Below are 57,671 nucleotides of genomic sequence, written 5' to 3' on the forward strand. Positions count from 1 at the left end.
TCGCCCAGTACCTCGCGCTGCCACAGCGCGTAGTCCGCGTACTGGACCGGGAGCGGCGCCCACTGCGGCGCGCCGCCCTCGGCGCGCGCGAGGTACGCGGCGGCCAGGTCCCGGACCAGGGGCCGCATCGAGGAGGCGTCGCCGGCGATGTGGTGCAGCACCAGCACGAGGACGTGGTCCTCCGGTCCCAGCTCCAACAGCTGGGCGCGCAGCGGCAGATCGGTGTCCAGAACGAAGTCGGTGCGCTGCGCGGCGGCCACGGCCGCCTCGACGGCGGACTCCTCGACCTGGACGACGTGCAGATAGGGGCGCGCCTCGGCCGGGTCGAGCACGACCTGCGCGGGCGTACCGTCGGACGTCGCCGGGAAGACGGTGCGCAGGGACTCGTGGCGGGTCACCACGTCGGCGAGCGCGTTCTCCAGCGCGACGGCGTCCAGCGGGCCGCGGAGCCGGGTGACCATCGGGATGTTGTACGTGCCGGCCGTCGCACCGAGCCGGCTCAGCGCCCAGAGGCGGCGCTGCGCGTAGGAGAGCGGGATCTCGGCCGGCCGCTGCCACGGGACGAGCGCGGGCCTGGTCTCCCCTCCTCGCTCCAGGTACGGGGCGAGGGCGGCGACGGTCGGGGTCTCGAACAGTGCGCGGACGGGGAGTTCGACGCCGAGGACGGTGCGTACCCGGGACACGAGCCGGGTCGCGAGCAGGGAGTGCCCGCCGAGGTCGAAGAAACTGTCGTCGACCCCGACCCGGGCCAGGCCCAGGATCTCCGCGAACAGACCGCAGAGGATGTCCTCCTGGGCCGTGCGCGTCTCACGGCGGACGACGCCGGAGGCGGTGGGCGCTGGCAGGGCCTTGCGATCCGTCTTGCCGTTCGGCGTCAACGGCACCGCGTCGAGGATCACGACCGCCGACGGGACCATGTACTCCGGCAGCAGCCCGCCGACCGCACGGCGAACCGCCTCTGTTTCCAGGGCCGTTCCCTCGGCGGGGACGACGTAGCCGACGAGCCGGCGGTCGTTCGGGGAGTCCTCACGGACCATGGCGACGGCACGGGCCACGCCCTCCACCTTCGACAGCGCGGACTCGACCTCGCCGAGCTCGATGCGGTAGCCCCGCACCTTCACCTGATCGTCGACACGACCGACGAACTCCAGAACACCCGCGTCCGTCCACCGGACCAGGTCACCCGTCCGATACATCCGCGCACCAGGCGCACCGAACGGATCCGTGACGAACCGCTCCGAGGTCAGACCCGGACGCCCGAGATAGCCACGGGCCACACCATCACCGCCGATGTACAACTCACCCGACACACCCGGCGGAACCAGACGCAGACGACCGTCGAGAACATAGACCTGCGTGTTGGCGATCGGCGCGCCGATCGGCGTACCACCGTCACCCGACAACAGGGCACTGGTCGACCAGATCGTCGTCTCCGTCGGCCCGTACATGTTCCACACCGACGCACCCGCCCCCGCCAACACACCCGCAAGACCGGCATCCACCGCCTCGCCGCCGACCAGGATCCTCAGACCCCGCGCAGCCTCGGGGTCCGTCTCCGTCAGCGCACGCCACAGACTCGGCGTCGCCTGCACCACCGACACCGCCTCGGACCGCACCAGAGCGCCCAACCGCGCCGGGTCACGCACCACATCACGATCCGCGATCACCACAACGGCACCGGAGACCAGCGGCAGGAAGACCTCAAGCAGCGAAATGTCGAAGCCGAACGTCGTCACCGCCAGCCACTTCTCCCCCGCCGAAAGCCCCACCTGCGAGCCCATCGACCACAAGAAGTTCCGCAGCGCACCATGCGGCACGACCACACCCTTCGGCCGACCCGTCGACCCCGACGTGTACAGCACATAGGCCGCGTCCTGAACCGACACCTCGTCCTGAGCGGCGAGTTCCGCCGCCGGAGCCACGTCGTCCAGCAGAACGACGGGCGTGCTCACACCGTCGGGCAGACCGGTCACCGCATCCGCGGTGGAGAGCACGGCCACCGGGCGGGCGTCGGAGAGGATGTAGGCGATGCGGTCGGCCGGGAAGTCCAGATCCACCGGCAGGAACGCCCCACCCGCAAGACCCACACCCAGCATCGCCACCACCGCATCCACCGAACGCGGCACCGCCAACGCCACCACCGCACCACGACCCACACCCACACGCGTCAGCTCATTCGCCACACCCACCGCACGCGACCACAACTCCCCATACGACAACCGCACCTCACCACACACCACCGCCGGCGCCTCCGGCGCCCGCGCCGCACACTCCGCGAACCACACCGGCACCACACCCACCGGCACCACAACACCCGTCGCATTCCACCCGCTCACCAACCGCTCACGCTCGGCGGTGTCGAGGATGTCGATGTCGCCGATCGAGCGGTCGGGGTCGGCGACGACGGCGCGCAGCAGGCGCTCAAGTCGGCCGACGACGGTGTCGACGGTGTCGCGGTCGAAGAGGTCGGCGGAGTAGTCGGCGACGCCTTCGAGGCCATTCGGGACGCCGTTCGCGGTGTGCCGTTCACCGAGGCCGAGGGAGAGGTCGAACCGTGCCCAGGCGGACGCGCCGGCCTCGGCGGAGACGGTCAGGCCGGGCAGTTCGAGCGCGGCGTCGCGGGAGTTCTGCACGGTCAGCGTCACCTGGAAGAGCGGGTGACGGGTCAGCGAGCGCTGCGGGTTGAGCGCCTCGACGATCCGCTCGAACGGCAGGTCCTGGTTGGCGTACGCGGCGAGGTCGGTGTCCCGGACGCGGGCGAGCAGTTCGCGGAAGGACGGGGCGCCGGAGGTGTCCGTGCGCAGGACCAGGGTGTTCAGGAAGAAGCCGACGAGGTCGTCGAGGGTGTCGTCGGTGCGGCCGGCGATCGGGGCGCCGATCGGGATGTCGTCGCCCGCGCCGAGCCGGCTGAGGACGGACGCGAGTCCGGCCTGGAGGACCATGAAGAGGCTGGTGCCCGTGGAGCCGGCGAGGGCCAGCAGCCGGCGGTGGAGCTGGGCGTCGAAGGCGAAGCGGAGCTTCGCTCCGCGCTGGGCGCCGGTCAGCGGCCTGGGCCGGTCGGTGGGCAGGGCGAGTTCCTCCGGCAGGCCGGCGAGGACGTCGGTCCAGTGGGCGAGCTGGCGGGTGATCTCGCTGTCCGGGTCGGCCTCGTCACCGAGGAGGTCTCGCTGCCACAGCGTGTAGTCGGCGTACTGGACGGGGAGCGGCGTCCACTGCGGGGCATCGCCCTGGAGCCGGGCCGCGTAGGCCGTGGAGAGGTCCGTGGCGAGCGGGGCGAGGGACCAGGCGTCGCCGGCGATGTGGTGCAGGACGAGGACGAGGAGGTGCTCGTCCGGGCCGGTGGCGAGCAGGGTGGCCCGCAGCGGGACCTCCCGGGTCAGGTCGAAGCCGCGGCCGAGGAGTTCGGCGATCCGGTTCTGCGGGTCGGCGGTATCGGCGGGGCTCTCCTCGGAGGCGTCCAGGACGGTGAGGCCGACGGGCTGCGCCTCGCCGTGGAGGACGGCCTGACGGGGTTCGCCGTCGGTGGCGGGGAAAACCGTCCGCAGGCTCTCGTGGCGCTGTGCCACGTCGGCGAGGGCCGCGTCGAGGGCCCTCCGGTCGAGGTCTCCGGACAGGCGCAGGACCATGGGGATGTTGTAGAGCGGGCTCGTCGGGTCCATCTGATTGATGAACCACAGGCGGCGCTGGGCGAACGACAGCGGGACCGCGTCGGGCCGCTCGGCCGGGGCGGGGGCCGGGCGGGCCGAGCCGGCGCCGTCGAGGCGCTCGGCGAGACCGGCGACGGTCGGGGCCTCGAAGAGGGCCCGGATGCCGAGCTGGACTCCCAGGACCGAGCGGATGCGGCTGAGCAGCCGGGTCGCGAGCAACGAGTGGCCGCCGAGCGCGAAGAAACCGTCGTGGATGCCGACCCGGCCGACGCCGAGAACCTCGGCGAACAGGCCGCACAGGATCGCTTCCTGCGGGGTGCGCGGTTCCCGGCCCCGTACCGCCGCGGTCTGCTGCGGCGCGGGCAGGGCCGTGCGGTCGGTCTTGCCGTTCGGGGTCAGCGGCACCGCGTCGAGGGTGACGACCGCCGAGGGGACCATGTACTCGGGCAGCACGGCGGCGACATGACGGCGGACCGCCTCGGCGTCCGGGGCCGCGCCCTCGACGGGGACGAGGTAACCGACCAGACGACGGTTGCCGGGGGTGTCCTCGCGCACGGCGGCGACGGCGCGGGCGACGCCGGGGACCGCGGAGAGCGCGGACTCGACCTCGCCGAGCTCGATGCGGTGGCCGCGGACCTTCACCTGGTCGTCGGCGCGGCCGACGAACTCCAGGGCGCCGTCGGGGCGGTGGCGGACCACGTCGCCGGTACGGTACATCCGCGTGCCGGCGGGGCCGAACGGGTCGGCGACGAAGCGCTCGGCGGTGAGCGCGGTGCGGTTCAGATAGCCGCGAGCCACGCCGTCGCCGGCGAGGTACAGCTCGCCGGGGACGCCGGCCGGGACCGGGTTGAGCCGCCGGTCGAGCACGTACGCCTGGGTGTTGCGCAACGGACGGCCGATCGGGACGGCTCCGTCCGGCAGTTCCTCGCCGGGGGCGACGCGGAGCTGGACGGCGCTGACGGTGGTCTCGGTGGGGCCGTAGACGTTGAAGACCGCGCCGTCCTGGTGCCGACGGCGCCAGGGGGCGACGGCGGCCGAGGTGAGGGCCTCGCCGGCGACGAGGAGTTCGGCCTCGGCGTCGGCCGGCTCGACGGAGTCGGTGAGCGGGCCGAGGTGGCTGGGCGTCACCTTCAGCAGGCTGAAGTCCTGCTCGACGGCTCCTTCGAGGAAGTCGGTGAGCCGGATGTGCCCGCCGACGGTGAGCGGGACGTGCAGCGAGGTCACCGTGGTGTCGAAGGAGACCGAGGAGTGCAGCAGCACCGCTCCCGCGACGCCCCGGTAGTCGGCGGCGGCGCCCGCGACGTAGTCGGCGAGGCCCTCGTGACGGACGACGACGCCCTTCGGGGTGCCGGTGGAGCCGGAGGTGTAGATGACGTACGCGGCGTGGTCGGCCAGCAGCGGTCCTGTGCGGTCCGCGTCGGCGGGGTCGTCCGCGCGCTGCCCGGCGAGTTCGGCGACGGTCGCCTGGGCGTCGAGGGCCAGGAGGGGCTTGGAGACGGCCTTGGGCAGGTGCGGCACGACGTCCTGGGCGGTGACGACCAGGGCGGGCGCGGCGTCAGCCAGCATGTAGGCGATGCGGTCGGCGGGGTACTCGGTGTCGACCGGCAGGTAGGCCGCGCCGGACTTCAGCACGGCGAGCACGGCGACGATCATCTCCGGCGACCGCGGCACCGCGATCGCCACGATCGACTCCGGACCCGCGCCCCGCCCGATCAGCAGATGCGCAAGCCGGTTCGCGCGCTCGTTCAGCTCCACGTACGTCAGGGTCACGTCGCCGCCGGTCACGGCCGGTGCGTCCGGGGTGCGGGCGGCCTGGGCCTCGATCATCTGCGGCACGAGCAGGTCCGGCAGGGGGCGGGCGGTGTCGTTCCAGCCGTAGAGCAGCAGCTCGCGCTCGGCGGAGCTCAGGATGTCGAGGTCCTCGATCCGCCGGTCGGCGTCCGCGGCCACGGCCTTCAGGACGGTGACGAACCGGTCCGCCATCGCCTCGACCGTCGCGCGGTCGAACAGGTCCGTGGCGAACTCGGCGAGGGCGTCGAGGCCGTCGGGCGCGCCGTCGGCGGTGAGGCGCTCGTTGAGGCCGAAGGACAGGTCGAAGCGGGCCACGCCGCCGCTGCCCGGCTCGGCTCCGACGGTCAGACCCGGCAGCTCCAGGGTGGGGTGCGCGGTGTTCTGCAGGGCCAGCACGATCTGGAACAGGGGGTGGCGGCCGAGGGAGCGGGGCGGGTTCAGGGCCTCGACGAGGCGCTCGAACGGCACGTCCTGGTGGGCGTACGCGGCGAGGTCGGTCTCCCGGACCCGGGCCAGCAGGTCACGGAAGGACGGGTTCCCCGAGGTGTCCGTGCGCAGCACGAGCTCGTTGATGAAGAAGCCGACCAGCTCCTCCGCCGCGTCGTCGGTGCGGCCCGCGATGGGGGTGCCGATCGGGATGTCCGTACCCGCGCCGAGGCGGGTCAGCAGGCTCGCCAGCGCCGCCTGGAGGACCATGAACAGACTGGTGCCGGACTCCCGGGCGAGGCTCAGGAGCTGCCGGTGCAGCGCGGCGTCCAGGGCGAAGCGGATCCGCTCGCCCCGGTGCGAGGAGGCGTCGGGGCGCGGGCGGTCGGTGGGCAGGGTCAGCTCGTCGGGCAGGCCGGCCAGGGTCTGCGTCCAGTGGGCGAGCTGGCGGGCGATCTCGCTGTCCGGGTCGGCCTCGTCGCCCAGTACCTCGCGCTGCCAGAGCGCGTAGTCCGCGTACTGGACGGGCAGCGGGGACCACTGCGGCGCGGCGCCCTCGCACCGGGCGGTGTAGGCATCGCCCAGGTCGCGGGCGAGCGGCCGCATGGACCAGGCGTCGCCGGCGATGTGGTGCAGCACCAGCACGAGGACGTGCTCGTCCGGACCGACGGTGAGCAGCGTGGCCCGCAGCGGGGTGTGCTCGGCCAGGTCGAAACCGTGCCGGACGGTCGCGGCGACCTGCGCGGCGACCTCGTCCTCCGTGACGTCGGCGGTCCGCAGGATCCGGCCGGTCACGGTCTCGGCGTCGAGCACGACCTGCGTGGGCGTGCCGTCGGGTGCGGGGAAGACCGTCCGCAGGGACTCGTGGCGGGTCACCACGTCGGCGAGCGCGGCCTCCAGCGCGACGGCGTCCAGCGGGCCGTGCAGGCGCAGGCCGAGGGAGATGTTGTAGAGCGGGCTTTCGGTGTCGAGCTGGTTGATGAACCACAGCCGCCGCTGCGCGTACGAGAGCGGGATCTCGGCCGGCCGCCGCTGCGGGACGAGCGCGGTACGGGCGGCCGCCGCGCCGCCGCCGTCGAGGTGACGGGCGAGGGCGGCGACGGTCGGGGTCTCGAACAGTGCGCGGACGGGGAGTTCGGCCCCGAGGACGGTGCGGATCCGGGAGACGAGCCGGGTCGCGAGCAGGGAGTGCCCGCCCAGGTCGAAGAAACTGTCGTCGATCCCGACCCGGGACACGCCCAGGATCTCGGCGAACAGGCCGCAGAGGATGTCCTCCTGGGCCGTGCGCGCCTCACGGCGGACGACGCCGGAGGCGGTGGGCGCGGGCAGGGCCTTGCGGTCCGTCTTGCCGTTCGGCGTCAGCGGCACGGACTCCAGGACGACCACGCCGGAGGGGACCATGTACTCGGGGAGGAGCGCGGCGGTCAGACGACGGACCGACTCCGGGTCGAGGGAGACTCCCTCGGCGGGGACGACGTAGCCGATGAGCCGGCGGTCGTTCGGGGAGTCCTCACGGACCATGGCGACGGCACGGGCCACGCCCTCCACCTTCGACAGCGCGGACTCGACCTCGCCGAGCTCGATGCGGTAGCCCCGCACCTTCACCTGATCGTCGACACGGCCGACGAACTCCAGAACACCCGCGTCCGTCCACCGCACCAGGTCACCCGTCCGGTACATCCGCGCACCCGGCTCACCGAACGGATCCGTGACGAACCGCTCCGAGGTCAGACCCGGACGCCCGAGATAACCACGGGCCACACCCTCGCCGGCGATGTACAACTCACCCGACACACCCGGCGGAACCAGACGCAGACGACCGTCGAGAACATAGACCTGCGTATTGGCGATCGGCCCACCGATCGGCGTACCACCGTCACCCGTCAGCAGGGCACTGGTCGACCAGATCGTCGTCTCCGTCGGCCCGTACATGTTCCACACCGACGCACCCGCCCCGGCCAACACACCCGCGAGACCGGCATCCACCGCCTCACCGCCGACCAGGATCCTCAGACCCCGCGCAGCCTCCGGGTCCGTCTCCGTCAGCGCACGCCACAGACTCGGCGTCGCCTGCATCACCTCAATACCCTCGGACCGCACCAGAGCGCCCAACCGCACCGGATCACGCACCACATCACGGTCCGCGATCACCACGACCGCGCCGGAGACCAGCGGCAGGAAGACCTCAAGCAGCGAAATGTCGAAGCCGAACGTCGTCACCGCCAGCCACTTCTCCCCCGCCGACAGCCCCACCTGCGAACCCATCGACCACAAGAAGTTCCGCAGCGCCCCATGCGGAACGACCACACCCTTCGGACGCCCCGTCGACCCCGACGTGTACAACACATACGCCGCGTCCTGAACCGACACCTCGTCCTGAGCGGCGAGTTCCGCCGCCGGAGCCACGTCGTCCAGCAGCACGACGGGCGTGCTCACGCCGTCGGGCAGACCGGTCACCGCATCCGCGGTGGAGAGCACGGCCACCGGGCGGGCGTCGGAGAGGATGTAGGCGATGCGGTCGGCCGGGAAGTCCAGATCCACCGGCAGAAACGCCCCACCCGCGAGACCCACCCCCAGCATCGCCACCACCGCATCCACCGAACGCGGCACCGCCAACGCCACCACCGCACCACGACCCACACCCGCAGCGGTCAGCTCATTGGCCACACCCACCGCACGCGACCACAACTCCCCGTACGACAGACGCACCTCACCACACACCACCGCCGGCGCCTCCGGCGCCCGCGCCGCACACTCCGCGAACCACACCGGCACCACACCCACCGGCACCACAGCACCCGTCGCATTCCACCCGCTCACCAACCGATCACGCTCGGCGGCTTCCAGCACGTCTACCGCGCCCACGGGCCGGTCCGCGTCCATGACCGCGGCACGCAGCACACGCTCCAGTCGTCGCAGGATCCGTTCGGCCGCCGCACGGTCGAAGAGGTCGGGCCGGTAGTCGACGCGCACCTGCACGCCGGCGGCCGTCCGGGAGACGACGAGGGTCAGCGGGTAGTGGGTGGCGTCGCGGCCCTTCGCGCCGACGAGGCGCAGCCCGGACTCCAGCCGGGCGCCCTCGGCGGCGGGGTCCACGGGGTAGTTCTCCACGAGGACGGTGGTGTCGAAGAGTTCGCCGATGCCGGCCAGTGCCTGGATCTCGGCGAGGCCGAGGTGCTGGTGCGGGCCGAGGTCGGCCTGCTCGTTCTGCACGCGGGCGAGGGCCTTGGACCACGGTTCGTCGTGGTCGAGGGCGACGCGGACCGGGACGGTGTTGATGAAGAGGCCGACCATGGACTCGACGCCGGGCACCTCGGCCGGGCGGCCCGCCACAGTGGTGCCGAACACGATGTCGTCGCGGCCGGTGAGGCGGCCCAGGACGACGGCCCAGGCGAGCTGGACGACGGTGTTGAGGGTGACCGCGCCGGAGGCGGCGAGGTCCGCGATGCCGTCGCCGAGGTCGGCGGAGAGCAGGGTCTCGACGCGCTCCGGCATGCGGGCCTCGCGGCCGACGGCGGCCGGGGCGAGGCGGGTGGCCTCCTCGACGCCGGCGAGGGTGCGCCGCCAGACCTGCTCGGTCTCCGTGCGGTCCTGGGCGGCCAGCCACTGGAGGTAATTCTTGTACGGGGTGACCGGCGGCAGGGCCTGCTCGCCCTGCTCGTACACGGTGAAGAGTTCGCGCAGCACGACCGGCATCGACCAGCCGTCGAGCAGGATGTGGTGGTTGGTGACAACCAGCCGGTGCAGCGCGTCCTCGCGGCGGATCAGGAGGCAGCGGACCAGCGGCGGCGCGGCCAGGTCGAAGCGCTCGGCGCGGTCCTCGTCGGCGAGCCGGGCGAGTTCGGCCTCCTGCTCCTCCGCGGGCAGGTGGGTGAGGTCGGCCTCGCGCCAGGGCAGTTCGACCTCGCGGAGGATGAACTGCACCGGCTTTCCGGAGCGTACGGAGCGGAATCCGGCCCGCAGGTTGGCGTGGCGCCGCAGCAGGGCGGCCATCGCGTCCTTGAGCCGGGCCGCGTCGAGCGGTCCCTCCAGGTCGACGGCGAGCTGGACGGCGTAGACGTCGGGGCCCTCGCCGTCGTCGAGCAGGGAGTGGAACAGGAGGCCTTCCTGCAGGGGGGACAGGGGCAGGACGCCCTCGAGTCCGGACGGCTTGCGGGCCGGTCGGCTGGTGTGCGTCACGTCAGTTCCTCCAGGTCGGCCAGGTCGGCCTCGAGCTCGTCGATCTCGTCCTGGTCCAGGTCTGCCAGGGAGAGGTCGGATGTCGTCAGACTGCGGGGGGCGCCGCCGGCGGGGGCGGCGTGTGCGGTGCTGTACCGCGTGAGGGCGTCGAGGGCTTCGAACCAGAGGCCGGTGAGGGCGTCGACGTCGGCCTCGTCGAAGAGGCCGCCGGGCCAGGTCCAGGTCACGGTCAGCTCGGGTCCGGAGGGCCGGTCGTGGGTGACCGCGTTGACCTCCAGGCTGTGGGCGAACGGCAGGTCCGGGTCGGTCGGGGCGATGCGTACGTCCTCGGGCGCGGCGCCCCAGTCGGCGGGGCCGGCGGAGTGGTCGGTGCGGACGCGGCCCAGGTAGTTGAAGCCGATCTGCGGTGTGGCGCCGCCCGCGAGGAGGTCCGCGGTGCGCGGGTTGAGGTGGCGGAGCAGGCCGTATCCGGCACCCTTGGCGGGGATCGCGCGGATCTGGCCGCTCACCCGGCGCAGGGCCTCGCCGGCGGCCGGGGCTCCGCCGCGGACCTCGTGCCACTTGACGCCGGGGTCGAGGCGCAGCGGGTACATGGCCGTGAACCAGCCGACGGTGCGGGAGAGTTCGGCGCCGTCGTCGTCGGTGCGGCCGTGGCCCTCCACGTCGAGGAGCACGGGCCCGGCGCCCGGCGCGCCGCGCCTGCGACCTCGTCGCCATTCGGCGAGGGCGAGGGCGAGGGCGGTGAGCAGGATCTCGTCGGGGCCGGCGCCGGTCGCCGCGGGTACCGCGGTGAGCAGGGGCTCGGTGCGGTCGGCGGGGAGGGTGCGGGCGCGGCGCCGGGTGGTGGCGTGGGTGTCGGCGGAGGGTTCGAGGGGGCGGTCGGAGAGGAGCGGGTCGGCTTCCGCGGTCATCCTTTCCCACAACGGGAGTTCAGCCTCGACGTCGCCGCTGAGGGCACGGTCGGCGAGGCGGCGGGCCCAGGTGCGGAAGGAGGTGCGGGCGGGTGCGATCCCGGTCTCGCGACCTGCTTCGGTGTCGGTCCAGCAGGTCATGAGCTCGGGGACGAGGATGCGCCAGGAGACGCCGTCGACGACGAGGTGGTGGGCGAGGAGCAGGAGTCGTCCGGCGCGGTCGGGTCCGGCGTCGAACCAGACGGCGCGGAGCATGTCGCCCCGGTCGGGGTCGAGGGACCGGCGGGCGGTCTCTGCGTGGTCGGTGAGGAGCGGGGCGAGGGCGTCGTCGGGGACGGCGGTGATCTCGACCCGGGTGACGCGGTCGGCGGCGTCGGTCTTGCCGGCGGGCGGAACGTCCAGGGTCCAGGGGCCGTCCCCGGTCCGGTCGAGGCGGGCGCGGAGCAGGTCGTGTCCGTCGAGGACGGCTTGGACGGCGGCGACCAGGGCCGGTTCGCCGAGGCCCGCGGGGGTGCGGAGCAGGACGGACTGGTTGAAGCCCGCGACGGGGCCGCCGAGGCCGCGCAGCCATTCCATGATGGGGGTGGCGGGCACGGTCCCGGTGCCGTCGTCGGGGGCGCTCGCGGCGTCGGCGCCCGGAGCGGTGGCGGCGAGGGCGAGGGCCTCGACGGTCTGGTGCTGGAAGATGTCGCGCGGGGTGAGGACGAGTCCGGCCTCACGGGCCCGGCTGACGAGCTGGATGGAGACGATGCTGTCGCCGCCCATGGCGAAGAAGTTGTCGTCGACGGCGACCTCGGCGACGCCGAGCAGGTCGGCGAAGAGCGTGCACAGCAGTTGCTCGCGCTCGTTGCGCGGGGCGCGGCCGCCGCCGCCCTCGTACCGGGGTGCGGGCAGGGCCCTGCGGTCCAGCTTTCCGGTGCGGGTCAGGGGCAGTTCGGCGAGTTCGACGAACGCGGCGGGCGTCATGTAGTCGGGCAGCAGGGCCGCGACGTGGGCACGCAGCGCGTCGGCGTCGAGCGGCCGGCCGGCGGTCGGGACGGCGTAGGCGACCAGACGCTTGTCGCCGGGCCGGTCCTCACGGACCACGACGACGGTCTGGGCGACGGCCGGGTGGGCGGCGACGGCGGCCTCGACCTCTCCGAGCTCGATGCGGAAGCCGCGGACCTTGACCTGGGCGTCGGCGCGGCCGGCGAACTCCAGGGCGCCGTCGGCCCGCCAGCGGACCCGGTCGCCGGTGCGGTACATGCGCGATCCGGGCGGGCCGTACGGGTCGGCTACGAAGCGTTCGGCGGTGAGGCCGGGGCGGCCGGTGTAGCCGCGGGCCAGGCCCTCGCCTGCGACGTACAGTTCGCCGGTGACGCCGTCGGGGACGGGCCGCAGGGCCGTGTCGAGGACGTAGACCCGGGTGTTGTCGAGCGGGCGGCCGATGGGGAAGGCGTTGCGGGCGACGTCCTCGTCGGTGAGGGCGTGGTGGACGACGCACAGGGTGGTCTCGGTGGGGCCGTAGCTGTTGGTGAGGCGGGCTCCGGCGGTCTGCTCCAGAACCTTGCGGACGGCGGTCGCCGAGGCGGTGTCGCCGCCGACGTAGATGTCGCGCAGGTCGCGGAAGGCATCGGCGTGGTTCTCGGCGAGGAGCCGGAACACGCCCTCGCTGAACAGGCCGACGGTGACGCGGTGCCGGGTCATGGTGGCGGCCAGGGAGGCGATGTCGGTGGCGTCGCCGTCAGAGGCGACGATCAGGGCGCCGCTGAGGAGGGGGCCCCACAGTTCGTACGTGGAGGCGTCGAAGGACGGCGGGGAGTGCATGAGCACCCGGTCGCCGGCGCCGTGGCCCCAGTAGCGGTCGCGGACGAGCCCGGCGACGTTGCGGTGGGTGACGGCGACACCCTTCGGCTCACCGGTGGAGCCGGAGGTGTACATGACGTACGCGAGCCGGTCCGGGTGGATCGCAGGCAGTTCGGAGTCGGGCGCCCCGGCCGGCGGGAGCCCGTCGTCGAGAAGCAGGACGGGCGCGGAGCCGTCCGGGACGCGGGCGACGGTGGCCGTCTCGGCGAGGACGAGGACGGTCGCGGTGCCGTCGAGGATCCGGCGGGTGCGGACCTCGGGGCTGCGCACGTCGAGCGGTACGTACACGCCGCCGGCCTTGGCGACGGCGAGGGTCGCCACGACGTGGGCGGCCCGGTCGGCGAGGAGCAGCGCGATCCGGTCCTCGGGGCGGACGCCCCGGCCGAGCAGGGCGCGGGCGAGCCGGTCGGAGCGCGCGTCGAGTTCGGAGTAGGTGAGGGAGAGGTCGCCGCGGACGAGGGCGGTCGCCTCGGGGGTGCGGGCGACCTGGCGGCGGAACAGCTCGGGCAGCGACGCCTCGGGGCGCGGGTGGCCGGTGGCGTTGCGGACGACGAGGAGGTCGTGGAGTTCCGCGTCGTCGAGGACCGCGAGGCCGCTGACCGGCAGCTCTGGGGCGTGCGCGGCGGCGGTGAGGAGCCGCTGGAGCCGGGTGGCGACCGTTTCCGCGGTGGAGCGGTCGAACAGGTCGAGGGCGTACTCGATCCGGCCGAGGACGCCGTCGGCGGCGCCGTCGGCGGTGTGCCGCTCCCAGAGGCTGACGGACAGGTCGAACTTGGCGACCGGGGCGTCGGCGCCCTCGACCTCGATCCGCAGTCCGGGCAGGTCGATCTCGGGCCGGTCGGTGTTGTGCAGGATCAGCATGATCTGGAAGAGCGGGTGGCGGGCCAGGGACCGTACCGGGTTCAGCTCCTCCACCAGCCGCTCGAACGGCAGGTCCTGGTGGGTGTACGCGGCGAGGTCGGTCTCGCGGACCCGGGCGAGCAGTTCACGGAAGGTCGGGTCGCCGGAGGTGTCGGTGCGCAGGACCAGGGTGTTGACGAAGAAGCCGACCAGCTCGTCGAGGGCGTCGTCGGTGCGTCCGGCGATGGGCGTGCCGATCGGGATGTCGCCGCCGGCGCCGAGCCGGGTCAGGAGGGCGGCCAGACCGGCCTGGAGGACCATGAAGAGGCTGACGCCGTGAGCGCGGGCGAGCGCGGCGAGCGCGGCGTGGGTCTCGGCGTCGAGCTCCAGCGGCACGTTGTCGCCGCGGTAGGTGGCGACCTCGGGCCGGGGCCGGTCGGCGGGCAGGTCGAGTTCCTCGGGAAGGCCGTCGAGGGCGGCCTTCCAGTGGTCGAGCTGCCGGGTGAGCTGGCTGTCCGGGTCGGTCTCGTCGCCCATGACGGTCCGCTGCCACAGGGTGTAGTCGGCGTACTGGACCGGCAGCGGCTCCCAGGTCGGTGCGGCGCCGCGGGTACGGACGGTGTAGGCCCGGGACAGGTCGGCGAGCAGCGGGGTGAGGGACCAGCCGTCGCTGGCGATGTGGTGGGTGACGAGGACGAGCACGCAGGCGCCGGAGCCGTCGGCGGTGAGCAGGCGGGCCCGCAGCGGCGGCTGGACCGTCAGGTCGAAGCCGTCGAGGACGGTGTCGGTGATCGCCTGCTCCAGCTCGTCGGCCGGGACGGCGTGTTCGTCGAGGACGGCGGCGCCCTCGACCGGGCCGAGGACGTGCTGGCGGGGGACGCCGTCGGTCTCCGGGAAGACGGTGCGCAGGCTCTCGTGGCGGTCGGTGACGTCGCGGAGCGCGGCGCACAGGGCGGCACGGTCGAGCGTGCCGTCGAGGCGGAGCACGAGGGGCACGTTGTAGGTGGCGTTGGGGCCTTCGAGCCGGTTGAGGAACCACAGCCGGGTCTGGGCGAAGGACAGCGGGACCCGGTCGCCGCGGTCGGCGGGGACGAGCGCGGGGCGCGTCTCGCCGGGGGTGGTGAGCCGGGTGGCGACGCCGGCGACGGTCGGGGCGTCGAACAGCGCCTTGACGCCGACGCGGACCCCGAGGGTGGAGGCGATGCGGCTGAGCAGCCGCATGGCGAGCAGGGAGTGGCCGCCGAGGGCGAAGAAGTCGTCGTCGACGCCGATACGTGCGACGCCGAGGACGTCGGCGAACAGGCCGGCGAGGATCTCCTCCTCCGGGGTGCGCGGGGCGCGGGTCACCGGCCCGCCGGCGGCCTCGGGGGCGGGCAGCGCGGCCCGGTCCACCTTGCCGTTGGCCGTGAGCGGGAGCGCGTCGAGGACGACGACGGCGGTGGGCGTCATGTACTCGGGGAGCACCCCGGCGACATGGGCGCGGACGCGGTCGGGCACGAGCCGCTCGCCGGGGGCGGGGACGACGTAGGCGATGAGCCGCTTGTCGTCCCGCTGGTCCTCGCGGACCAGCGGGAGTGCCTGGCGGACACCGGGGGCGGACAGCAGGGCGGCCTCGACCTCGCCGAGTTCGATCCGGAAGCCGCGGACCTTGACCTGGTGGTCGGCCCGGCCGACGTACTCGAGGACGCCGGCGGCGTTCCAGCGGACCCGGTCGCCGGTGCGGTACATGCGCGCGCCGGGCGGGCCGTACGGGTCGGCGACGAACCGCTCGGCGGTGCCGGCGGGGCGGCCGAGGTAGCCGCGCGCCAGGCCGGTTCCGGCGATGTACAGCTCGCCGGTGACGCCGTCGGGCACGGGCAGCAGGGCAGCGTCGAGGACGTAGGCGCGGGTGTTCCACATGGGGCGGCCGAGCGGGACCGGTCCGGCGGCGAGCGGGGCGCCTGCCGGGACGCGGTGGTCGAGGACGCCGACGGTGGTCTCGGTGGGGCCGTAGTGGTTGACGACGGCGACCTGCGGGTGCCGGGCGCGCCACGCGGCGAGCTGTTCGGCGTGCAGGGCCTCGCCGCCGGTCATCAGCTCGGCGGTCGGGGAGAGTTCGTCGGGCAGGGTGTCGAGGATCGGCAGATGGCTGGGGGTGGCCTTGAGGAAGGTCAGGCCGCCGGGGACGTCGAGGGTCTCGTCGAGGTCGGCCACATGGAGGCAGCCGCCGGCGAGGAGGGTGCCGTACAGGGTGGTGAGGCCGAGGTCGAAGGAGAGCGGCGAGTGGAGGAGGGTACGTCCGCTCAGGCCGGGGTACTCGGCGGCGCAGCGCACCACGTAGTCCACCAGGGCCCGCTGCTCGACGACGACGCCCTTGGGCGCGCCGGTGGAGCCGGAGGTGTAGACGACGTACGCGGCGTCGAGGGGGGTGACGGGCGCGGTCCGGTCGGGTTCGGCCGGGGCGTCGGTGCGGGCGCGGGCGAGCGCGTCGGCGATGTCGGGGGCGTCCAGGACGAGGACGTGGGCGCCGGCGCCGGCCAGGTGCGGGGCGGCGTCCAGGGTGGCGGCGGTGGTGAGCACGAGGGCGGGGCGGGCGTCGGCGAGGAGCCGGGTGACGCGCTCGCCGGGGTGTTCGGGGTCGAGCGGCAGATAGGCGGCGCCGGCCTTGCCGACGGCGAGCATCGCCGCGACGGCGGTGATCGAGCGGGGCAGGGCGAGGGCGACCAGGGTGTCCTGGCCGGCGCCGTGTTCCAGGAGCAGGTGGGCGAGGCGGTTGGCGCGGGCGTCGAGCCCGGCGTAGCTGAGCCGTTCGGCGCCGCAGACGACGGCGGGGGCGTCCGGGGTGCGGGCGGCCTGGGCCTCGAAGAGCTGCGGGAGGGTGGCGTCCGGGGTGTCGTGGTCGGTGGCGTTGCGGGTGACGAGCAGGTCGTGCCGTTCGCTGCCGTCCATGACGGCGAGCCGGGCGAGCGGCCGGTGCGGGTCGCTCAGGGCGGATTCGAGGAGCCGGACGAACCGGCCGGCGAGCGCCTCGACGGTGGGCCGGTCGAACAGATCGGCGGAGTAGCCGGCGGCGGCCTCGACGCCCTGCGGTTCGCCGTGCTCGTCGTACCGTTCGGCGACGGAGAGGAGCAGGTCGAACTTGGCCATGTCGGGGTCGATCCGGGCGACGTCGGCGCGCAGGCCGGGGAAGTCGACCTCGGGGCGGTCGAGGTTCTGCAGGACGAGCTTGATCTGGAACAGCGGGTGGCGGTTGAGCGAGCGGCGCGGGTTGAGCGCCTCCACGAGCCGTTCGAACGGCAGGTCCTGGTGGGCGAAGGCGGCGATGTCGGCGGTGCGGGTGCGCTCCAGGAGTTCGGCGAAGGTGGGGTCGCCGGAGGTGTCGGTGCGCAGCACCAGGGAGTTGACGAAGAAGCCGACCACGTCGTCGAGGGCCTCGTCGCCCCGGCCGACGACCGAGCCGCCGATCGGGATGTCGGTGCCGGCGCCGAGGCGGGTGAGGAGGGCGGCGAGCGCGGCGTGCAGCACCATGAACGGGGTGACGCCGTGGGTGCGGGCGAGGCGCAGCAGCGCGCGGTGGGTCTCGGGGCAGAGGTGGAAGGGCACGAGGCCGCCGCGGTGGCTGGGCAGTGCGGGCCGGGGCCGGTCGGTCGGGAGCGCGAGCTCCTCGGGGAGGCCTGCGAGGGCGTCCTTCCAGTAGGCGATCTGGGCGGAGACGACGCTGTCCGGGTCGCTCTCCTCGCCGAGCCGCTCGCGCTGCCACAGGGTGTGGTCGGCGTACTGGACGGGCAGCGGGGACCAGTCGGGGGCACGGCCTTCGAGGGCGGCGGCGTAGGCGAGGCTGAGGTCGCGGGCGAGCGGCGCGGTGGACCAGCCGTCGCCGGCGATGTGGTGGACGACGACGACGAGGACGTGCGTCTCGGGTCCGACGGCGACGAGCCGGGCGCGCAGCGGGGCCTCGCGGGTGATGTCGAAGCCGCGGCCGACCACGTCGGCGACGAGGGTGTCGGCGTCGCGTCCGGCGGCTTCGACGACGTCGAGGACGGGGCGGGCCTGCTCGGGGTCGAGGACGAGCTGGCGGGGGACGCCGTCGGTCTCGGGGAAGACGGTGCGCAGGCTCTCGTGCCGGCCGGCGACGTCGGCGAGGGCGTGGCGCAGGGCGTCGTGGTCGAGCGGGCCGGAGAGCCGCAGCACCAGGGGGATGTTGTAGGTGCCGTCGGCCGGGTCCATCCGGTTGAGGAACCACAGGCCGCGCTGGGCGTACGACAGCGGAAGCCTGTCGGGGCGTTCGCGGCGGGCGACGGCGCCGCGGGCGGGTCCTGCGTCGGCGAGCCGGGCGGCCAGGCCGGCGACGGTCGGCGTCTCGAAGAGCGCGGCGACCTCCAGGTCCGTGTCGAGGGCGGTGCGGATCCGGGCGACGAGGCGGGTGGCGAGGAGGGAGTGGCCGCCGAGGGCGAAGAAGTCGTCGTCGAGGCCGACCCGGTCGAGGCCGAGCATGTCGGCGAAGACGCCGCACAGGATCTCCTCCTGCGGGGTGCGCGGGGTGCGGCGTTCGACGGTGGTGAAGTCGGGGGCGGGCAGGGCCTTCCGGTCGGTCTTGCCGTTCGGGGTGAGCGGCATCGCGGGCAGGGCGACGAGGACGGCGGGGACGAGGTGTTCGGGCAGTGCGGCGGCGAGGGCCTCGCGCAGGCCGCGGACGTCGTCGGCGCCGACGACGTAGCCGACGAGGTGGCGGTGGCCGCCGGGGCCGGGGACGACCGCGGCGGCGGCGTCGGTGACGCCGGGCAGGGCCCGCAGATGGGCCTCGACCTCGCCGAGTTCGATGCGCTGGCCGCGGATCTTGACCTGGGAGTCGCGTCGGCCGATGAACTCCAGCTGCCCGTCGGGGCGGTGGCGGACGAGGTCACCGGTGCGGTACATGAGGCTGCCGTCGTCGGCGAACGGGTCGGGGACGAACGCGGCGGCGGTGCGTTCGGGGTCGCCGAGGTAGCCGTGGCCGACGCCTGTGCCGGCCACGTACAGGTCGCCGGGGGTGCCGGGCGGGACGAGCTGCTTCTCGTCGCTGAGGACGTAGAGGGTGGTGTTGCGCACGGCGTGGCCGATGGGGGCGGTGGTCCGCCGCTCGTCGAGGGTGTCGGGGGTGAGGACGGCGTGGGTGACGTCGTCGGAGCACTCGGTGGGCCCGTACGCGTTCATCATCGGGATGCCGGGGAAGCGGGCGAACCAGCGGCGGCACAGGTCGGCGGGAAGTTCCTCGCCGGTGACGACGAGCCGGCGCAGGGCGGGCAGGGCGGGGACCTCGGCGCCCTCGTCCCAGATGTCCAGGGCGGCGCGCAGCAGGGAGGGGACGACCTCCAGGACGGTGACCTCGTCGTGGCCGACGAGCCGGAACAGGCCCAGCGGGTCGGCGGCGAGAAGCTGGTTCACGGCGAGGACGCGGCCGCCGGTGAGCAGCGGGGCGATCATCTGCCAGACGGAGACGTCGAAGGTGAGGGGTGCGTTCAGGACGACGGTGTCGGCGCCGGTCAGGGCGAGGTCGTCGACCTTGGCGAGCAGGTGGTTGTTCATGCCCCGGTGGTGCACCATCGCGCCCTTGGGGCGGCCGGTCGAGCCGGAGGTGAAGATGACGTACGCGAGCTGGTCACCGGCCGGTGCGGTGGCGTCGGCGGCCGGGGCGTGGTCGGCCGGGTCGTCGACCGGCAGGGCCTTCGCGCCGGTTCCGGCGACGACGGCGGCGGCGGTCTCCTCGTGGCCGGGCCCGGTGAGCAGCCAGGCGGCGGAGGCGTCGGCAAGCAGGGAGGCGGACCGCTCGTGCGGGGCGCGGGTGTCCAGCGGGAGGTAGGCGGCGGACGCGGCCTGGATGCCGAGGAAGGCGGTGACCGCGGCGGCGCCCCGGTCTGCGAGGACGGCGACGACGGTGTTCTCCCGGGCGCCGCGGGCGCGCAGCCGGGCGGCGAGCCGGTCGACGCGGTCCATGAGTTCGGCGTACGTGACGTCGCCGTGGTCGTCGGTGACGGCGACGGCCTCGGGGTGCTCGGCGGCGACGGCGCGGACGCGGGCGACGGCGTCGGTCATGGTCTCCGGCGCGGCGGTGTCGTTCCATGCGACGAGGAGCCGGTGGATCTCCTCGTCCGAGAGGAGCGGGGCGCTGCCGATGCGGGTGCCGGGGGCGGCCGTGGCGGCTTCGGCGAGCCGGGCGAAGCGGGCCAGGAACGCTTCGGCGGTGGTGCGGTCGAAGAGGTCGGTGCGGAACTCCAGGGCGACGAGCAGGCCGGCCTCGTCGCCGCCGGGTGCGCGGTGCTCGCGGATGTTGAACGACAGGTCGAACTTGGCGGCGCCGGTGGGCACGTCGACCAGGCCGAGTGCGAGCCCTTCGGTGGCGGGCAGTGACCGCTCCGAGCTGTCCATGGAGATCATGACCTGGAACAGCGGGTGGTGGGAGGTGGAGCGGGCCGGGTTGAGCACCTCGACCAGCCGCTCGAAGGGAAGCTCCTGGTGGGCGTAGGCGTCGAGGTTGCTCGTGCGGACGCGGGCGAGGAGTTCGGCGAAGGTGGGGTCGCCGGAGGTGTCGGTGCGCAGCACGAGGGTGTTGGTGAAGAAGCCGACGAGGGCGTCCAGGCAGTCCTCGGGGCGGCCGGTGACGGGCGTGCCGAGGGCGATGTCGGTCCCGGCGCCGTGCCGGGTCAGCAGGGTGGCGACGAGGGCCTGGACGACCATGAAGGTGCTGGCGCCGGTGGCACGGGCGAGCTCGGCGAGGCGGCGGTGGGTGGCCGCGTCGAGGTCGAGTGCGACCAGGTCCGCGGGGGCTGCCGAGCCGGCGCCGCGGGGGTGGTCGGCGGGCAGGTCGAGATGGTCGGGCAGGCCGTCGAGCTGCCGCTTCCAGAAGGCGATCTGGCGGGCGGCGGCGCTGTCGGCGTCGCTTTCGTCGCCGAGGGCGCGCCGCTGCCAGGCGGCGTAGTCGGCGTACTGGACGGCGAGCGGGGCCTGTGCGGGGGCGTGTCCGGCGCGGCGGGCCGTGTAGGCGTCGGTGAGGTCGCCGAGCAGCGGGGCGAGGGAGCCGGCGTCCGCGGCTATGTGGTGGAGCAGGAGCAGCAGGACGTGCCGGTCGGGGGCGAGGGGGAACAGGTTGGCCCGCAGCGGGGGTTCTCCGGCGAGCTCGAAGCGGTGGGCGACGGCGGCGGACAGCTCGGCGTCCAGGGTGTCGTCGCTCGCCGTGCGGACGGTGAGCGCGGGTGCGCCGCCGGGGGGCAGGATGTGCTGGGCGGCGACGCCGCCGGTCTCGCGGTAGACGGTGCGCAGGATCTCGTGGCGGTCGGTGAGGTCGCCGAGCGCGGCGGCGAGGGCGGGCCGGTCGAGCGTGCCGTCGAGGGTGAGCACGAGCGGGATGTTGTACGCGGCGCTGGGCCCTTCGAGCTGGTCGAGGAACCACAGGCGCTGCTGGGCGTAGGAGAGGGCGAGGTCGCCGTCGCGGGGCACGGGGGTGAGAGCGGGACGCTCGGCGGTCGCGCCTTCGAGGCGGCCGGCCAGCCGGCGGACGGTGGGCGCGGCGAAGAGGGCCTCGACACCGCAGTCCCGGCCGAGTTCGGCGGAGATCCGGCGGGCGAGCCGGGCGGCCATGAGGGAGTGGCCGCCCAGCGCGAAGAAGTCGTCGTCGGCGAGGACGGCGTCGCGGCCGAGGGCGTCGGCGAACAGGACCGCGAGGGCGTGTTCGAGCGGGGTGCGCGGCTCCCGGCCCCCACCGGCGGCGGCCGGGCCCGGCTCGGGCAGGGCCTTGTGGTCGGCCTTGCCGTTGGGGGTGACGGGGATGGCGTCGACGACGGTGACGGTCGCGGGGACGAGGTAGCCGGGCAGGACCTCGGCGAGGGCGTCGCGGACGGCGGCCGGGTCGAGTCCGGTGGCGGCCTCGGTCGTGGGGACGACGTACCCGGCGAGGGCGGGGGTTCCGTCGGCGGACCGGCGTACGGTCACGGCGGCCTGGGCCACGGCGGGCAGGCGCAGCAGCGCGGCCTCGGCCTCGCCGGGCTCGACGCGGTAGCCGCGGATCTTGACCTGCTCGTCGGCGCGTCCGACGAACTCCAGCGAGCCGTCGAGGAGTTGGCGTACGAGGTCGCCGGTGCGGTACATGCGCTCGCCGGGCAGCCCGAAGGGGTGGGCGACGAACCGCTCGGCGGTGAGCGCGGAGCGGCCGAGGTAGCCGCGGGCGAGGCTGGGGCCGGCGACGTACAGCTCGCCGGTGACGCCGGGCGGCACGGGCAGCAGAGCGCTGTCGAGGACGTACACCCGGGTCTCGGCGATGGGGTCGCCGATGGGGGGCGTGCGGGAGCCGTCGAGGGCCTCGCTCATGGTGGCGCAGACGGTGGTCTCGGTGGGGCCGTAGCCGTTGACGAAGAGTCGGCCGGGCGCCCAGCGGGAGACCAGTTCCTCACCGGCGGCCTCGCCGGCGATGAGGATGGTCATGCCCGGGGGCAGGTCGGTGGCGGGGTCCATGACGGCCAGCGACGACGGCGGCAGGATCGCGTGGGTGATCCCGGCCTCGCGGGCGAACGCGGCCAGCGGGTCGCCGGGCAGCAGCCGCTCGGCGGGGGCGAGGACGAAGGTCGCGCCGGAGAGCAGGCCCATGCACAGCTCGGGCACCATCGCGTCGAAGCCCATGGAGGCGAACTGGAGGACCCTGCTGCCCGGGCGGACGTCCAGCCGCCGGACGAAGGTGTCGGCGAGGCCCGGCAGGCCGGCGTGGGTGACCACGACGCCCTTGGGGCGGCCGGTGGAGCCGGAGGTGTAGATGACGTACGCGGCGTGCGCGGCGGTCAGCGGGGCGGTGCGGTCGGCGTCCGTGAGGTCGGCGCCGGACAGCGACGCCAGCTCGGAGACGATGTCGGGGTCGTCGAGGGCGAGCGGGGTGCGCCCTGCGGCCTCGGCGACGGCGGCGGTGGAGGCGTCGACGAGGACGCGGACGGGGGCCGCGTCGCCGAGGATGTGCGCGATGCGGGCCTCGGGGTAGCCCGGGTCCACGGGGACGTACGCCGCTCCGGCCTTGACCGCGGCGAGGATCGCGACGACGAACTCGGCGGAGCGCGGCAGCAGCAGGGCGACCCGGTCCTCGGGTCCGACGCCGCGGGCGGCGAGCAGCCGGGCGAGCCGGTTGGCGCGCCGGTTCAGCTCGGCGTAGTCGAGGACGGTGTCCTCGAAGGCGAGGGCGGGCGCGTCGGGCGAGGCGAGGACCTGGCGCTCGAACAGGGCGGCGAGCGTGGGGCCTTCGGCGGCGGGCACGGGCGCGGCGGCGAGGCGGGCGACGGCCGCGTCCCGCTCCTCGTCGCCGAGCAGCCCGATCCGGCCGAGCGGCGTCCCGGGCTCGTCGAGCGCGCGGGCGATCCGGCCGACGAAGCGCAGGTAGCGGTCCTGGTGGGCGGCCAACTCGGCGGGGGCGTACAGCTCCGGGTGGGCGTCGAAGTCGACGCGGATCTCGCCGCCGTTGCCCCGGTCGTAGACGGAGACGGCGAGGTCCTCGATGAGCCGCAGCGACATGTTGTGCGCGTCCGCGCGCAGTCCGGCGAAGCTCAGGTCGTAGTCGAACGGGACGACGTTTAGCAGCGGGCCGAAGAAGCGGCGGTGGTCGTTGGGCAGGCCGAGGTCGCGGCGCAGCTCCTCGCCGCGGTAGCGCTGGTGGGCGACGAGGCCGCGCAGTGCGACCCGGGTGCGCTCCAGGAGTTCGCCGACGGTCGTGGCGTCGTCGACGGCGACCCGCAGCGGGACCACGTTGGCGGCCATGCCGGGCGCGGTGCGGGACTTGGGGCCCGGGCGGGCGGTGACCGGCAGGCCGAGCACGATGTCGGTGAGGCCGGTCATGCGGTGCATGTAGGCGACCGTGGCGGCGATGACGACGCGGGAGCGGGCGGTGCCGGCCTGCTCCGCCGCGCGGACCAGGTCCTGCCGGACGCCCTCGGGCAGGTGCGCGCTGCGCCGGACGAAGTCGGCGGACGGCTTCAGCGGGCGGGTGGAGAGGGCGACCGGCTCGGGCTGGTCCGCGTACCGGCCGCGCCAGAACTCCCGGTCGTCGGCGAGGTCCCCGGAGGCGCGGTACGCGGCGTCCTCGGCGAGGAGGGTGCGGACCGAGCCGAAGGGCGTGGGGCCGGGGTCGGCGCCGGCGGCGAGCGCGGTGTAGACGTCGGCGACGCGGCGGACCAGGAGGGCGGCGCCGACGCCGTCGAGCAGGATGTGGTGGTAGGCGTGGTACCAGAACCAGCGGTCGTCGGCGGCCTTGAACAGCGCGTACGTGAACAGCGGCGAGCCGGTCAGGTCGATGCGGCGGCGCAGATCGCGGCCCATCCACTCCTCGGCGGCGCGGCGGGGGTCGGCCTCGCCGGAGACGTCGACGGTCCGCAGGGTCCAGGCGGGCTCGGCCCCGATCAACTGGCGGGGACCGTCCTCGGTGTCGACGAACCGGATGTGCAGGGCGTCCGCCTCGGCGGTCATCCGCCGCAGCGCCCGCTCGAAGACCGCGGCGTCCAGGGCGCCGTGGATCTCCAGGTACTCCGCCGCGCGGAAGATCGGGCTGTCGGGTTCGACGGCCTGCGCGAACCACACCCCTGCCTGAGCCCCGGTCAGCGGAAGCTGCTGCTCGCCGTCGGCAAAAGACTGAGACTGGTCCATGATTCCTCGCCATCCACCTACAGGTGTGCGACAGGTAATTCCTGACACACCGCAAGAACAAACAGGTCAGTGATTTCTCCGCAGACAGCGTCTGCACACTGCGCAGGACGATAGTCCGCGGCACACCGACCCCTCTGGACAGCGCCTATACGCCAAGCTGCCTCTTTTCGCGGGCTCTTGGGTGTGCGAGAAAGAGCATGTTGAGGTCTACCCGGTATCAGGAGATCCGCATGTCCACTACCTTCCCGGTGAGTCAAGAATTCACTGGTGTCGCCGCCCGCGAAACACGCGACCGCGTCTTGGCGCGGGTGGAGCGACGTATTCATGAATTCCTCGCCGAGGAGCGCCGTTCCTGGGCGGCGCTCAACCCGGATTCGGCCGAACTGATCGACTGCGTGAGCCGCATGGTGGGCAGCGGGGGCAAGCGCCTGCGTCCCGCGTTCTGCATCGCCGGCTATCTCGCCGGCGGCGGCGACCCGGAGGCGCAGGTCGTCGTCGACGTGGCGGCCGCCCTGGAGCTGCTGCACACCTTCGCGCTCCTGCACGACGACGTCATGGACGACTCGGGGCTGCGCCGCAACGAGCCGACCGCGCACGTCCTGCACTCGACGCTGCACACGGAGCGGGACTGGCGCGGCGAGCCCCGCCGGTACGGCGAGAGCGTCGCCGTCCTCGCCGGCGATCTCGCGCTGGTGTACGCGGAGCGGCTGCTCGTCGACTGTCCGCCGCACGCCCGGCGGATCTGGGGCGAGCTGTGCACGGAGCTGATGATCGGCCAGTTCCTGGACGTACGGGCCGCCGCCCGGTTCGTGCCGGACCCCGAACTGTCGAGCTGGATAGCGCTGTTCAAGTCCGGCCGCTACACGGTCTACCGGCCGCTGGCCATGGGCGCGGAGCTGGCCGGAGCGCAGGAGCTGCAGCCCGCGTTCGAGCGGTACGGTCTCGCGCTCGGCGAGGCGTTCCAGCTCCGGGACGATCTGCTGGACGCGTTCGGCAGCTCCGACGTGATCGGCAAGCCCGCCCAGCTCGACTTCAAGCAGCACAAGATGACGCTGCTGATGTCGATCGCGCTGCGCCACGAGGCGGAGGTACGGGAGCTGGTCGGCGACGACCTCACCGGGGCCGACCCCGAGCGGCTGCACGAGGTGCTCATCCGGACCGGGGTGCGCGACCGGGTGGAGGCGGTGGTCGCGGAGCGCATCGAGACCGCGCGAGCCGCGGTGCGCGGGGCGCTGGACCCGGACTGGGCCGCCGAGCTCCACACGATGGCGAGGCAGGCCGCCTACCGTGACAAGTGACCTGAGCGCCCCTGGCCCGGCGGCCCCGGGCCGGGCCGCCCCGGGTGCGCCCGCCGCGGGCCCGGCCGCCCCCGGCCGTCCGAGCCCGGCCGTCTCCGGGCGGTTGGTCTCCGAACGGGTCGTGGCGGACTGGGAGTTCGCCGTGCCGCCGGGCGCGGGAGGGTCGTTCTGGGACGGGGTCGACCCGGTCGAGGGGCTCGACGTCTTCACGGGGGCGCTGGCCCGCGGCGCCGGACCGCTCCCCGGCCCGGGGGCGGTCCGGCTGCGGGTGCGGGCGGTGGACGCGTACCGCCCGCCGTCCGGCGAGCCGCCGCCGGCGCCGGGCGGGCCCTGGGCCGCGTACAGCGAGAGCGGGTACGTCCGCCGGATCCACTGGCCGGCCCGGGAGGCCTCGGGCACGGCCGGACTGCTGGCGGCGTCGCCCGACCCTGCCCACGCCCACGGCGCAGCCGACGGGACGCCGCGCGCCGACGACGCTCCCCTCCCCGGCGGCGCACCCGGCGCCCTCGTGGAGGTGTCCGCGAGCCACGAGGCGTTCCGGCGCAAGCTGACGCGGATGGCGCTGATCGCCCCGCTGATGCTGAGCGGCGGGATGGCGCTGATCCACGGCGTGGCCGTCACCCGCGACGACGGGTTCACCGTGCTGCTCGCCGGGGCGTCCGGGTCGGGCAAGTCCACCCTCGGTCTGGCGGCCTTCGCCCACGGCTGGCGGGTGGTCGCGGAGGATCTGGTGTTCGTGACCGGGGAACGGGCCGTCGTCCCGCTGTTCCTGAGCGGCGCGTGGGAGTGCCGGGCGCATCCGGACGACCGGGCTCTGATCGAGCGGGTCACCGGGACGCCGGTCGAGGGGCACGCCTCGGAACTGCCTGCGGACCACCGGGGGCGGGAGTACCTGTTTCCGGTGCGCCCCGGGGCCGGGGCCGCCCCGGCCCGACCGCTCCCGGTGGACCTGGTGGTCTTCGTGGACCGGGGCGGCGACGCCCCGGTCTCCTCCGGGGGCCGCGCCGGGCAGGTCCTGGGCGCGGGCCCGCGCAGCACGCTGGGCGCGGTGGCGAAGCTGCTGCGGCTCGACTTCGCGCCGGTCGTCCGGGAGACGGAGGAGACGCTGCGGCGCGTCGTCGAAGAGCTGCCGTCGCAGCGGTTCGCGGCGACCGGCCGGATCGCGGACGACGTGCCGGCGTTCCTGGCCGCCCTCGACCGGTGGGCGTCCTGACGCCTCCCGCCCTCACCGTGAACGCCTCGAAGGGCCGGCCCACTCGGGCCGGCCCTTCGAGGCGTGTACGGGAGCGGGCGCGGATCAGGCCATGGCGACCAGGATCCGGCGCTGCCCGGTGAACGCGCGGCGGCCGTGCGCGACCGCGACGTTGTCGACGAGCAGCAGGTCACCGACCTCCCAGGCGACGTCCACGGCGGTCTTCATGCCGATCTCCTGGACGTGGGTGATGAACTCGGCCGGGATGGGGCTGCCGTCGGCGAAGAACGCGTTCTGCGGGAGCTCGTCCTCGGGGATGAGTTCGGCGAGCGCGGCGGCGTCGTCGCCGAGTCCGGCGGTGTGCCACTGGTCGGCCTGGTTGAACCAGACCTCCGTGCCGGTGACCGGGTGCTCCAGCGTCGCCCGGCGGAGCTGGGTGACGCGGAGGGTGCCGTCGGACTGCCAGCTCCACTCGGCCTCGGCGCCGTCGAGGAACGCCTCGACCTCGGACCGGTCCTCGGTCTCGAAGGTGGCCTGCCAGCTCTTGCCGAAGCCCATGCCGTCGTGGAGGTTCTGGGTGTAGCGGACGCCGGGGGTGAAGGCCGCTCGGATCTCCGGGTCGATGGACTCCAGCCAGAGCCGGCCGTCGACGAGCGGGGTCGCACCGCCGGTGGCCGCCGCCACGTCGCAGAAGAACAGGATCCGCGAGGGCCAGGTGTGCGCGTACGACATCTCGTTGTGCATGGAGATCTCGAATTCGGCCGGGTACTCGGTGGAGGTGTAGAGGTTGCGGCCGACCTTGGTGCGCGGCGAGTTGCCGTGGACGTACGCGAGCCGGTTCGCCAGCAGCAGGTCGGCGGCGCCGTCGTAGCTGTCGGCGGTGATCCCGAAGCCGCGGAAGTAGACGGCGCGCTCCTCGGCCAGGAGCCGGCCGACGTCGGTGGCCCGCAGGTACTCCTCCAGGCCCTGCGGGGTGGCGTCGGCGCCGACGTCGGCGGGGCGCAGGATCCGGGGCTGCCAGCCGTTCTCGGTGGTCACGTGGGGTTCCTTTCAGGAGGGGTTCGCCGAGGGACGGCGTCCCCGGCGTGCTGGGGGTCGGTGGGCCGGGCCGCGGCGAAGTCGGGGGCGCGGCGGGCCCGGAAGGCGGCCACCGCCTCGCGGACGTCCGGCGAGTGGGCGGCGACGACCTGGACGGGGGCCTCCCGTTCGAGGGCGGCCGCCAGCGAAGGCGCGTCGGTGTTGGCCTGGAGGACCTGCTTGGTGAGGGCAAGCGAGACCGGGCTGTTCGCGGCGATCTCGGCGGCGCAGCCGAGCGCGGCGGCGGCCAGTTCGCCGGGGGCGGTCACCCGGCTCACCAGGCCGCGGGCGAGGGCCTCGTCGGCGGCCACGAACCGGCCGGTGAGCATCATGTCGGAGGCGAAGCCGAGGTTGGTCAGCCGGGGCAGCAGCCAGGAGGCGCCCATGTCGCCGCCGGAGAGCCCCATCTTCACGAAGGAGGCCCGGAAGCGGGCGCCGGGCGCGGCGAGCCGGATGTCGGCGGCGAGCGCCAGGGAGAGCCCGGCGCCGACGGCGGAGCCGTCGACGGCGGCGATCACGGTCTGCGGCAGAGCCGTCAGTCCGGTGATCGCCTCGGCCTGCCGGTGCAGCAGGTCGAGCAGGTCGAGCGGGGGCAGTGCGGCGATCCGGCCGACCTCGTCGATGTCGTACCCGGCGCAGAAGGTGTCCCCGGCGCCGGTCAGGACGAGCACCCGTACGGAGGGGTCGGCACGCAGTCCGGCGCAGAGGTCCGTGAGGCGGGCGAACAGGTCCTCGTTCAGGGCGTTCCTGCGGGCGGGCCGGTTCAGGGCGGCCGTGACGACGCCCGGGAGGGGGCGGGTGACCAGGAGGGAGGGTTCAGATGCGTTCATGCGTCCGCTCCTCGGTGTGGCGGGCGACGAATTCCAGCGAGGCGGGCAGGGCGCCGTCGACGAACCGCCAGTCGTGGCCGCCGGGCCGCTCGTGGTACGCGACCTCGTGGCCGCGCTCGCGCAGCGCGTCGCGGACGCGGCGGTTCATGGCCCGCATCCGGTCGTGGTCCTCGGAGCCGATGTCCAGGTAGAGGGCGGGCGGCGGGGTGCGGCTGTCCTGTCCGATCAGGCGGTACGGGTCGTAGCGCCGCCGGGTCTCGCTGCCGGGCGGGCCCCAGACCCGCTCGTGGCTCTCCACCGTGGGCATGGCGAACGCGGGGTCCGAGCGGAACGTGGCGTACGGGTCCCCGGTCCGCAGCGGCGCCTCGAAGGCCCCGGCGTGCGAGGCGACCGCTCCGAAGACGTCGCGGTGCCGCAGGCCCAGGAAGAGTGCGGCGGCCCCGCCCATGGAGAAGCCGCCGACGGCGCGCCCGGAGCGGTCGGCGCGGGTGTGGAACCGCGCGTCGACCGCCGGCACGAGTTCGTGGACGAGGTGGTCCTCGTACCGCATTCCGGCGTGGTCGTTGACGAACCAGCGGCGTCCGCTCTGCGGCAGGACGACGATGGTCCTGCTGTCCCTGACCAGGTCGACGAGACGGGTGTTGACGAGCCAGGTGTCCTTGCTGCCGCCGTAGCCGTGCAGCAGGTACAGGACGGGGTGGGCGGGGCCGTCCTCGCTGTAGCCGCCGGGCAGGACGATGTTGACGCCCTTGTCGCGGCCGAGCAGCCGGCTCGGCCGGCGCAGGGTGAGCACGCGGGCGGTCACGCCGCCTCCTGGAGGGGAAGGGCGGCCAGGGCCCGACGGTCGGTCTTGCCGGTCGAGGTGCGGGGGAAGGAGCCGGCGAGGTGGAAGGCGGCGGGGACCATGTAGCGCGGGAGGCTCGCCATGCAGTGGGCGCGCAGGTCGGCAGGGCCGGGGGCCGCGCCGTCGGCGGGCACCACATGGGCCTGGAGCTCCTGGTTGCCGTCGGCGTCCGGGACGGCGACGCAGACCGCCTCGTGGACGTCGGGCAGGCGCATCAGGACGGCCTCGATCTCCTCCGGTTCGACCCGGTGCCCCCGGATCTTGATCATGTGGTCGCGGCGGCCGAGGTAGAGGTAGCCGCCGCCCTCCAGCGACCGGACGAGGTCGCCGGTGCGGTGGGTCCGGGCCGCTCCCCCGGCGGCCTCGGCGGGCGGGGTGCGGCCCCAGTAGCCGAGCATCACCGAGTCGCCGGTGACGCAGAGTTCGCCCTCGGCGCCGGGGACGTCGGGGACCGGCAGGCCGTCCGGGCCGAGGAGCCGGGCGTCGGCGTACGGGCAGGGGCGGCCGATGGGCGGGGACGCGGTGCGGTCGGGGGCGAGGTCGGCTTCGGTGACCCGGTGGTGGGTGCAGACGTTGGTCTCGGTCGGGCCGTACAGGTTGTGCAGGGCCGCTCCTGGCAGCGCCGCGCGCAGCCGCCGCAGATGCTTGAGCGCGAACGGCTCGCCCGCGAAGAGCACGGTCCGCAGCCGTGAACTCTCCAGCAGGGCGCGGTTCTTGGCGTCGAGCATCCTGATGAGGGCGCCGGGCACCGAGTACCAGACGGTGACGCCCTCCTCGGCGACCAGCCGGTTGAGCGCCGGGCCGAGGGCCCGCTGGTGCTCGGGCACGAGGACGAGGCAGGCGCCGGCGCTCACGGCGGCGAAGACGTCGAAGACGGAGAGGTCGAAGTGGACGGGGGCGTGGGAGGACAGCCGGTCCTCGGCGGTCAGCCCGAACTCGGTCACGGTCCAGTCGACGAACGCCAGCGCGTTGCGGTGGGACAGCATGACGCCCTTGGGCGTGCCGGTGGATCCGGACGTGTAGAGGATGTAGGCGAGGTCGTCGGGGCCGACGGCGGCGGGCGTGAACCCGTCGGGCGCCGGCCGGTCCACGGCCTCCGCCCAGCTCGTCGACCGGAGGGCCGGGTCGCCGGGCGGGACGCGCTCGTCGCCGACGAGGACGGTCGTGCGCAGCGCGGCGGGAACCCTGTGCTCCTGGAGCAGGGCGAGCCGGGGCGCGTCGGTGACCAGGCAGCGGACGGCGCAGTCGCCGAGGATGTACGCGGCGCGGGCGACGGGCGTGGCCGGGTCGACCGGGACGTACGCGGCCCCGCACTTGAGGATCGCGTGGAGGGTCACGAGGGTCTCGGTCGACTTGCCGAACCACAGGCCCACCCGGTCGCCGGGGCGGACGCCCTGCTCGCGCAGGGTCGCGGCGAGCGCGGTGGCCGCCCGGTCCAGGCCGGCGTAGTCGGTGGAGCGGCCCCGGTGGCGGACCGCCTCGGCCGTGGGCCGGGCGGCCGCGGTGTGGGTCAGCAGCTCATTCAGCGTGCGCATGGCGGGCTCCTGCGGGGCGGGGAGACGCGGCGCGGGCGCGGGTGGTGAGGCCGAGCTTCTCGGCGATCACCAGCCGTTGCATGTCGGAGGTGCCGGAGGAGATCCGGGTGCCGAGCGCGTCGCGCAGATTCCGTTCGACGTCGGTGTCGGTGGTGTAGCCGAGGCCGCCGTACACCTGGAGGGCGTCGAGGAAGGTCTCGACGGCGGACTCGCTGGTGCGGAGCTGGGCCGCCTCGGCGTAGTGCGAGGCGACGTCCCGCTCGAGGTCCCAGGCGGCCCGGTGGGTGAGCAGCCGGGCCTCGTCGAGCCGGATCCGCATCTCGACGATGCGGTGGGACACGGACTGGAACTTGCCGATGTTCCGGCCGAACTGCTCGCGGGTGCGCGCGTACTGGACGCAGTCGTCGATCTGGCGTCCCATGGCGCCGAGCAGCGGGGCCAGGATCAGCGAGCGTTCCCAGGCCATGGTGGCGGCGAGGATGCGGGAGCCCTGCTTCTCCGCGCCGAGCCGCGCGGAGAGCGGGACGCGGCAGCCGCTGAGGGTGATCTCGCCCCAGGGCGCGGTGCGCAGTCCGGCCTTCTCGTAGCGGGTCTCGACGGTCAGTCCCCCGTGGCCGCGTTCGACGAGGAAGGCGGTGACGCCGGTGAACCCGAGGGCCGGGTTGACGGTGGCGTACACGAGGAAGACGTCGGCGAGGGGCGCGTTGGTGACGAAGCGCTTGGCGCCGTCGAGGACGTAGTGGTCGCCGTCGCGGCGGGCGGTGGCGGTGAGGGAGAGGGCGTCGGAGCCGGATCCGGCCTCGGTGATGGCGTGGGCGCCGATCAGCCGGCCGTCGCAGAGTCCGGGCAGATAGCGGTTCTTCTGCTCCTCGCTGCCGAAGAGCAGAAGCGGGATCTCGGCGGCCCAGATGTGTGCGCCGAGCGCGATCATGAGGCCGTTGTCGCGGCAGCCCTCGCCCAGGCCCTCCAGGGCGAGGGCGCAGGTCAGCGGGTTCAGACCGAGGCCGCCGTAGGCGCGGGGCACGGGGAGGCCGAGGACTCCGGCGTCGGCGCAGCGCTGCCAGTCACCGGGCTGGAGCGTCCCGGTGCGTTCCCGGGCCGGGAGGTCGGCGCCGAGGTCCCGGCCGAGCCGGCGGAACCGGTCGACGAGGGCGGTCTGTTCCTCGGTGGGGCTGAGGTTCACGGGCGGCCGCCGACCGGGTCGAGGGCGGGCAGCCCGGCCAGCGAGGCGGCGATGTGGCTGTCGGAGACCACGTGGTCCTCCAGAGTTCCCGCCAGGTACTGGTCGTACGCGGACAGGTCGAGCAGGCCGTGGCCGCTGACGTTGAAGAGGATGACGCGCGGCTGGTTCTCCTCGCGGGCGCGTACGGCCTCGTCGATGGCGCACTTGACGGCGTGCGCGGACTCGGGGGCGGGGATGAGGTTCTCGGTGCGGGCGAAGAACGCCCCGGCCTCGAACACCTCCTTCTGCCCGTAGGCCACGGCCTCCATCAGGCCACGGTCGTAGAGGGCGCTCACCAGCGGCGCGGCGCCGTGGTAGCGCAGTCCGCCGGCGTGCACGCCGGGTGCGACGAAGGTGTGGCCGAGGGTGTACATCTTCGTCATGGGGGTGGTGCCCGAGAAGTCGTTGTAGTCCCACGCGTAGCGGCCCCGGGTCATCTTGGGGCACGCCTCGGGCTCCACGGCGACCAGCCGGGTCGCGGCTCCGGTGCGCAGCTTCTCCCGGTGGAAGGGGAACGCGAGCCCGGCGAAGTTGCTGCCCGCGCCCATCGCGCCGATGACCACGTCGGGGAACTCCCCGGCCAGCTCCATCTGGAGCAGGGCCTCTTCGCCGATGACCGTCTGATGCAGCAGGACGTGGTTCTCGCCGCTGCCGACGGCGAAGGCGCCGCGGGTCACGGTCCTGGCGTGTTCGAGGGCCTCGGCGTTGGCGATGGCGACGCTGCCGTCGCCGTCGGGCGAGGCAGCGAGCAGGGCGCGGCCCGCCTCGGTGGTGCCGCTCGGGCTGGGGATGACGCGGGCGCCGTTGAGCTCCATCAGGACCCGGCGGTAGGGCTTCTGCCGGTAGCTGCAGTCGACCATGAAGACGGTGCAGGCGAGGTCGAGGGCGTGGCAGGCCATCGACAGCGCGGTGCCCCACTGGCCGGCGCCGGTGCCGGTGGTGATCTCCTGGACGCCGGCCTTCTTGTAGTAGTAGGCCTGCGCGAGCGCCGAGTTGAGCTTGTGGCTGCCGGAGGCGTTGGCGCCCTCGTACTTGTAGTAGATGTGCGCGGGGGTGCCGAGCGCCTGTTCGAGGCGGTGGGCCCGGATGAGCGGCGTGGGGCGCCAGCGCTGGTACTGCGCGCGCACCGGGTCGGGGATCTTCACATGGCGCTCGGTGCCGACGCTGCCGCGGTACATGGAGAGCGGGATGTTGGCCCCGGTGGACCCGCGGTCGGCGGTCTGCGCGTCGCCGGTCGCGTCGACGTCCGGCCGTGCGGCGGGCCGGGCCCGGCGGACGTCGGAGGCCGGCACGTCGAGGTCGGCGAGGATGTTGTACCAGTGGGTCGGGACGTCGTCCTCGTCGAGCAGGTACTGGTTGCGCACGGCCTTCATGCCGGGGTCTCCGTCCGCAGGCCGGCGACATGCCGGCGGACGAGCTCGATCAGGTCGCCGACGGTCTCCAGGTCGGCCTCCATGACGTCCTCGTCCTCGACGTGGCCGCCGAACTCGGTCTCGACGGCGAGCAGGAGCTGGAGCAGGTTGAGCGAGTCGAGCTGGATCATCGGCGAGTAGAGCGAGACCTGCGGACCGATGTCCTGGGGGTCGAGGCGGAGATCGAGGGCGTCGACCATGAGTGCGCGGACCTTCGTGGCCACGTCGTCGTCGGGCAGCATGTCGAAAGGCTCCTTGGAACAGGAAATACGTCGGGTCGGGATGACTTCGTGCGGGCGGTGCCGATACGGCGCCGGAGAGAATTCCCGCGGCGGCCGGCGGTCGGGTGCGCGGGGAAGTCGAGGAAAGGAGGGGGAAGCCGGGGGCTCAGGAGAGGGGCATGCGGGGGGATCAGTTCGGGCCGGCAAGAACGCGGGCGACGTCCGTGACGATCTCACTCCCCTGCACGAGGGAGAAATGGTCGCCGGAAAAGACCTGCAGGGAGAATTCCCCGGACGTCGCATCCGACCAGGCGGCGGCGTGCGCGACGGGCACGCCCGGGTCGGCGTTCCCCACGTACGCCGTCACCGGCACGGTCACCGGCCGCGCCGCGGCGGGCCGGTAGGTCTCGATCAGGGTCAGGTCGGCGCGGAACGACGGCAGCAGCAGGGCCAGCAGTTCCGGCTCGGCGACCACCGCCGGGTCCATGCCGCCGAGCGCGAGCAGACCCTCGACCATGGCGTCGTCGTCCCGCAGATGGAGGTCCCGGCCGCCGCGGGGGCTCAGCGGCGAACCGTGTCCCGAGACGAACAGGTGCCGCGGCCGGGCCCGGTAGAGCGTCTCCAGACGCAGGGTGACCTCGTACGCGAGGGCCGCGCCCATGCTGTGGCCGAGCAGCGCGACCGGCCGGCCGAACAGCGGCAGCAGCTCCCGCGCCACGCTGTCGGCGAGCGGACCCATGGCGCTGACGCACGCCTCGCCGAAGCGGTCCTGCCGCCCGGGGTACTGCACCGTGACGAGTTCCACGTCGTCCGGCAGGGCGTCGGCCCAGCCGTAGAACGCGCCGGCGGTGCCGCCCGCGTGCGGCAGGCACACCAGGCGGATCCTCGGCGCGGGCACCGGGCGGGGCCGGCGCAGCCAACGCCCGTCCGGGCTTGCGGTATTCCGGGCACGTACCGGGCTTGGTATCACTGACGGCCTGCTTCCCTGGTCTTCCCGAACGGCCGGGAACTCACCCGTCCCGGCATTTCAAGCACCGCACTTTAACGCCTTTTCACGGGTCGTCACCACCAGATTCGGGCGGCAGTTCGACATACAGAATTCATCCAGTCCACCGGCGTCTGGGCTCCGTACATTGGTCCGCCGTCACGTCGTTAATTCCCTCCCTCCTGCCCGTTCGCCGGAGGAATTCAACTCATTCGACCCTGCCGAAAGAGACCCGTCACGCCATGAATTCCCTCCCCCTGCACCAGGTCTACGTCGGCGGCCGGTGGACCGCCCCGCGCGCCACCGGCACGATCGCCGTGGAGAACCCGGCGACCCTGCGGATCGTCGGCGAGGTCCCGGACTGCGGCAGCGAGGACGTCTGGCGCGCGGTGGACGCGGCCCGCCGGGCGCTGCCCGGCTGGGCGGCGACCGGCGTCGAGGAGCGCGCGGCGGCCCTGACGACACTGCGCGAGGCCCTGGTGAAGCATCAGGACGAGCTGGCGGAGACCGTCACGCGGGAGATGGGGTCGCCGATCACGTTCTCCCGGCGCGTCCAGGCGGGGCTGCCGGTGCGGGTGCTCGACGGCTTCACGGCGGAGCTCGCCGCGGCCACGGCCGAGGAGCGGATCGGGCACTCCCTCGTGGTGCGCGAGCCGGTCGGCGTGGTCGGCGCCATCACCCCGTGGAACTACCCGCTGCACCAGGCGGTCGCCAAGATCGGTGCGGCCGTCGCGGCGGGCTGCACTCTGGTGCTCAAGCCGAGTGAACTCGCCCCGCTCTCCTCGTACTTCCTCGCGGAGCTCATCGACGGGATCGGGCTGCCGCCGGGCGTCTTCAACCTGGTGCCCGGCCGGGGCGCGACGGCGGGCGCCGCGCTGACCGCGGACGACGGCGTCGACCTGGTGTCCTTCACGGGGTCGCTGGAGGCCGGCCGGGAGGTCGGCGCGGTGGCGGCCCGTACGGTCAAGAAGACCTGCCTGGAGCTCGGTGGCAAGTCCGCCACGCTGGTCCTGCCGGACGCCGACCTGGCCGCCGCGGTCGAGGACGGGGTCCGCAGCGCCCTGCACAACGCGGGACAGACCTGCACCGCCCGCACCCGGCTGCTGGTGCCGCGGGCGCGGCTGGACGACGCGCTGGACATCGCCCGCGCGGTCGTCGCCGGCTATCTGCCGGGCGACCCCGAGGACCCGGCGACCCTGCTGGGCCCGCTCGCCTCCGCCGGGCAGCGGGAGCGGGTCCTCGGCCATCTGGCGCAGGCCGCCCGCTCGGGCGCCCGTCAGGTCGCCGGCCAGGACGCCGCGGCCGCGCTGCCCCCGACCGGCCACTACGTGGCGCCGAGCGTCTGGACGGACGTCAGCCCGTCCTCGCCGCTGGCCCGCGAGGAGGTCTTCGGACCCGTTCTCGCGGTCATGGCGTTCGAGGACGACGACGAGGCGGTGTCCCTCGCGAACCACTCCGACTACGGCCTCGCCGCGACCGTCTGGTCCGGCGACCAGGACCGCGCCGTCGCCGTGGCCCGCCGGCTACGGGTGGGCCAGGTCGACGTCAACGGCGCGAAGTTCAACGCCGCGGCTCCGTTCGGGGGTTACAAGCAGTCCGGCAACGGCCGGGAGCTCGGCCGCCACGGCATCCAGGAGTTCCAGGAGGTCAAGTCCCTCCAGCTGCCCGGCTGAGCCCGCCCGGCGGATGCCGCCGGACCGAGGCCCCCGCTGTTCCCTCACACCCCCACACCCCCACACCCCCCGCGCCCCTGATCCCTGCACCGCGACTCGAAACGACGGGTGACACCGTGTCCCTGCGCATGCCGCACATCCATGTGGAGTTCCCTCCGGAGCTCAGTCCGTTCGCCGACCGGGCGGAGGCCGGAGCCCGGGCCTTCGTGTCCCGCTTCGGCCTCGCCCCCGACGAGGCCGCCCGCCGCCACCACGAGCGCTCCCTGCTCGGCACCCTGATGGGCAGGGCGTACCCGCACTCCGGTGCCGAGGAGCTCCAGCTCGTGACCGACTGGATCAGCTGCATGCTGGTCCTGGACGACCAGTTCGACGAGACCTCCCTCGGCACGGAGCCGGAGCGCCTGCGCGAGGTCTGCGACGAGGTGCTCGGCTGGTTCACCGAGGACGGCTCCGTCGACGACGCCCCCGGCCCGGCGGCACACACCCTCACCCAGGTGTTCCGCCCCGCCTACGCGGACCTGTGGCGCCGCACCGCCCCGCTGACCTCGCCGGCCTGGCGCCGGCGGCTCGCCGCGCACATCGGGGCCTTCTTCGACACCTGCGTGTGGGAGTCGGAGAACCGGCTCACGGGCCGCGTCCCCGGCCTGGACGAGTACATCGGCCACCGCGGCCGCGCGCTCATGCCGTACCTCGACCTCATCGAGGTCACCACGCACTTCGAGGTGCCGGAGGAGATATACACGCTGCCGGCGTTCGCCGAGATGAACGCGGCGCTCTCCGACGCGGACCTGTGGACCAACGACCTGTTCAGCTGCGAGAAGGAGGCGCTGCTCGGCGACCCGCACAACCTGGTCCTGGTCCACCGGCACGCGCACGGTACGGACCTGCAGACCGCCGCGGACGCCGTCGGGGAGATGGTCCAGGGCCGCTTCGACCGTTTCACCGAGCTCAGTTCCTCCTTCGTGGAGCGCCTGACGCCCGCGCAGCGCGAGCTCCTCCCTGCGGACCGCCTGGAACGCCACGTCGCGGGGCTGCGGAGCTGGCTCACCGGCCAGCTCCAGTGGCGCTTCGAGACGCAGCGGTTCGACCCCACTCGGCCCGAGGTCACCAGCGCCGCGGGGTCCACCCCGCTGTAGGCGCACGCCCTCGACCGACTTCCCCCACTGTGACCCATTGTGAACGGGGTACGCATGCGAGACCGTTACGCGACACTCAGACATCTGGAGACCCTCGACCCGAAGGCGGACCACCAGGAGATCCATCGCATTTCCTCCGACCGCGAGTTCCCCTGGGACTACGGCCGTGGGCTCGAGGTGGCGATCTGGCGCACCTGTTGCGTGCCCGCCATCTCCGACGTCCTGGACGGCAGCGGCGAGTTCGCCCTGCACGCGCAGAAACGATACGACGACACCCGGATCCTGCTCGGCGAACTGGTGCGCGGCGGCTACGACTCCACGCGCGGGCGCCAGACGATCCGGCAGATCAACCAGGCGCACCGCAGGTTCGACATCGCCAACGAGGACATGCTGTACGTCCTGTCGACCTTCATCTTCGAGCCGATCCGCTGGATCGACCGCTGGGCCTGGCGGCGGACCTCCGAGACGGAGCGGCTGGCCGCCTTCTACTTCTTCACCAGTGTCGGCGAGCGGATGAACATCCGTGAACTCCCCACCGACTACGCCTCGTTCGAGCAGTTCAACAGCGAGTACGAGCAGGCCCGCTTCCAGCGGGCCGCGAGCAACCACCGCGTCGGCACCAACATCCTGAACCTGTACGCGTCCTGGTACCGGCGCCCGGTCAGCGACCTGGTCGCGGCCACGCTGCCGTGCCGGCTGGACGCGCCTGCCCTGGACGCCCTCGACCTGCCCACCCCGCCCCGGTGGGTGCGGGCCGTCCACTGCGCCGGGCTGCGCGGCCACGCAGGGGCCGAGCGCGTCGCGCCGCGGCTGATGGCGCGGCTGATGACCCGGCCGACCGCGCGGACGTACCCGGGCTACCCGCACGGCTACGACCTCGCCGACATCGGTCCCCAGCGGACCGTCCCGACCGTGCGGCAGCAGCCGACGGCCCGTGTCGACAGCCTCAAGGACTGAGCACCATGACCGAAACCACAGCTCTCGCGGCGCCCTTGGCGGCCATCGGCGACACGCCCCTGCGGCCGGTCGTCGTCCCGGTCGGCGACCGGACCGTGCGGATCTGGCTGAAACTGGAGGCCGAGAACCCCTTCGGGTCGATCAAGGCCCGTACGGCGGAGGCCCTGCTGAACGCCCTGGAGTCGAGCGGGGCGCTGCGTCCGGGGATGCGGGTGGTCGAGTCGACCTCCGGCAACCTGGGCGTGGCGCTCGCCGGGCTCTGCGCGCAGCGCGGCTACCGCTGCACGCTGGTGGTCGAGCCGAGCACACCGCCCGCCAGCGTCGCGCGGATGCGCGCGTACGGCGCCGACGTGGTGACCGTACGCGAGGTGCCGGGCGGCCGGACCCTCAGGGCCCGGCTCCAGGCCGTGCGGGAGATCGTTGCGGCCGGCTCCGACGCCGTGTGGACCAACCAGTACGAGAGCCCCGCCAACCCCGGGGTGCACGAGTGGCAGACCGCCGCGGAACTGATGAAGGCCGCACCGGACGGCCGGTTCGACGCGGTCGCCGTGGCCGTGTCGACCGGGGGCACGCTGGCGGGGATCGCGCAGTTCTTCCGCGACCACGCCCCGGGCACCCGGGTCGTCGCGGTCGACGCCGTGGGGTCCTCGGCGCTCGGCGGGGCCCCCGCCGACCGGCCGTTCAAGCTGATGGGCTTCGGCTCCGGACAGGTGTCGGGCTTCGTCGAGCCGCACCATGTGGACCATGTGGTGCGGCTGACGGACCAGGCGGCCGCCGCGGCCTGCGCGCTGGTCGCACGGCGGACCGGGATCTCGCTCGGCGGCAGCGGCGGGGCCGCGGTGCTCGCCGCCGTCTCCCGGGCGCTCCTCGACCCGTCGCTGCGGGAGATCGCCTGCGTCTGCCCGGACAGCGGGGAGAAGTACCCGCAGCTCCGCGACGCCCCGGCCGACGGCGGCCCCGGCTGCACCGGGGAGATCCGCGCGGCCCTGGACCTGCTGGACCGGGTGCGTGCGGGGGAACCGCCCACGCCCACCCCGCCGAATCCGCGGAAACTGCCGAACCCTCGGAAGGGAACGCACCGATGACCCCGCACGACGACACGACGCTCACCTATCTGGACAGCGCCGACGTGGCCCGGCTCTGCGACGGGCTGCCCGTCGCCGACCTGGCGCACGACACGCTGCTCGCCTACCGGCGCAAGGAGGCGGGACTCACCCCCGAGGCCGCGCTGCGCTGGACCACCCCGTCCGGGGCGTCGGCGCGCAGCCTCATCCTGCCCGGCTGGGCGGACGGCGCCTACGGCTGCAAGATCATCAACGCCTCGCTGGGCAACCGGCTCCTCGGCCGGCCGCGTGCCGCCGGGCTGGTCGTGCTCGACGACCCGGAGACCGCACGGCCGGTCTGCATCATGGAGGGCGGCCGGATCAGCGCCCTGCGCACGGCCGGCGTCTCGATCGCCGCGCTGCGCGCCGTACGCGACCTGGCGGCGGTCCGACGGGTGGCCTTCCTCGGCTGCGGCCGGCAGGCCGAGGTCCACCGGGAGCTGCTGGCGAGCGCCTGCCCCGGCGTCAAGGAGCTGTTCGTGCACGACCAGGACGCGGACCGGGCCGAGGAGCTGGCCGCCCGCTGGCGCGCGGCGGACCCGGCGGTCGCCGTCACGGTGACCGCGGACGCCCGCTCCGCCGTCGAGCGGGCCCAGGTGACGGTCGCGGTGACGACGACCACCGAGCCGTACGTGGAGCTGGACTGGGTGCCGACGGGCGGGACCTTCGTCAACGTGTCCCTCGACGACGCGGCCGAGAGCCTGCTGCTGGGCTGCGACCACCTGTTCGTCGACGACTGGGAGCTGGTCGTCGAGGACGACCACCGGCTGCTGGGCAGGCTGGCCCGGGCCGGCCGCGTCGCCGGCCCGGGGACCGACGCCCCGGCGGGCGGCCGGTCGGTGGACGCCTCCCTGCCGGAGCTGTTCGCCGGCGACTACGCGCGGACGGTCGCCGGGGACGACCGGGTGGTGATCAACCCGTTCGGCATGGGCGTCCAGGACATCGCGCTGGCCGCCGCCGTGTACGCGCGGGCCGTCGAACAGGGCGTCGGCCTCTCCCTGGCCCACTGATCCGGGGGCTGTACGGCGCCCCCCGCCGTACGGGCCCCCGCCGCTCGCGGTTCCCCCGCCGCGTCCGGCCCCTCATGACCGCGGCCCCGCCGGTTTTCCGGCGGGGCCGCGGTCGTACACAGGGACGGGGTCAGTAGGACTTCGGCAGCCCCAGGGTGTAGTGCGAGACGAAGTTGAGGATCATCTCCCGGCTCACCGGGGCGATCCGCGCCACCCGGGAGAGCGTCAGCAGCGAGGCGAGCCCGTACTCGGTCGTCAGACCGTTGCCGCCCAGGGTGTGGATCGCCTGGTCGACGGCATGGGCGCACACCTCGGCGGCGGCGTACTTGGCCATGTTGGCGGCCTCGCCCGCGGCCATGTCGTCGCCCGCGTCGTAGAGTTCGGCGGCCTTGCGGGTCATCAGCCGGGCGAGTTCCAGCTCGACGTGGATCCGGGCGAGCGGGTGGGCGACGGCCTGGTGGGCGCCGATCGGGGCCGACCACACCTGCCGGGTGCGGGCGTAGTCCACGGCCTTGTCCAGGGCGTACCGGCCCAGACCGGCGGCGAACGCGGCGATCATGATGCGTTCGGGGTTGAGCCCGGCGAAGAGCTGCTGGAGCCCCGCGTCCTCCTCGCCGACCAGTGCGTCCGCGGGCAGCCGTACATCGTCCAGGACGAGTTCGAACTGCCGCTCGGGGGCGCTGAGTTCCATCGGAATCTCGTGGTGGGCGAAGCCGGGGGTGTCGCGCGGGACGACGAAGAGGCAGGGCTTGAGACGGCCGGTGCGGGCGTCCGCAGTCCGGCCCACGACCAGGGTGGCGTCGGCCTCGTCGACCCCGGAGACGAAGACCTTTCGGCCGGTGAGCAGCCAGTCCGTGCCGTCCCGGCGGGCGAAGGTGGTCAGGCGGTGGGAGTTGGATCCGGCGTCCGGCTCCGTGATGCCGAAGGCCATCCGGGAGGAGCCGTCGGCCAGTCCGGGCAGCAGCCGGCGCTTCTGTTCCGGCGTGCCGAAGCGGCTGATGACCGTGCCGCAGATGGCGGGCGACACCACCAGCATGAGCAACGGGTTGCCGGCCGCGCCGAGTTCCTCCATGACGAGCGAGAGTTCGGTGATGCCGCAGCCCCCGCCACCGTACTCCTCCGGCAGGTTGACCCCGAGGTATCCGAGCCGTCCCGCCTCCGCCCAGAGCTCCTGCGGGGAGCGCGGGTCGGGACCGCCGTCGCCCCGGCCGCGCGCGAACGCGGCGACGGCCTCCCGCAGTGCCCGGTGCTCGGCGCTCTCCGCGAACGCGCCGCGCCCGCTCATCGATCCAGCTCCGCGAGGATCTCGGCGGTGTGCTCGCCGTGGCCGGGGGCGGCGCCGCGCAGCGAGTCGAGTCCGGCACCGAACAGGACGGGAAAGCGGACCTGACGGCGCGGCTCCTCGGTCGGCGACCCCGGCAGGGTCCCCACCAGGTCACGGGCTTCGACGTGCGCGTCGGCAAGGAACGCGTCGGCGGTCTCGTACACCGGCGCCCAGGGCAGATCCAGTCCGGCGAGCGCGGCGCACCACCAGGCCAGGTCGCGGCGGGCGAAGACGCCGGTGAGCAGCTCCCGGACCGGCCTTCGGGCCCGGGTGCGCGCCGCGCGGCGGTCGTACGCGTCGTCGTCGAGCTCGGGGAACTCCCCGGCGAAGGCCGTGCGGAAGGTCAGCCAGAACTTGTCCTCGAAGGTCGCGAGCGCGATCCGGCCGCCGTCGGCGGCGGTGAACACGTCGTTGTCGCCGGTGACCAGGGGGCTGCCGGCGGGGTCGGGCAGCGTGCGCAGAGGCAGCGCGAGCGGTCCGGCCCAGGCCGCGGCCGCCTCGTGCAGCGACACGTCGAGGTGCTGGCCGTGGCCGGTGGCGCGGGCGGAGGCGACCGCGACCGCGGTGGACAGCGCCGCGTACATCGCTCCGGCGAGGTCGGCGATCCTCAGGCCGACCCGGTCGACGCGCTCGCCGGGGCGGTGCGGCACGGCGAAGAAGCCGGACAGGGCGAGGAAGTTGAGGTCGTGGCCGGGCCGGGAGGCGTAGGGGCCGTGCTGTCCGAAGCCGGTGATCGAGCACAGCACCACCCGCGGGTTGGCCTCGCGCAGCCGCGCGTACCCGAGGCCCATGGCGTCGAGGACGCCGGGCCGGTGGCTCTCCACCACGGCGTCGCTGCGCTCCACCAGGCGCAGCAGGGTGTCCCGCCCGGCCGGGTCGCGCAGGTCCAGGACGAGGGAGCGCTTGTTGCGGTTGAGCGCCGCGAACGTCTCCGGCTCGACCAGCCTGCCGTAGTCGCCGCCGTCCGGGCTCTCCACCTTGACCACGTCGGCGCCGAGGTCGGCCATCAGCACCGTCGCGAATCCGCCGGGCAGCAGCCGCGAGAGATCGAGGACCCGTATGCCGTCCAGGGCCGGCCAGCCCGCCGTCACTTCCACCTGCGACTCCTTTCGCTCCCGCGGCCTCCGGTCGAGGGCGGGCACAAGCCGGGCGCACGCTACCGGCGGCCGGACGGCCGGTCCTGGACGGGATCTGCACGGCTCCTGCCTCCCTCGTCCGGTTCCCTCCCGGGAGGGAACGGCTTCCAGCCGCCGGGGGATCCGGCGCCAGGGGCCCGCGCGGTGGGATGGGACCAGCGCCGGACGGACCGGCAGCCCACCGCCGAGGAGACTCACCATGCAGGTCAGCACCGCACCGGCCGCCCCGCGCACCGACACCCCGCACGCCGACGTTCCGCACATCGAGACCCCTCTCGTCGAGTCGCTCCGCCCCGCGGACACCGGGGCGCCGCTCTCGGACCACACCGTCGGCTCCCTGCTGCGCGAGGTCGCCGCGGGCCGGCCGGACGCCCCGGCCCTGGAGTCGGTCCCGGACGACGGCGGCGCCCCGCGCCGCTGGACGTACGCCGAACTGCTGGCCGAGGCCGAGAGCGTGGCCGGCGGGCTGCGGGAGCGCGTCGGACTCGGCGCGCGGGTCGCCCTGTGGGCGCCGAACGTCCCGGAGTGGCCGATCGTCGCGTACGCGGCGGCGCTGGCCGGGGTGACGCTGGTGACGCTCAACCCGGCGCTGCGGGCCGGCGAGCTGACCCACGCCCTGCGCACCTCCGAGGCCGAGATGCTGATCCACGCCGACGCCGTCCGGGGCTACGACATGGCCGGGACGGTACGGGCGGTGACGCCGGACCTGCCGGGTCTGCGGCACGTCGTGCCGCTCGCCGCGTGGGAGTCGCTGCGCGGTGCCGCGCCGCTGCCCTCGCAGGAGGAGATCGCCGCGGTCCCGGCGCAGATCCAGTTCACCTCCGGCACCACCGGCGACCCGAAGGCGGTGCTGCTCTCACACCGGTCCGTGGTCAACGTGGCCCGTCTGACCTTCGAGGGGCTCGGCGTCCACGACGGCGCGACCGTGGTCTCCCCGCTGCCGATGTTCCACACCGCCGGCTGTGTCATCTCCTGCCTGGGGCCGCTGTGGAGCGGGGGCGTCTTCACGCTCCTGGAGCGCTTCGACCCCAAGGTCCTCTTCGAGGTGCTGCGCCGCTCCCCCGGCGCGGTGCTCACCAGTGTGCCGACGGTGCTGACCGCCCTGAACGACGTGGCACGCTCCGCCGACGGCGCGCCGGCCCGGCTCTCCTCCGTCCTCACCGGCGCGGCGCCGGTGCGCCCGCAGCTCATCACCGAGACCGAGAAACTGTTCTCGACCACGGTGTTCAACCTGTACGGGCAGACCGAGCTGGCGTCCGTGGTCACCCTGACCCGCCCGGACGACACCGCCGAGGACAAGACCAGCACCGTCGGCCGGCCGCTGCCGCACGTCGCGTGCAAGATCGTGGACCCGGACACCGGCCGGGTGCAGCCGCTCGGCGTCCCCGGCGAGATCTGCGCCCGCGGCTACCAGCAGCTCCTCGCGTACTACGGCGACGCGGAGGCCACCGCGCGGAAGGTGGACGCGGACGGCTGGCTGCACACCGGGGACCTCGGTTCGATGGACGCGACCGGCGCGGTCCGGATCGAGGGCCGGCTGAGCGACCTGATCATCCGGGGCGGCGAGAACATCGCGCCCGGGCCTGTCGAGTCCTTCCTCAGCACGCTGCCGGGCGTCCGCGACGCCCTGGTGGTGGGGGTGCCGGACGACCGGTGGGGCGAGATCGTCGCCGCGGTGCTGCTGCCCGCCGCCGACCGCCCGGAGGGCCCGGACGTCGAGGAGTGCGTCGCCCTCTGCCGCGAGCAGCTGTCCCCGCACAAGATCCCGGCCCGGTGGTACCTCGCGGACGGGCTGCCGCTGACCGCCTCGGGGAAGATCCAGAAGTTCCGGGTCCGGGAGCTGATCGCCGAGGGCGCCCTCCCCCGCCTCGACGCAGCGCGCGCCTGACGCGTGCTGCCGAAATCCGCCCCTGACGTCCCGTCATCCCGCCGACGCACCCCCGGAGCCCCCGCCATGAAGATCTCCATGCAGCTGAAGTACGACACCGACATCGTCGCCGCGGCCGGCCAGGTGGCCGAACTGGAGCGGGCCGGCCTGGACCTGGTCTGGGTGCCGGAGGCGTACGGCTACGACGCACCCAGCTTCATGGGCTTCCTCGCCGCCCGCACCGAGCGGATCGAGATCGGTTCCGGCATCCTCTCGGTGTTCAGCCGGACGCCCGCCCTGCTGGCGATGACCGCGGCCGGCGTCGACGCCCTGTCCGGCGGACGCTGCCACCTCGGCCTCGGCTCCTCGGGCCCGCAGGTCGTCGAGGGTCTGCACGGGGTGCCGTACGCCGCGCCGGTGGCCCGGACCCGCGAGACCATCGAGGTCATGCGCGCCTTCTGGCGGCGGGACGAGCCGGTGCGCCACCAGGGGTCCACGATCACGCTGCCGCTGCCCGAGGGGCAGGGCACCGGCCTCGGCAGGCCGATGCGGCTGCTGACGCCGCCGGTCCGTCCGTCCGTCCCGGTGTGGGTGGCCGCGCTCGGCCCGAAGAACGTCCGGATGGTCGCGGAGACCGCCGACGGCTGGCTGCCGCTGTTCTTCGTCCCCGAGTGGTGCGACCGGGTGTGGGGGCCGGCGCTCAAGGAGGGCGCCGCGACCCGCGCGCCCGAGCTGGGCCCGCTCCAGATCTCGGCGGGCGGTCTGCTCGCGATCGGCCCGGACGCCGAGCGATCCCGGGAGCTGGCCCGCGGCCAGCTCGCACTGTTCGTCGGGGGCATGGGCGCGCCCGGCCACAACTACTACTACGACCTGATCAGCCGGTACGGCTATGCCCGTGAGGCGGAGACGATCCAGCGGCTGTTCCGGGCCGGCGACAAGGCCGGGGCCGCGGCCGCCGTGCCCGCCGCACTGCTCGAAGCCACCACGATCTGCGGCACGGAGAGCTATGTGAGGGATCGCCTGGACGCCTACCGCGAGGCCGGGGTCACCCATCTCCAGGTCGTGCCGGTGCCGCAGGAGGGCGAGTCCGAGGCGACGGTGGTCTCCCGCCTGAAGGACCTCGTCGGCTGACGGATGCCGTCGGCCCCGGGAGCCCCGGCGCCTTCTCAGCCCGCACCGACGAACCCCGACTCGTACGCCAGGACCACCGCCTGCGTCCGGTCGCGCGCCCCCAGCTTCGCCAGGGTGCCGCTGACATGGGTCTTGACCGTCTGCACTCCCAGGAACAGCTGCGCGGCGATCTCCGCGTTGGACATCCCCCGCGCCATCAGCCGCAGCACGTCCGCCTCCCGCTCCGTGAGCTGGGCGCGGGCCAGTGCGTCGCCCGGCTCACGGGCCTGACGCCCCTCCACCAGCGAGCGGATCGCGGCGGGAAAGAGCACCGAGTCCCCGGTCGCCACGGTACGGACGGCCTGGACGATCTCGGCGGGCCGGGACCGCTTGAGCAGGAACCCCGACGCCCCCTCCCTGAGCGCCTCGTAGACGTAGTCGTCCCGCTCGAACGTGGTGATCACCAGGACGGTCGGCGGGTCGGCGACGGCGGCCATGAGATCGCGGGTCGCGGTGATGCCGTCGACGGTGGGCATCCGTACGTCCATGACGACGACGTCCGGGCGCAGCCTCCGGACGAGCGGCACCACCTCGCAGCCGTCGGAGGCCTCGCCGACCACGGTGATGCCCTCGGCGTTGCCGAGGATGGCCGACATGCCGGCCCGGACGAGCTCCTCGTCGTCGACGAGGAGTACGGAGATGTCCATGATCACGATCCCAACCGTAGGGGAAGACGGGCGCTGACGGTCCAGCGCCCCGATGCGGCTCCGGCGGTGGCCCGGCCGCCCAGCAGCGCGGCGCGCTCCCGCAGACTTCGCAGCCCCTTGCCGGTGCCGGGAGCCCGCGGGGCCTCCTCCACCAGGGAGTTCGCGACGGTGAGGCGGACCTGTTCGCCGGTGACGTCCAGGTCGACGTCCACGGGTGAACCGGGCGCGTGCTTCATGGCGTTGGTGAGCGCCTCCTGAAGGATGCGGTACGCCTCGCGGGAGACCACGCCCGGGACTGCGTCGACCTCGGCGGCGGTTCGCGAGCGCACCGTGACGCCCGCCGCGCGGCTGGCCTCCAGGAGCTGCCCGACGTCCGCGAGAGTGGGCCGGACGGTGCGGGCGGCCGTCTCGTCCTCCTTCAGATAGCCGAGGGTGCGCTCCAGGTCGTCCATGGCGCGGCGGCCGGTGTCCTCGATGGCGGTAAGCGCCCGGATCGCGAAGTCTCGGTCGGTGTCGATGAGTTCGCGGGCCGCGCTCGCCTGAAGCACGGTGACCGTGAGGGCGTGGCCGATGGAGTCGTGGAGATCGCCCGCGAGCCGGTTGCGGGCCAGCAGTTCGTCCGCCCGGCGCTCCGCCTCCGCGAGCCGCTCGGCCGTCGAGGGGCCCAGCAGCCGGCGCGCGAGGGCGAGTTGTACGTGCCCGGCCCATACGACCAGCACGAACGCGGCGAGCAGCAGCGGCGGCACCAGGCCCAGGTACCAGATGTGCCGGTGGCCGCCGGGGATGGTGACGCCGAGGATCGTCCGGGCTCCCTCGACGGCGGGCGCGGACGCCAGTGTTCCCGTGACGGACAGCAGCTGGGCGACGACCGTGGCGACGAGCAGTCCCCACCAGCAGCGCAGCACCAGCCAGACGCTGGTGCGCCGACGGTCGGAGAGACTCCGGGCCGGGGCACGGCCGATGTCGTTCTCGTCGTCCGGCACGAGCAGCAGCCGCGCCTGGATGCCCTCCGCGCGCCGCGTCCCCGGCACCAGGCCGAGCAGCAGCAGGGGGACCACCGGCACGAGGGCGCAGGCCGCGAGGGTACGGCCCAGGTTGTCGGTGATGCCGGGCCACACCAGCACGCAGACCGGTCCCACGGCCCCGCCGAGCAGCAGATGGAGCCCGCGGGCGTACGTACGGCCCTGGCGCAGGGCGTCGTGGAGCGTCGACGGCAGACGTCTCATGGGGATCAGCTCCCTCCCCGGGGGGAGGTGACTCCCGCCGCCGGGGGATCCGTCCGGGTCCGCCGGACGATTGGCTTGGGGACATGAACAGGGACAACGGAACGGCGCACGGTGCGGGCGACGCACCCGCCGTGGAAGTACGGGGTCTGGTGAAGGCCTATGGCGACAGGACGGTGGTGCAGGGCCTCACCTTCCAGGTGCGGGCAGGTTCGGTCACCGGCTTCCTCGGCCCGAACGGTGCGGGGAAGTCGACCACCCTGCGGATGATCCTGGGGCTGGACCGGCCCACGGCGGGCGAGGTGCTGATCGCAGGGCGGCCGTACGGCCGGCTGGTCGAGCCGCTGCGCCACGTAGGCGCGCTGCTGGACGCCGGCGCGGCGCATCCGGGACGGACCGCGCGCGACCATCTGCTCTGCATCGCCCACGCCGGCCGCATGCCGAGGGCGCGGGTCGACGAGGTGCTGGAGCAGGTCGGCCTGGAGTCCGCGGCCCGTCGGCGGGTCGGCGGGTTCTCGCTGGGGATGCGTCAGCGCCTGGGCATCGCCGCGGCTCTGCTCGGCGACCCCGAGGTGCTGATCCTCGACGAGCCGGTCAACGGCCTGGACCCGGAGGGCATCCGCTGGCTGCGGCACTTCCTCAAGGGGCTGGCGGCCCGGGGCCGGGCGGTGCTGATCTCCAGTCATCTGATGACGGAGACGGCGCTCCTTGCGGACCGGCTGGTCGTGATCGGCCGGGGCCGGCTGCTGGCGGACGTGTCCATGGCCGAGTTCGCCGCGGAGCACGGCCGCTCCCGGGTGCGGGTGCGGGCCGACGAGCCGGAGCGGCTGCGCGAGGCCCTGGTGCGCAAGGGGCTGCGGGTGGTGCCGGGCGACGGCGGCGCGCTGGAGGTGCACGCGGCGGAGGCCGCCGACGTCGGCCGGATCGCGGCTCACGAGAGGGCCGCCGTCCTGGAACTGGTCCAGGTCGAGGACTCGTTGGAAGAGGCTTTCATGCGGATGACCGCCGATTCGGTGGAGTACGGGGGGCGACCCCTCGGAGAGGTGGTCTGACGATGTCTGTCAACGCGGTGCTCCGCTCGGAGTGGACGAAGATCCGCTCGGTGCGTCCGGTCCTGTGGTCGCTGCCGCTGGCCGCGGCCCTGCTCGTCGCCATCGGCGCCGGCGTGTCGGGGTCGGTCGGCCCCGAGGAGGCGGACGGCCCGGGCTTCGACCCGGTGCAGCTCGGCTACTACGGCATCCTCTTCGCCCATGTCGTCGTGATCGCCTTCGCCGTTCTGGTGGTCGGCAACGAGTACCAGAACGGCGCGATCCGGGTCTCCCTGGCGGCGGTGCCCCGGCGCGGTCTGATGTACGCGGCCAAGCTGACCGTAGGGGCGGTGCTGGCCCTGGTGGCCGGCGTGGTCGCCTCGCTGTGCACGTTCTTCCTCTCGCAACGTCTGCTCGGCGAGCACGGCACGGCGTTCGGCGATGCGGGGACGGTGCGGGCGATCGTGGTGGGAGCCCTGTACTTCCCGCTGCTCGCGGTCATGTGCATGGGATTCACGGCGATGCTGCGCAGTCTGATGCTCTCCATGGGCGTCCTGATCCCGGTGCTGTTCCTGGTCTCCCCCGTGCTGGCCGAGATCCCCGGCCTGAAGGAGCTGGCCTGGTACCTGCCCGACCGGGCCGGCCAGTACGGGCTGCGGCTCGACCCCGCCGTCGCCGCGCCCTACAGCCCCATGACCGGGGTGCTGGTCATGGCGGCGTGGGCGGCCGCGGCGGCGGTCGGCGGCTGGCTGACGCTCCGCACCCGCGACGCGTGAGCGCTACGCCGCCGTGAAGGACGCGTGAGGGGACGGGGACGGTGGGCATCGACGACCGTCCCCTCACGCCGTTCATTGCTCCCAGGCGTGCAGGCGTACGAGGGGCGGAATCGCGTACTCCTCGCCGGCGCCCGCCGGGGGGTCGAGCAGGTGGTGGTCGACAAGCCGCTCCAGGAGGTCCTCCGCCTGGCGTCCGCCGCAGCGCAGCACGGCGGCCGCACCGGCGGGGGTGAACGCCCGGTCCGCGGACCGGGCGAGGGTGCGCACGGCGTCGCGGAGCACGGGGTCCAGGCCCTCGTACGCGGAGGTCAGCCGTTCCCGTACGGACAGGTCTCCGGCGACCAGCTCCGACAGCCGCCGCTCCTCGTCGGCCAGCCGGTCCGCCAGCCGGGCGAGGGTCCAGTGCGGGCGGGCGGCGAGCCGCATGCCCGCGATCCGCACGGCCAGCGGGATCCCGTCGCACAGCTCGGCAACGGTCTCGGCCGCCGTCCGTTCGGCCAGCACCCGCCGCTCGCCGGCGATCCGGGCGAGCAGGGAGACGGACTGGTCGGCTGTGAAGCGCTCGACGCAGAAGTGCTGGGCGCCCTCCAGGCCGGACAGCGGGGTCCGGCCGGCCAGCAGCGCGGCGCCGCCGGGGCCGGACGGCAGCAACGGGCGGACGGCGCGTTCACCGGGTGCGTCGTCGATGACCACCAGGACCCGGCGGCCGGCGACGGACTCCTGGTAGAGCGCCGCGAGTTCGGCCTGCCCGGCGGGCAGCCCGGCCGTCGGCACACCCAGCGCCCGGGCGAAGTCGCGCAGCACGGTGCGGACCTCGTTGGGCGTGCCGGTGCGCAGCCGGGCATGCAGGACGCCGTCGGGGAAGTGGCGGGAGACGGCCGCGGCGATCTGGACGGTCAGGGCGGACTTGCCGACGCCGACGGGTCCGTGGAGCACGGCGACCGGGGCCGCGCCGAACGCGGCCAGCGGCCCCTGCCCGGTCAGGTACTGCCGGACCTGGAAGTGCTCGGCCCGGCCCACGAAGTCCCCGACGCTCCGCGGCAGCTGGACGGAGCTCGGCGCGTCGGACCGGCCGGCGGGCTGCGCCGTCCTCGCCGTCGCGGCCGGGGCGTCCTCCCCCAGCACGGCCATCTGGGCCTCGCGGAGTTGGGCACCGGGCTCGATGCCGCTCTCGACGCGGAGCCTGCGGTCGACCGCGGCGAACAGCTCCAGCGCCTCCGCCCGGCGGCCGGAACCGGCGAGCGCGGCGAGCAGCCGAGCGTGCAGGCCCTCGTGCAGCATCTCGTGCCGGGCGATCGGCCCGAGCTGGGCGAGCACCTCCTCGTACTGGCCGCGGGCGAGGGCGAGATCGGCGAGGCGCAGCGCGGAGGCGACGCGCAGGCGGGCGTGCTCGACGGCAGCGGCGTGGCGGGCCAGCCGTGGCGGGGCGCCCTCCAGGAGCGGCCCGCGCCAGAGCCGCAGCGCCTCGGCGAGCAGGGCCTGTTCGTGCACCGGGTCGTCGCCGGCACGGGCCCGCGCGGCCTCGTGCGTCAGCCGGCCGAACTCCAGGACGTCGAGTCGGCTGTCCCCCTCGATCCGGAGCTCATAGCCGCCGCCGCGCCGCAGAACCGCGGTCCGGCCGGCGCCGGGCAGGGTGTGCGCCTCCAGCATCAGCCGGATGCGTGAGATGTAGGTGTGGATCAACTGGCCGAACGTGTCGGGCAGTTCGCCGTCCCAGAGGACCTCGATGATCTCGTCGCGTTCGACCACCTGATGGGCCTGGAGCGCGAGCAGTCCGAGCAGGGTCCGCTGCTTCGGCGTTCCGGTGAGCAGTTCGGCCGCGCCGCGCGTGGCGGAGAGCCGGCCGAGGATCTTCAGGACCAGCGGGGCGTCCTCGGGGACCTCCCCTTCGGCACCGGCCGTGGCACCGACCTGCGCGAGCAGCGCGGGTTCGTCCAGGGCTTCGGCGATTCTGCGCAGCGATCCGGATCTCGGGGCGCATACCCGGCCCCGTTCGATCTCACGGAGCGTCCGCAGACCGATCCCGGACTTCTCGGCGAGGTCCCGCTGGCTGACCCCGTTGCGGGTCCGCGCGGCACGGACCAGGGTGGCGACGTCTCGTTCCGCCAACGCCGCCGGACTACCACCCGTCATGACTCCCCCATGCATGCTCGTTCGTTTCGCCGTCCGTCCCCGTCGTCTGCGACGGACCGCGCCGACGTGGTCAGCCGCGGCTGTTCCACTCCTCCTGGGGGTCGGTGACGATCGGGCCGTCGGCCACGACGGTGCTCGGCGCGGGGGCCGAGAGCTGCTGTTCGGCGACGGCCAGAACCGAGAGGCCGAGCATCAGCGCGGTGGCCGCGACGCAGGCGGTGCGCAGGGTGTGGGCGGTGCGGGTGGTGGAGGTGATCGCTCGCATGTCTCGGTCTTCCGTTCGCTCGTCGTTCGTGCTGCCGAGTGAGACTCTGCCAACTGCCGATCTACGCTGGATAAATCCTGGATATGCGCTCTGAGCTGCGGATATATCGTTCCTGCCGGAGGGCCGGGGGCAGCTTCACAGGGGTTCGCCGAGGGCTGTGAGGAGGGCCGCCGCGTGGTCGGCGTCGGGCAGCCCGAGCCGGGTGAACAGCGTGTGGGCCTGCCGGGCCCTGGCCGCCGCGGCCCCGGTGTCACCGAGGTCGGCGAGGGTACGGCCGAGCACCAGGAGAGCGAGCCCCTTGTCGCGCTCCGCGCAGCGCTGCTCGCACAGCACCAGCGCACGGCTCGCCTCCCTGACGGCCTCCTCCCGGCGGCCCGTGGTCCGCAGGGTCTCGGCCAGTCGGAAGCGGGCCTGTGCCTCCTGTCCGCGGATCTGCCAGGCCGCGCACAGGTCCAGGCACCGGGTGTGGCTCGCGACCGCCTCGTCGTACCGCCCCAGTTCGTGCAGGGCCATGCCCTGCACGTAGAGCGCGTAGGCGGCGCCGTGATGGTCCTCGACCTCCCGCAGCGCGGCCAGCGCCTCGGCGCACGCGACGAGCGCCTCCTCGGCGCGGCCGCCGCTCAGCCGGGCCTGCGCCGCGTTGAGCCGCGTCACCAGTTCGCCCGAGCGGTGCCCGAGCTTCTCCGCCAGCTCGATCGCCTGGTCGTAGCAGTGCACCGCGTCCGCGTAGCGGTGCTGGAACTGCGCTATCAGACCCCGGTCGTTGAGCGTCTGCCGGAGGATCACCCGGTCGCCGACCCGCTCGCAGGCCTCCGCTGCGAGCCGGGTGAACAGCTCGGCCTCGGCGAGCCGGGCGCTCTGCAGGGCGGCGTTCCCGCAGACGAAGCGGGCCCGCCCTGCGGCATGGTCGTCGCCGCGCAGCGCGGCGGTCTCGGCCAGCGCCTGCGCGGCGGCGGCGAGCTGCCCGTACGGGATGTCCTTGCCGAACGGCGTGAGGGCGATGAGCAGGTCGGCGGCTACGCGCAGGATCCGCGGGGCCGCCCCGGCGGGGCTGCGGGCGGCCAGCATCACCGCGTTGGTGAGGCATTCGAACTCGGCGGTCACCCAGGCGCGGGCCGCCGCTAACCCGGCGAAGTGAGGCGCGGGCACGGAGCCGGGGGTGAGGAAGATTCCGTCCGGGTCGCCGGGCACCATGCACTGGAAGGCGGCGCGCCCGGCGGCCAGCAGGTGGTCGAGGAGCGGCGGCAGCACGGGGATGCCGGCCTCGGCGCCGCCGTCGCCCGGCGACACGCCGAGCTGGAGCGCGAAGGACCAGACGAGGTCGTGGTAGCGATACCGGCCGGGCTGCGGGGCCTCCAGCATGGCCGCGTCGACAAGGGACTCGAGGATCTCCTCGGTGTCGTACGGGTCGAGACCGAGGGCCGCGGCGGCCACCCCCAGTCCGATGCTGGGCCGGGCGACCGGGGCGAGGAGCTGGAAGGCGCGCGCCTGTTCCTGCGGGAGCTGGCGGTAACCGAGTTCGAAGGTGGCCGCGACGGCCAGGTCACCGGCGCGGAGCTCGCCGATGCGGCGGCGCTCGTCGGCGAGCCGACGGGTCATGGTCTCGATCTGCCAGCGCGGCCGGGCGGCGAGGCGGGCGGCCACGATCCGGACGGCGAGCGGGAGATGTCCGCACGCGGTCACCAGTTCGGTCGCTGCGGCGGGCTCCGCCTCCACGCGTGCGGCGCCGACGATCGCGGTGAGCAGCTCGATCGCCTCGTCGGCCGCGAAAACGTCCAGGGCCACGGCGGTGACCGCGCTGGGGATGCCGACGAGCCGGGTCCGGCTGGTGACGATCACGGCGCAGCCGGCCGAGCCGGGCAGCAGCGGGCCCACCTGGGCGGGGTCCCGGGCGTTGTCGAGGAGCAGCAGCATGCGCCGGCCGTCGAGCAGGGTGCGCAGGAGCCGGGCGCGGTCGTCGGTCATGACCGGGAGCGCGTGCGGCGGCACGCCCATCGCGGCGAGCATGCTGCCGAGGACGGCCGACGGGTCGGCGGGCTCGAGACCGCTGCCGCGCAGATCGACGTAGAGCTGCCCGTCGGGGAACTCGTGCTTGATCCGGTGGGCGACCCGCAGGGCGAGGGTGGTCTTGCCGAGGCCGCCCATGCCGCTGATGGACGCGACCGGAAGCGAGGTCCGGCCCAGGGCGGTGAGGACCCGGCTCAGCTCCTCGACCTGTTCTGCCCGACCGGCGAAGTCGAATGCGTTGGCAGGGAGTTGGGCGGGACGGGCGAGGATCGGAGCGGCGGACTCGGGGTCGGGTGCGGAAGGAGGGCCCGCGTCGGGTTCGGCGGTTCGAGGCGCCGCCGAGGTCTGCGATTCCTCGGGACTCCGCGGGTCGTGGGGGGCCTCGGGGGCGGCTGCGGCCGGCGCGGTGTCGCGGACCGAGACATCGAGGAGCGGGTCGCCCGCGAGGACCCGGTCGTGCAGCGCGGTCAGTTCGGGGCCGGGGTCGACGCCGAGCTCCCCGGCGAGGACGCGCCGGGCACGCGCGTAGACCGCCAGCGCGTCCGCCTGCCGCCCGGAGGCGTACAGGGCGCGCATGAGAAAGCCGTACGGCCTCTCCTGGAGCGGGTGTTCCTGCGTGAACACGGTGAGGTCGGGAATGACCGCGCCGTGTCGGCCCGCCCGCAGCTCGTGCGCGAAACGTTCCTCCTCCAGTCCGAGCCGCAGCTCGGTGAAGCGGGCCCGCTGCTGCTCGGCGTAGGGGCCGGGCACTCCGGCCAGCGGCGCGCCCTGCCAGAGGCCGAGCGCCTCGGTCAGCAGCCGCCCGCAGGCCTCGTCGTCGCCCCCGGCCCGGGCCCGGCCGGCGTCGGCGGCGAGCTGCTCGGCACGGTGCAGGTCCACCGAGAGCGGCGGCGCCACCATGCGGTAGCCGTCGGGCCGGGAGAGCAGCAGCCGGGGTGCGGCGGAGTCCTCCTCCAGGAGCTGCCGCAGCCGCCACACGTAGGTGCGCAGGCTCGCCAGCGCGGAGCCCGGGGGCTCCTCGCCCCAGACCGAAGCGATCAGTTCGTACGTGGAGGCGACCCGGCCGGAGCGCAGCAGCAGCGCCACGAGCAGGGCCTGCTGCTGGGGAGAACCGATGGTGATCGGCGTCTCGCCCCGGTGCACGGACACGGCTCCGAGCACGCTGAACCGAATCGACCCCCCCATGGATCCTGCCTTCTGCACTCGCGTCTTCGCGACCCCCCGTCGCACAGTCGCCGGACGCCAGGCGTCCGGTCACGAGATCATTACACGGCCCGCAAGGAAGCGGCACCTGCCCCCGGGAATGTTTCCCGCGAACCCGTGCCCGGCATCGGGCCCGAACCGGGCATGAGGGGGCGTCAGCCATCAAGCAGCGCCACATGGACAAGATACGGGAGGAGGCGGACGGCCTCCGGATCGTGGTCGAGCAACACCGCGACGGGAGTGCGCCCTTGGGCCCGGAGCGCCTCGACGAGCCCCGCTCGCACGGACACCCCGTCCTCCACCAGGAGCGGCCGGGCGGCCGCCTCCCGGTCCGGTGTGACGGAGGGGACGGTCGGGACGGCGGGGCCGGTGGGAGGGGCGCCCGTCTCCCGGGCGAGCAGGGCGCGTTCCGCGGCGGCCGCAAGGGCCTCGCTCCATGTGGCGGCGACGGCGACGACGGTGTCGTCCCCGAGCCGGATCGCGCAGGCCGGAACGGAGAGCAGCGCGGACAGGTCGTGGGCGACGGGTTCACCCGCCGCACGCAACGCGTGGAGGGCGGCGGGGCCCCCGTGACCCGGGAGCGCGAGCCGGGGGACGCGTACGCCCGGCTGGGCGAGTCGGTGGGTCACCAGCACCTCGCAGTGCCCGGTCAGCGCGGCCTCCACCGCGGCCGCCCAGGTGAGCCCGGCCGCCGCGCCCGTCGGCAGCCGGTAGGGCGTGCCCGGCGCCGGGGCCGGGTACGCCTCGGCCGCGGGGACCAGGCGCAGCCGGTCGGTGACGAGGTCCAGGCCCCAGACCTCACGACCGCTCCGGGCGTTCGGGGCGGCTGCGAGGGTCCCGTACGCGGCGAGCGCGGCGAGCAGGGCCGCGAGGCGGGCGCTCCGGGCGTCCGGTCCGTGACCCCGCACGGTGACACCGGGCGCCTCGGCGGGCAGCGGCCCGAACGGGTCGGGCACCGCGACCGCGCACCCCCACAGGCCGGCCGGCCCCGGCGTGGCCTCCGGGACCGGCCCGAGGAGTCCGGTCCGGGCGTCCGCCACGACGTCGATCCGCTCCAGCAGCCGTGCGGGCTCGACGGCCGCGCCCCCGATCCGCCCGAGGAACGCAACCCGCGCCCCCGTCTCGGTACTGGCCCGTGTGGCCGATCGAGCGGGCCGGGGCAGGGGCACGACGGGGTGCCGGCTGCTGGACGACGTCCGCACGTCGGTACGCACGAGGTACGGCTCTTCGGGGTGCCCGAGGCCGCCTGCGACGCCTCCGACCCGTGCCGCTCCAGCGGCTCCGGCCTCTCCCGCTCCCGCGGCTCCGACGCTTCCCGCTCCTCCCGCTCTTGCGGCTCCGGCGCTCCCGGTCCCTTCTACGGCGCCCGCCGCCCCTGCGCCGCCCCGGCCCAGCCAGGCGCTCAGGAGCCGGTCGGCGATCCATTCCGTCCGCCCGACGGCGAGCACCGCGCCGGCGGGCCCGTCCACCGCACCGCCCACCGGCGCGGCGCCGAAGCCGTCCGGCGCGGCGCCCACCGGCCCGTCCAGCCGGCCCTGCGGCGGAAAACCGCGCAGTCGCCGCCAGGCCGAGGCCGCGGCGGTGCGGTCCGCGGGACCGAGCGGACCGGTCCACAGTTCGTCTTCGTGCACCAGCACCTGCCCCAGCCAGGCCCCGACCTCGGCGCACCGGTCGGCCGTGGCCGCCAACTCGGCTGTCGAACGCGCGACGTGAAGCACGGTGTCGGCGGCCGTGAGCCGCTCCCTCTCCGCCCACTCCGCGAGGCCGCCGAGAGCCTCGGCACCGCCCTCGTCCGTCCGGCGGACCCGGACGTCAGGGCACCCGGCCCGCTCCGCTGCCGCCGTGAGCGCCCGGAGCGCGTGGCCCTCGCCGGCGAGCAGCAGCCGCCCGTCCGGAGCCCGTCCGGGCCCGGTCCCCCGGACGGGCGGGCAGACGTAGGCGTCGCCGTCCGCGCTGCCCTGTGGCGCGACCTCGTCACGAGGCCGGTCGTCGTCACTCCATCGCGGACGCATGCGTCGGCTCCTGTCCCCTGGATCACTGACGGTCGGTCGAGGGGCTCCGCGCCCCCGGCCTTGATGAAAGAGGAAGGAGATAGGCAAACGATCAACGCGGGATATAGCGGGCCGGTTTCC

General features: G+C 74.2%; 29 protein-coding genes (1 of these 29 running past the window's edge). 11 read left to right on the forward strand and 18 right to left on the reverse strand.

Features of this window, described 5'->3' with window-relative positions:
* Together OG462_RS07605 and OG462_RS07610 are read right to left on the reverse strand one after the other, a co-directional pair.
* Window positions 1–10,043, reverse strand: the 5' portion of a protein-coding gene (locus tag OG462_RS07605) for a non-ribosomal peptide synthase/polyketide synthase (RefSeq protein WP_406055711.1). 8,167 nt of this gene lie to the left of the window's left edge; only the first 10,043 of its 18,210 coding nucleotides appear in the window; its start codon is at window positions 10,041–10,043; its stop codon lies off the left edge, out of view.
* The gene (locus OG462_RS07610; RefSeq protein WP_406055713.1) at window positions 10,040–24,265 is read right to left on the reverse strand and encodes an amino acid adenylation domain-containing protein; all 14,226 of its coding nucleotides are present in this window, start codon (window positions 24,263–24,265) and stop codon (window positions 10,040–10,042) included. The genes OG462_RS07605 and OG462_RS07610 overlap by 4 nt, the downstream gene beginning before the upstream one ends.
* Before the next feature lie 230 nt (window positions 24,266–24,495).
* Between OG462_RS07610 and OG462_RS07615 the strand changes: the two genes are divergently transcribed.
* On the forward strand, window positions 24,496–25,563 hold the full coding sequence (locus OG462_RS07615) for a polyprenyl synthetase family protein (protein WP_383860147.1): 1,068 nt from the start codon (window positions 24,496–24,498) through the stop codon (window positions 25,561–25,563).
* Window positions 25,553–26,776 (forward strand): hypothetical protein, encoded by a 1,224-nt coding sequence (locus tag OG462_RS07620; protein WP_406055715.1) that lies wholly within the window; start codon window positions 25,553–25,555, stop codon window positions 26,774–26,776. Before OG462_RS07615 ends, OG462_RS07620 begins: the two co-directional genes overlap by 11 nt.
* An 84-nt stretch (window positions 26,777–26,860) precedes the next feature.
* Here OG462_RS07620 and OG462_RS07625 read toward each other — a convergent pair whose 3' ends face one another.
* The 8 genes from OG462_RS07625 to OG462_RS07660 all read right to left on the reverse strand — a co-directional run bounded on the left by OG462_RS07625 (window position 26,861) and on the right by OG462_RS07660 (window position 34,770).
* Window positions 26,861–27,793, reverse strand: coding sequence for a TauD/TfdA family dioxygenase (locus OG462_RS07625; RefSeq protein ID WP_406055717.1), 933 nt, complete (start codon window positions 27,791–27,793; stop codon window positions 26,861–26,863).
* The gene (locus OG462_RS07630; RefSeq protein WP_406055719.1) at window positions 27,790–28,662 is read right to left on the reverse strand and encodes an enoyl-CoA hydratase/isomerase family protein; all 873 of its coding nucleotides are present in this window, start codon (window positions 28,660–28,662) and stop codon (window positions 27,790–27,792) included. Before OG462_RS07630 ends, OG462_RS07625 begins: the two co-directional genes overlap by 4 nt.
* Complete coding sequence (locus tag OG462_RS07635) at window positions 28,649–29,467, reverse strand: alpha/beta hydrolase (protein WP_406055721.1); 819 nt, start codon at window positions 29,465–29,467, stop codon at window positions 28,649–28,651. Before OG462_RS07635 ends, OG462_RS07630 begins: the two co-directional genes overlap by 14 nt.
* Window positions 29,464–31,041, reverse strand: coding sequence for an amino acid adenylation domain-containing protein (locus OG462_RS07640; RefSeq protein ID WP_406055723.1), 1,578 nt, complete (start codon window positions 31,039–31,041; stop codon window positions 29,464–29,466). The genes OG462_RS07635 and OG462_RS07640 overlap by 4 nt, the downstream gene beginning before the upstream one ends.
* Window positions 31,025–32,224 (reverse strand): acyl-CoA dehydrogenase family protein, encoded by a 1,200-nt coding sequence (locus OG462_RS07645; protein WP_406055725.1) that lies wholly within the window; start codon window positions 32,222–32,224, stop codon window positions 31,025–31,027. Before OG462_RS07645 ends, OG462_RS07640 begins: the two co-directional genes overlap by 17 nt.
* Complete coding sequence (locus OG462_RS07650; protein WP_406055727.1) at window positions 32,221–33,636, reverse strand: TrpB-like pyridoxal phosphate-dependent enzyme; 1,416 nt, start codon at window positions 33,634–33,636, stop codon at window positions 32,221–32,223. Before OG462_RS07650 ends, OG462_RS07645 begins: the two co-directional genes overlap by 4 nt.
* On the reverse strand, window positions 33,633–33,917 hold the full coding sequence (locus OG462_RS07655; protein WP_037640250.1) for a phosphopantetheine-binding protein: 285 nt from the start codon (window positions 33,915–33,917) through the stop codon (window positions 33,633–33,635). Before OG462_RS07655 ends, OG462_RS07650 begins: the two co-directional genes overlap by 4 nt.
* 169 nt (window positions 33,918–34,086) lie before the next feature.
* Window positions 34,087–34,770, reverse strand: a complete 684-nt coding sequence (locus OG462_RS07660) for a thioesterase II family protein (protein ID WP_406055729.1) — start codon at window positions 34,768–34,770, stop codon at window positions 34,087–34,089.
* A gap of 353 nt (window positions 34,771–35,123) precedes the next feature.
* Between OG462_RS07660 and OG462_RS07665 the strand changes: the two genes are divergently transcribed.
* The 5 genes from OG462_RS07665 to OG462_RS07685 all read left to right on the forward strand — a co-directional run bounded on the left by OG462_RS07665 (window position 35,124) and on the right by OG462_RS07685 (window position 40,760).
* Complete coding sequence (locus tag OG462_RS07665) at window positions 35,124–36,554, forward strand: aldehyde dehydrogenase family protein (protein ID WP_406055731.1); 1,431 nt, start codon at window positions 35,124–35,126, stop codon at window positions 36,552–36,554.
* A 116-nt stretch (window positions 36,555–36,670) separates the two neighbouring features.
* Window positions 36,671–37,690 carry a terpene synthase family protein gene (locus OG462_RS07670; RefSeq protein ID WP_406055733.1) on the forward strand — a complete coding sequence of 340 codons (1,020 nt, stop codon included), beginning with the start codon at window positions 36,671–36,673 and terminating at the stop codon, window positions 37,688–37,690.
* 54 nt (window positions 37,691–37,744) lie between these two features.
* The gene (locus OG462_RS07675; protein ID WP_406055735.1) at window positions 37,745–38,647 is read left to right on the forward strand and encodes a DUF2236 domain-containing protein; all 903 of its coding nucleotides are present in this window, start codon (window positions 37,745–37,747) and stop codon (window positions 38,645–38,647) included.
* Between the two features lie 5 nt (window positions 38,648–38,652).
* Window positions 38,653–39,732 carry a cysteine synthase family protein gene (locus OG462_RS07680; RefSeq protein WP_406055737.1) on the forward strand — a complete coding sequence of 360 codons (1,080 nt, stop codon included), beginning with the start codon at window positions 38,653–38,655 and terminating at the stop codon, window positions 39,730–39,732.
* On the forward strand, window positions 39,729–40,760 hold the full coding sequence (locus OG462_RS07685; RefSeq protein WP_406055739.1) for an ornithine cyclodeaminase: 1,032 nt from the start codon (window positions 39,729–39,731) through the stop codon (window positions 40,758–40,760). Before OG462_RS07680 ends, OG462_RS07685 begins: the two co-directional genes overlap by 4 nt.
* A 130-nt stretch (window positions 40,761–40,890) precedes the next feature.
* Here the strand turns inward: OG462_RS07685 and OG462_RS07690 are convergent, their stop codons facing one another.
* Window positions 40,891–42,045: an acyl-CoA dehydrogenase family protein gene (locus OG462_RS07690; protein ID WP_383051503.1), complete on the reverse strand. Its 1,155-nt coding sequence runs from the start codon at window positions 42,043–42,045 to the stop codon at window positions 40,891–40,893.
* Entirely contained in the window at window positions 42,042–43,181 is a 1,140-nt protein-coding gene (locus OG462_RS07695; RefSeq protein WP_406055741.1) for a CaiB/BaiF CoA transferase family protein, read from the reverse strand. The genes OG462_RS07690 and OG462_RS07695 overlap by 4 nt, the downstream gene beginning before the upstream one ends.
* A gap of 238 nt (window positions 43,182–43,419) precedes the next feature.
* Here OG462_RS07695 and OG462_RS07700 point away from each other — a divergent pair, with 238 nt between their 5' ends.
* Both OG462_RS07700 and OG462_RS07705 read left to right on the forward strand, forming a co-directional pair.
* Complete coding sequence (locus OG462_RS07700) at window positions 43,420–45,108, forward strand: class I adenylate-forming enzyme family protein (protein ID WP_406055743.1); 1,689 nt, start codon at window positions 43,420–43,422, stop codon at window positions 45,106–45,108.
* Window positions 45,109–45,174: 66 nt separating this feature from the next.
* The gene (locus OG462_RS07705) at window positions 45,175–46,218 is read left to right on the forward strand and encodes an LLM class F420-dependent oxidoreductase (RefSeq protein WP_406055745.1); all 1,044 of its coding nucleotides are present in this window, start codon (window positions 45,175–45,177) and stop codon (window positions 46,216–46,218) included.
* A gap of 35 nt (window positions 46,219–46,253) precedes the next feature.
* On the opposite strand, the gene OG462_RS07710 is transcribed toward OG462_RS07705, so the two are convergent.
* Window positions 46,254–46,904 carry a response regulator gene (locus OG462_RS07710; protein ID WP_406066413.1) on the reverse strand — a complete coding sequence of 217 codons (651 nt, stop codon included), beginning with the start codon at window positions 46,902–46,904 and terminating at the stop codon, window positions 46,254–46,256.
* Window positions 46,905–46,906: 2 nt separating this feature from the next.
* Entirely contained in the window at window positions 46,907–48,130 is a 1,224-nt protein-coding gene (locus OG462_RS07715) for a sensor histidine kinase (RefSeq protein WP_406055747.1), read from the reverse strand.
* Between the two features lie 83 nt (window positions 48,131–48,213).
* On the opposite strand from OG462_RS07715, the gene OG462_RS07720 reads away from it, so the two are divergent.
* Both OG462_RS07720 and OG462_RS07725 read left to right on the forward strand, forming a co-directional pair.
* Window positions 48,214–49,179: an ATP-binding cassette domain-containing protein gene (locus OG462_RS07720; RefSeq protein ID WP_376396250.1), complete on the forward strand. Its 966-nt coding sequence runs from the start codon at window positions 48,214–48,216 to the stop codon at window positions 49,177–49,179.
* Between the two features lie 2 nt (window positions 49,180–49,181).
* Entirely contained in the window at window positions 49,182–49,931 is a 750-nt protein-coding gene (locus OG462_RS07725) for an ABC transporter permease (protein WP_406055750.1), read from the forward strand.
* Between the two features lie 72 nt (window positions 49,932–50,003).
* Here the strand turns inward: OG462_RS07725 and OG462_RS07730 are convergent, their stop codons facing one another.
* From OG462_RS07730 to OG462_RS07745, 4 genes are all read right to left on the reverse strand, one after another.
* A complete protein-coding gene (locus OG462_RS07730) occupies window positions 50,004–52,064 on the reverse strand; it encodes a BTAD domain-containing putative transcriptional regulator (RefSeq protein ID WP_406055752.1) in 2,061 nt (686 codons plus the stop codon).
* Between the two features lie 70 nt (window positions 52,065–52,134).
* A complete protein-coding gene (locus OG462_RS07735; RefSeq protein WP_376396259.1) occupies window positions 52,135–52,329 on the reverse strand; it encodes a hypothetical protein in 195 nt (64 codons plus the stop codon).
* A 135-nt stretch (window positions 52,330–52,464) separates the two neighbouring features.
* A complete protein-coding gene (locus OG462_RS07740; protein ID WP_406055754.1) occupies window positions 52,465–55,521 on the reverse strand; it encodes an AfsR/SARP family transcriptional regulator in 3,057 nt (1,018 codons plus the stop codon).
* 173 nt (window positions 55,522–55,694) lie between these two features.
* On the reverse strand, window positions 55,695–57,551 hold the full coding sequence (locus OG462_RS07745; protein ID WP_406055756.1) for a hypothetical protein: 1,857 nt from the start codon (window positions 57,549–57,551) through the stop codon (window positions 55,695–55,697).
* Window positions 57,552–57,671 lie beyond the last annotated feature (120 nt).

The organism is Streptomyces sp. NBC_01077 (assembly GCF_045162855.1).
Lineage (GTDB): Bacteria > Actinomycetota > Actinomycetes > Streptomycetales > Streptomycetaceae > Streptomyces.

Coding starts and splice junctions, on each gene's coding strand:
- OG462_RS07610 (WP_406055713.1), bottom strand. CDS start 24,265: ATGGACCAGTCTCAGTCTTTTGCCGACGGCGAGCAGCAGCTTCCGCTG.
- OG462_RS07615 (WP_383860147.1), top strand. CDS start 24,496: ATGTCCACTACCTTCCCGGTGAGTCAAGAATTCACTGGTGTCGCCGCC.
- OG462_RS07630 (WP_406055719.1), bottom strand. CDS start 28,662: ATGAACGCATCTGAACCCTCCCTCCTGGTCACCCGCCCCCTCCCGGGC.
- OG462_RS07640 (WP_406055723.1), bottom strand. CDS start 31,041: ATGCGCACGCTGAATGAGCTGCTGACCCACACCGCGGCCGCCCGGCCC.
- OG462_RS07650 (WP_406055727.1), bottom strand. CDS start 33,636: ATGAAGGCCGTGCGCAACCAGTACCTGCTCGACGAGGACGACGTCCCG.
- OG462_RS07655 (WP_037640250.1), bottom strand. CDS start 33,917: ATGCTGCCCGACGACGACGTGGCCACGAAGGTCCGCGCACTCATGGTC.
- OG462_RS07665 (WP_406055731.1), top strand. CDS start 35,124: ATGAATTCCCTCCCCCTGCACCAGGTCTACGTCGGCGGCCGGTGGACC.
- OG462_RS07675 (WP_406055735.1), top strand. CDS start 37,745: ATGCGAGACCGTTACGCGACACTCAGACATCTGGAGACCCTCGACCCG.
- OG462_RS07680 (WP_406055737.1), top strand. CDS start 38,653: ATGACCGAAACCACAGCTCTCGCGGCGCCCTTGGCGGCCATCGGCGAC.
- OG462_RS07685 (WP_406055739.1), top strand. CDS start 39,729: ATGACCCCGCACGACGACACGACGCTCACCTATCTGGACAGCGCCGAC.
- OG462_RS07690 (WP_383051503.1), bottom strand. CDS start 42,045: ATGAGCGGGCGCGGCGCGTTCGCGGAGAGCGCCGAGCACCGGGCACTG.
- OG462_RS07700 (WP_406055743.1), top strand. CDS start 43,420: ATGCAGGTCAGCACCGCACCGGCCGCCCCGCGCACCGACACCCCGCAC.
- OG462_RS07705 (WP_406055745.1), top strand. CDS start 45,175: ATGAAGATCTCCATGCAGCTGAAGTACGACACCGACATCGTCGCCGCG.
- OG462_RS07710 (WP_406066413.1), bottom strand. CDS start 46,904: ATGGACATCTCCGTACTCCTCGTCGACGACGAGGAGCTCGTCCGGGCC.
- OG462_RS07715 (WP_406055747.1), bottom strand. CDS start 48,130: ATGAGACGTCTGCCGTCGACGCTCCACGACGCCCTGCGCCAGGGCCGT.
- OG462_RS07720 (WP_376396250.1), top strand. CDS start 48,214: ATGAACAGGGACAACGGAACGGCGCACGGTGCGGGCGACGCACCCGCC.
- OG462_RS07725 (WP_406055750.1), top strand. CDS start 49,182: ATGTCTGTCAACGCGGTGCTCCGCTCGGAGTGGACGAAGATCCGCTCG.
- OG462_RS07730 (WP_406055752.1), bottom strand. CDS start 52,064: ATGACGGGTGGTAGTCCGGCGGCGTTGGCGGAACGAGACGTCGCCACC.
- OG462_RS07735 (WP_376396259.1), bottom strand. CDS start 52,329: ATGCGAGCGATCACCTCCACCACCCGCACCGCCCACACCCTGCGCACC.
- OG462_RS07740 (WP_406055754.1), bottom strand. CDS start 55,521: ATGGGGGGGTCGATTCGGTTCAGCGTGCTCGGAGCCGTGTCCGTGCAC.
- OG462_RS07745 (WP_406055756.1), bottom strand. CDS start 57,551: ATGCGTCCGCGATGGAGTGACGACGACCGGCCTCGTGACGAGGTCGCG.